The organism is Zhihengliuella sp. (assembly GCF_031178195.1).
Lineage (GTDB): Bacteria > Actinomycetota > Actinomycetes > Actinomycetales > Micrococcaceae > Zhihengliuella.
Window position 1 is genome coordinate 112,969 of the sequence record NZ_JAPSJL010000004.1, and the last position, 56,352, is coordinate 169,320.

General features: G+C 71.1%; 47 protein-coding genes and 2 pseudogenes (2 of these 49 cut by a window edge). 26 read left to right on the top strand and 23 right to left on the bottom strand.

All coding sequences use genetic code 11. The features are described from left to right. Positions 1-2,030: the 3' portion of a PQQ-dependent sugar dehydrogenase gene (locus tag RIN46_RS07865; RefSeq protein ID WP_309081575.1), read on the top strand. It extends 169 nt beyond the left edge of the window; the window shows 2,030 of its 2,199 coding nt (coding positions 170-2,199); its start codon lies beyond the left edge, outside the window; its stop codon occupies positions 2,028-2,030. A gap of 66 nt (positions 2,031-2,096) precedes the next feature. Here RIN46_RS07865 and RIN46_RS07870 read toward each other — a convergent pair whose 3' ends face one another. From RIN46_RS07870 to RIN46_RS07885, 4 genes are all read right to left on the bottom strand, one after another. Then, entirely contained in the window at positions 2,097-3,347 is a 1,251-nt protein-coding gene (locus RIN46_RS07870) for an ROK family transcriptional regulator (RefSeq protein ID WP_309081576.1), read from the bottom strand. A gap of 87 nt (positions 3,348-3,434) precedes the next feature. Then, positions 3,435-4,562, bottom strand: a complete 1,128-nt coding sequence (locus RIN46_RS07875; RefSeq protein WP_309081577.1) for a polyprenyl synthetase family protein — start codon at positions 4,560-4,562, stop codon at positions 3,435-3,437. Positions 4,563-4,570: 8 nt separating this feature from the next. Beyond that, positions 4,571-5,638 (bottom strand): ABC transporter permease, encoded by a 1,068-nt coding sequence (locus RIN46_RS07880; protein ID WP_375141878.1) that lies wholly within the window; start codon positions 5,636-5,638, stop codon positions 4,571-4,573. Next, positions 5,635-7,155 (bottom strand): sugar ABC transporter ATP-binding protein, encoded by a 1,521-nt coding sequence (locus RIN46_RS07885; protein WP_309081578.1) that lies wholly within the window; start codon positions 7,153-7,155, stop codon positions 5,635-5,637. The genes RIN46_RS07880 and RIN46_RS07885 overlap by 4 nt, the downstream gene beginning before the upstream one ends. A 153-nt stretch (positions 7,156-7,308) precedes the next feature. On the opposite strand from RIN46_RS07885, the gene RIN46_RS07890 reads away from it, so the two are divergent. The 4 genes from RIN46_RS07890 to RIN46_RS07905 all read left to right on the top strand — a co-directional run bounded on the left by RIN46_RS07890 (position 7,309) and on the right by RIN46_RS07905 (position 11,200). After that, positions 7,309-8,352 (top strand): substrate-binding domain-containing protein, encoded by a 1,044-nt coding sequence (locus tag RIN46_RS07890; RefSeq protein ID WP_309081579.1) that lies wholly within the window; start codon positions 7,309-7,311, stop codon positions 8,350-8,352. A 117-nt stretch (positions 8,353-8,469) separates the two neighbouring features. Next, entirely contained in the window at positions 8,470-9,618 is a 1,149-nt protein-coding gene (locus tag RIN46_RS07895; protein WP_309081580.1) for a Gfo/Idh/MocA family oxidoreductase, read from the top strand. 71 nt (positions 9,619-9,689) lie between these two features. Continuing rightward, entirely contained in the window at positions 9,690-10,691 is a 1,002-nt protein-coding gene (locus RIN46_RS07900) for a sugar phosphate isomerase/epimerase family protein (protein ID WP_309081581.1), read from the top strand. A gap of 35 nt (positions 10,692-10,726) precedes the next feature. Beyond that, positions 10,727-11,200 carry an SRPBCC family protein gene (locus RIN46_RS07905; protein WP_309081582.1) on the top strand — a complete coding sequence of 158 codons (474 nt, stop codon included), beginning with the start codon at positions 10,727-10,729 and terminating at the stop codon, positions 11,198-11,200. 97 nt (positions 11,201-11,297) lie between these two features. Here the strand turns inward: RIN46_RS07905 and RIN46_RS07910 are convergent, their stop codons facing one another. From RIN46_RS07910 to RIN46_RS07920, 3 genes are all read right to left on the bottom strand, one after another. Next, positions 11,298-11,774, bottom strand: a complete 477-nt coding sequence (locus RIN46_RS07910; protein WP_309081583.1) for a hypothetical protein — start codon at positions 11,772-11,774, stop codon at positions 11,298-11,300. Between the two features lie 228 nt (positions 11,775-12,002). Continuing rightward, on the bottom strand, positions 12,003-12,281 hold the full coding sequence (locus RIN46_RS07915; RefSeq protein ID WP_309081584.1) for a PLDc N-terminal domain-containing protein: 279 nt from the start codon (positions 12,279-12,281) through the stop codon (positions 12,003-12,005). Positions 12,282-12,296: 15 nt separating this feature from the next. After that, positions 12,297-13,673 (bottom strand): TIGR01777 family oxidoreductase, encoded by a 1,377-nt coding sequence (locus tag RIN46_RS07920; protein WP_309081585.1) that lies wholly within the window; start codon positions 13,671-13,673, stop codon positions 12,297-12,299. A 68-nt stretch (positions 13,674-13,741) separates the two neighbouring features. Between RIN46_RS07920 and RIN46_RS07925 the strand changes: the two genes are divergently transcribed. Next, positions 13,742-15,160 carry a deoxyribodipyrimidine photo-lyase gene (locus tag RIN46_RS07925; RefSeq protein ID WP_309081586.1) on the top strand — a complete coding sequence of 473 codons (1,419 nt, stop codon included), beginning with the start codon at positions 13,742-13,744 and terminating at the stop codon, positions 15,158-15,160. Between the two features lie 94 nt (positions 15,161-15,254). On the opposite strand, the gene RIN46_RS07930 is transcribed toward RIN46_RS07925, so the two are convergent. After that, entirely contained in the window at positions 15,255-16,670 is a 1,416-nt protein-coding gene (locus RIN46_RS07930; RefSeq protein WP_309081587.1) for an FAD-linked oxidase C-terminal domain-containing protein, read from the bottom strand. Between the two features lie 238 nt (positions 16,671-16,908). Between RIN46_RS07930 and RIN46_RS07935 the strand changes: the two genes are divergently transcribed. The 3 genes from RIN46_RS07935 to RIN46_RS07945 all read left to right on the top strand — a co-directional run bounded on the left by RIN46_RS07935 (position 16,909) and on the right by RIN46_RS07945 (position 19,256). Further along, complete coding sequence (locus RIN46_RS07935; RefSeq protein WP_309081588.1) at positions 16,909-18,108, top strand: aminotransferase class I/II-fold pyridoxal phosphate-dependent enzyme; 1,200 nt, start codon at positions 16,909-16,911, stop codon at positions 18,106-18,108. Further along, positions 18,105-18,626 (top strand): GNAT family N-acetyltransferase, encoded by a 522-nt coding sequence (locus RIN46_RS07940; RefSeq protein ID WP_309081589.1) that lies wholly within the window; start codon positions 18,105-18,107, stop codon positions 18,624-18,626. The genes RIN46_RS07935 and RIN46_RS07940 overlap by 4 nt, the downstream gene beginning before the upstream one ends. A 102-nt stretch (positions 18,627-18,728) precedes the next feature. After that, positions 18,729-19,256, top strand: coding sequence for a hypothetical protein (locus tag RIN46_RS07945; protein WP_309081590.1), 528 nt, complete (start codon positions 18,729-18,731; stop codon positions 19,254-19,256). 19 nt (positions 19,257-19,275) lie between these two features. Here RIN46_RS07945 and RIN46_RS07950 read toward each other — a convergent pair whose 3' ends face one another. Further along, positions 19,276-19,728, bottom strand: a complete 453-nt coding sequence (locus RIN46_RS07950; RefSeq protein ID WP_309081591.1) for an SRPBCC family protein — start codon at positions 19,726-19,728, stop codon at positions 19,276-19,278. A gap of 81 nt (positions 19,729-19,809) precedes the next feature. Here RIN46_RS07950 and RIN46_RS07955 point away from each other — a divergent pair, with 81 nt between their 5' ends. Further along, entirely contained in the window at positions 19,810-20,628 is an 819-nt protein-coding gene (locus RIN46_RS07955; protein ID WP_309081592.1) for a CPBP family intramembrane glutamic endopeptidase, read from the top strand. 58 nt (positions 20,629-20,686) lie between these two features. After that, the gene (locus tag RIN46_RS07960; RefSeq protein ID WP_309081593.1) at positions 20,687-21,676 is read left to right on the top strand and encodes an aldo/keto reductase; all 990 of its coding nucleotides are present in this window, start codon (positions 20,687-20,689) and stop codon (positions 21,674-21,676) included. Positions 21,677-21,774: 98 nt separating this feature from the next. On the opposite strand, the pseudogene RIN46_RS07965 reads toward RIN46_RS07960, so the two are convergent. After that, positions 21,775-22,314, bottom strand: a pseudogene (locus RIN46_RS07965) (SOS response-associated peptidase); the annotation flags it as partial. Positions 22,315-25,006: 2,692 nt separating this feature from the next. On the opposite strand from RIN46_RS07965, the gene RIN46_RS07970 reads away from it, so the two are divergent. Then, entirely contained in the window at positions 25,007-25,408 is a 402-nt protein-coding gene (locus RIN46_RS07970; RefSeq protein ID WP_309081594.1) for a DUF2695 domain-containing protein, read from the top strand. A gap of 73 nt (positions 25,409-25,481) precedes the next feature. Here RIN46_RS07970 and RIN46_RS07975 read toward each other — a convergent pair whose 3' ends face one another. From RIN46_RS07975 to purB, 3 genes are all read right to left on the bottom strand, one after another. Continuing rightward, positions 25,482-25,904, bottom strand: coding sequence for a hypothetical protein (locus RIN46_RS07975; protein WP_309081595.1), 423 nt, complete (start codon positions 25,902-25,904; stop codon positions 25,482-25,484). Positions 25,905-26,071: 167 nt separating this feature from the next. Next, a complete protein-coding gene (locus tag RIN46_RS07980) occupies positions 26,072-27,073 on the bottom strand; it encodes a YdcF family protein (RefSeq protein ID WP_309081596.1) in 1,002 nt (333 codons plus the stop codon). 152 nt (positions 27,074-27,225) lie between these two features. Beyond that, the gene (gene purB / locus RIN46_RS07985) at positions 27,226-28,632 is read right to left on the bottom strand and encodes an adenylosuccinate lyase (protein ID WP_309081597.1); all 1,407 of its coding nucleotides are present in this window, start codon (positions 28,630-28,632) and stop codon (positions 27,226-27,228) included. Between the two features lie 104 nt (positions 28,633-28,736). Between purB and RIN46_RS07990 the strand changes: the two genes are divergently transcribed. The 4 genes from RIN46_RS07990 (at position 28,737) to RIN46_RS08005 (ending at position 33,203) form a co-directional block, all read left to right on the top strand. Then, the gene (locus RIN46_RS07990; RefSeq protein ID WP_309081598.1) at positions 28,737-29,621 is read left to right on the top strand and encodes a PTS sugar transporter subunit IIA; all 885 of its coding nucleotides are present in this window, start codon (positions 28,737-28,739) and stop codon (positions 29,619-29,621) included. A 14-nt stretch (positions 29,622-29,635) separates the two neighbouring features. Next, a complete protein-coding gene (locus RIN46_RS07995; protein ID WP_309081599.1) occupies positions 29,636-31,174 on the top strand; it encodes a PTS ascorbate transporter subunit IIC in 1,539 nt (512 codons plus the stop codon). 174 nt (positions 31,175-31,348) lie between these two features. Then, positions 31,349-31,675, top strand: a complete 327-nt coding sequence (locus RIN46_RS08000) for a hypothetical protein (RefSeq protein WP_309081600.1) — start codon at positions 31,349-31,351, stop codon at positions 31,673-31,675. A gap of 13 nt (positions 31,676-31,688) precedes the next feature. After that, a complete protein-coding gene (locus RIN46_RS08005) occupies positions 31,689-33,203 on the top strand; it encodes a hypothetical protein (RefSeq protein WP_309081601.1) in 1,515 nt (504 codons plus the stop codon). On the opposite strand, the gene RIN46_RS08010 is transcribed toward RIN46_RS08005, so the two are convergent. The 4 genes and pseudogenes from RIN46_RS08010 to RIN46_RS08025 all read right to left on the bottom strand — a co-directional run bounded on the left by RIN46_RS08010 (position 33,172) and on the right by RIN46_RS08025 (position 39,107). Continuing rightward, a complete protein-coding gene (locus RIN46_RS08010; RefSeq protein ID WP_309081602.1) occupies positions 33,172-33,579 on the bottom strand; it encodes a phage holin family protein in 408 nt (135 codons plus the stop codon). The two genes, RIN46_RS08005 and RIN46_RS08010, sit on opposite strands and share 32 nt — an antisense overlap. Positions 33,580-33,652: 73 nt before the next feature. Next, positions 33,653-35,215: an FAD-dependent oxidoreductase gene (locus RIN46_RS08015; RefSeq protein WP_309081603.1), complete on the bottom strand. Its 1,563-nt coding sequence runs from the start codon at positions 35,213-35,215 to the stop codon at positions 33,653-33,655. Next, positions 35,212-37,533, bottom strand: a pseudogene (locus RIN46_RS08020) (molybdopterin oxidoreductase family protein); the annotation flags it as partial. The pseudogene RIN46_RS08020 and the gene RIN46_RS08015, both read right to left, overlap by 4 nt. Before the next feature lie 95 nt (positions 37,534-37,628). Further along, complete coding sequence (locus RIN46_RS08025; RefSeq protein ID WP_309081604.1) at positions 37,629-39,107, bottom strand: MFS transporter; 1,479 nt, start codon at positions 39,105-39,107, stop codon at positions 37,629-37,631. A gap of 226 nt (positions 39,108-39,333) precedes the next feature. Between RIN46_RS08025 and RIN46_RS08030 the strand changes: the two genes are divergently transcribed. The 6 genes from RIN46_RS08030 to RIN46_RS08055 all read left to right on the top strand — a co-directional run bounded on the left by RIN46_RS08030 (position 39,334) and on the right by RIN46_RS08055 (position 46,296). Then, positions 39,334-40,488 carry a histidinol-phosphate transaminase gene (locus tag RIN46_RS08030; RefSeq protein WP_309081605.1) on the top strand — a complete coding sequence of 385 codons (1,155 nt, stop codon included), beginning with the start codon at positions 39,334-39,336 and terminating at the stop codon, positions 40,486-40,488. A 150-nt stretch (positions 40,489-40,638) separates the two neighbouring features. Beyond that, positions 40,639-41,820, top strand: coding sequence for a pyruvate dehydrogenase (acetyl-transferring) E1 component subunit alpha (gene pdhA / locus RIN46_RS08035; protein ID WP_309081606.1), 1,182 nt, complete (start codon positions 40,639-40,641; stop codon positions 41,818-41,820). Then, the gene (locus RIN46_RS08040; protein WP_309081607.1) at positions 41,817-42,791 is read left to right on the top strand and encodes an alpha-ketoacid dehydrogenase subunit beta; all 975 of its coding nucleotides are present in this window, start codon (positions 41,817-41,819) and stop codon (positions 42,789-42,791) included. Before pdhA ends, RIN46_RS08040 begins: the two co-directional genes overlap by 4 nt. Positions 42,792-42,882: 91 nt before the next feature. Continuing rightward, positions 42,883-44,535, top strand: a complete 1,653-nt coding sequence (locus tag RIN46_RS08045) for a dihydrolipoamide acetyltransferase family protein (RefSeq protein WP_309081608.1) — start codon at positions 42,883-42,885, stop codon at positions 44,533-44,535. A gap of 130 nt (positions 44,536-44,665) precedes the next feature. Then, a complete protein-coding gene (locus RIN46_RS08050) occupies positions 44,666-45,394 on the top strand; it encodes a hypothetical protein (RefSeq protein ID WP_309081609.1) in 729 nt (242 codons plus the stop codon). Positions 45,395-45,456: 62 nt separating this feature from the next. Next, the gene (locus RIN46_RS08055) at positions 45,457-46,296 is read left to right on the top strand and encodes a hypothetical protein (RefSeq protein ID WP_309081610.1); all 840 of its coding nucleotides are present in this window, start codon (positions 45,457-45,459) and stop codon (positions 46,294-46,296) included. Between the two features lie 144 nt (positions 46,297-46,440). On the opposite strand, the gene RIN46_RS08060 is transcribed toward RIN46_RS08055, so the two are convergent. The 4 genes from RIN46_RS08060 to RIN46_RS08075 form a co-directional block, all read right to left on the bottom strand. Then, positions 46,441-48,648, bottom strand: coding sequence for an alpha/beta fold hydrolase (locus RIN46_RS08060; protein ID WP_375141879.1), 2,208 nt, complete (start codon positions 48,646-48,648; stop codon positions 46,441-46,443). 170 nt (positions 48,649-48,818) lie between these two features. Then, positions 48,819-49,817: an SRPBCC family protein gene (locus RIN46_RS08065; RefSeq protein ID WP_309081612.1), complete on the bottom strand. Its 999-nt coding sequence runs from the start codon at positions 49,815-49,817 to the stop codon at positions 48,819-48,821. Positions 49,818-49,939: 122 nt separating this feature from the next. Then, positions 49,940-50,338 carry a metalloregulator ArsR/SmtB family transcription factor gene (locus RIN46_RS08070; RefSeq protein WP_309081613.1) on the bottom strand — a complete coding sequence of 133 codons (399 nt, stop codon included), beginning with the start codon at positions 50,336-50,338 and terminating at the stop codon, positions 49,940-49,942. Positions 50,339-50,474: 136 nt separating this feature from the next. After that, positions 50,475-50,789, bottom strand: coding sequence for an MmcQ/YjbR family DNA-binding protein (locus RIN46_RS08075; protein ID WP_309081614.1), 315 nt, complete (start codon positions 50,787-50,789; stop codon positions 50,475-50,477). Between the two features lie 342 nt (positions 50,790-51,131). On the opposite strand from RIN46_RS08075, the gene RIN46_RS08080 reads away from it, so the two are divergent. The 3 genes from RIN46_RS08080 to RIN46_RS08090 all read left to right on the top strand — a co-directional run bounded on the left by RIN46_RS08080 (position 51,132) and on the right by RIN46_RS08090 (position 54,738). Then, positions 51,132-52,175, top strand: a complete 1,044-nt coding sequence (locus tag RIN46_RS08080; RefSeq protein WP_309081680.1) for an MFS transporter — start codon at positions 51,132-51,134, stop codon at positions 52,173-52,175. Positions 52,176-52,471: 296 nt separating this feature from the next. Continuing rightward, positions 52,472-53,803 (top strand): YjiH family protein, encoded by a 1,332-nt coding sequence (locus RIN46_RS08085; RefSeq protein ID WP_309081615.1) that lies wholly within the window; start codon positions 52,472-52,474, stop codon positions 53,801-53,803. A 116-nt stretch (positions 53,804-53,919) separates the two neighbouring features. Further along, the gene (locus RIN46_RS08090; RefSeq protein WP_309081616.1) at positions 53,920-54,738 is read left to right on the top strand and encodes a Gmad2 immunoglobulin-like domain-containing protein; all 819 of its coding nucleotides are present in this window, start codon (positions 53,920-53,922) and stop codon (positions 54,736-54,738) included. A gap of 40 nt (positions 54,739-54,778) precedes the next feature. Here RIN46_RS08090 and RIN46_RS08095 read toward each other — a convergent pair whose 3' ends face one another. Continuing rightward, positions 54,779-55,216 carry a hypothetical protein gene (locus tag RIN46_RS08095; RefSeq protein ID WP_309081617.1) on the bottom strand — a complete coding sequence of 146 codons (438 nt, stop codon included), beginning with the start codon at positions 55,214-55,216 and terminating at the stop codon, positions 54,779-54,781. 130 nt (positions 55,217-55,346) lie between these two features. Next, positions 55,347-55,952, bottom strand: a complete 606-nt coding sequence (locus tag RIN46_RS08100; RefSeq protein WP_309081618.1) for an NAD(P)H-binding protein — start codon at positions 55,950-55,952, stop codon at positions 55,347-55,349. Positions 55,953-56,060: 108 nt separating this feature from the next. On the opposite strand from RIN46_RS08100, the gene RIN46_RS08105 reads away from it, so the two are divergent. Beyond that, positions 56,061-56,352, top strand: the 5' portion of a protein-coding gene (locus tag RIN46_RS08105) for an NUDIX hydrolase (RefSeq protein ID WP_309081619.1). The gene runs 569 nt beyond the window's last position; 292 of the gene's 861 nt are visible here — the first part of the coding sequence; it begins with the start codon at positions 56,061-56,063; the stop codon falls past the right edge of the window.

A 56,352-nucleotide genomic window follows, 5' to 3' on the forward strand; every position in this document is an offset into this window, starting at 1 on the left:
CCGAGACGGCCCCGCCGGACTCCGCCTTCCAGAAGGTGACCCTCAACGACGGCCCGGGCGAACCCGTCGACCTGGCCGTTCTGCCCAACAACGACGTGCTGCACACCACCCGCGACGGCGAGGTCTGGCTGAACGACGCGGAGACCGGCCTGAACACGCTGGCCGCGACGCTAGACGTCTACGAGCACGACGAGGAGGGCCTGCAGAGTATCGCCCTGGACCCAGAGTTCGGGGCGAAGGGCAACAACTGGGTCTACCTGTACTACTCCCCGCCGCTGGACACGCCGGTCGACGACCCGGCGACCACCGACGTCAACGAGGGCGACGCGCCGACCACGGGCACCGCCGAGGACTTCGCCCCGTTCGCGGGCCACCTCACCCTCTCGCGCTTCCAGTTCGACGGCACCACGATCGACCTCTCGACCGAGCAGGAGATCATCGACGTGCCGGTCGACCGCGGCCTGTGCTGCCACGTCGGCGGCGACATCGTGTTCGACGCCGACGGCAACCTCTACCTCTCCACCGGCGACGACACGAACCCGTTCGTCTCCGGCGGCTACACCCCGATCGACGAGCGCCCGGACAGCAACCCGGCGTTCGACGCCCAGCGCACGTCCGCCAACACCAACGACCTGCGCGGCAAGGTCCTGCGCATCACGCCCAAGGACGGCGGCGGCTACACCATCCCGGAGGGCAACCTCTTCGCACCGGGTACGGAGCAGACCCGCCCCGAGATCTTCGTCATGGGCCTGCGCAACCCCTTCCGGATCGAACTGAACCAGAGCAGCGGCGAGCTCTACATCGCCGACTACTCCCCGGACGCGCGGTCCGCGAACCCCGACCGCGGCCCGGCCGGCACGGGCAAGTGGGCCGTGACCACGGAGCCGGCGAACTACGGCTGGCCGTACTGCGCCACCGCCGAGCTGCCGTACAACGACTACGACTTCGCGACCGACACCGCCGGTGAGCCCTTCGACTGTGCGGCACCCGTGAACGAGTCGCCGAACAACACCGGCCTGACCGAGCTCCCCCCGGTGGACCAGCCCGAGGTCTGGTACTCCTACGGCCAGTCCTCCGAGTTCCCGGAGCTGGAGACCGGCGGCATCGGCCCCATGGCCGGACCGGCCTACGACTTCGACGCGAAGGCCACCCGGGGCAACGCCTCCGTCGCCTGGCCCGAGTACTACGCGGACAAGCCGCTCTTCTACGAGTGGACCCGCGACTACATCAAGGGCTTCAGCCTGGAGGACGGCGAGCTCGCCTCCATCGAGAGCGTCGTCGACTCCGTGGTGACGGACAACCCGATCGACATGGAGTTCGGCCCGAACGGCGCCCTGTACGTCCTCGAGTACGGCGACGGCTACTTCGGCGAGAACGAGGACGCCCAGCTCTCGCGCATCGACTACATCGGCACCGGGGGCAACCACAGCCCCGTGGCCGTCGCCTCCGGCACCCCCACGGTGGGGGCCGCGCCGCTGACCGTGGAGTTCTCCAGCGAGGGCACCGCGGACGCCGACGGCGACAAGCTGAAGTACGCCTGGGACTTCGACTCCGACGGCGTCGTGGACTCCAAGGAGGCGAACCCGACGTTCACCTACGAGGCGGTCGGCACCTACACCGCGAGCCTGAAGGTCACGGACCTCGGCGGCAAGGACCGCGGCCGTCACTCCTCGGCCGAGGTCGCGATCGAGGTCGGCAACCAGGCGCCGGTGGTCGAGTTCATCAGTCCGGTCGAGGGCCAGGACTTCCAGTTCGGCGACACCGTGAGCTACGAGGTCGTCGTGACGGACGACCAGCCGGTCGACTGCGCGCGGGTCGAGGTCACCTACATCCTCGGCCACCACACGCACGGCCACCCGCAGACCACGACGTCGGGCTGCACCGGCACGCTGACGACCACCGTCCCCGAGGGCCACGATCCGGCCGTCGACGATCTCTCGGCCGTCTTCAACGCGAGCTACACGGACCTCGGCGACGAGACCTCCGCGCCGCTGACCGGCACCGCCGAGGTGGTGCTGTACCAGGACTGATGCCCTGAGGGATCGGCCCGGGATCTTCCGGGCGGACGATCAGCATGCTGCGGGCCCCGCACCAGCTCAGGCTGGGGCGGGGCCCGCTGCGTAGCCGGCCGGATCGGCGAGGAGCGGCTCGAAGGCCAGTTCCGCGGCGCCGACCAGGATCGAGTCGGCGCCGAGCGGCGCCAGCTCGATCGCCACGTTCTCGCGGGGGCCCCGGCCGCCGCCGGCGCGCAGCGCGTCGTCGAGCACGCCGGGGACGGCCCGGGCGAGGATCCGCAGGAACCCGCCGAGGACGATCATCGACGGGTTGAGGTGGTTGACGACGCTGCGCAGGCCCACGCCGAGCAGCGCCGCCTGTCGCTCGACGACGTCGCGGAGCGGTCCGGTCCCGGCCCCGCCGGAGCGCAGCCGCTCGAGGACGACCTCCTCGAGGTCCTCCACCTCGCCCGAGGGCAGGCCGGCGGCCTCCAGCAGCGCGACGCGGGTGACCTCCGCCTCGAGGCAGCCGCGGGAGCCGCAGGAGCACTCCGCGCCGTCGGTGCGGACCAGAGTGTGGCCGAGCTGGCCCGCGAAGCCGGTGGCGCCGCGGAGCAGGCGTCCGCCGCTGACCAGACCGCCGCCGATGCCGCTGCCGCCGCCGAAGACGTACGCGAAGTCGGGGACGTCGCGGCCGGCCCCGAAGGCCGCCTGCGCGCGGGCGCCGACGACGGCGTCGTTCGCGGCGCTGACCGGCAGTCCCAGCGCCTCGGCCAGCCGGGCGGAGAGCGGCTCCCCGCGCCAGTCGAGCTGCGGTGCCTCGATGACCGAGCCGTCGGCGGGGTCCACCAGCCCCGGCACCGCGAGGCCGGCGCCGAGGACCCGGCGCCCGGGCGGCAGGGAGGTGCGCATGCCCGTGTAGACGGCGGAGACGATGTTCACGACCTCGGCAGCCGACGGCGGGTTGGACGTGTGGAAGCGGACGGGGCTGACGATCCGCCCGCCGAGGCCCACGAGCGCGACGCTCACCGCGTCGACGTCCGGGTTGATCGCCAGGACGAGCGCGTCGGGGCTCGGCTCGATCATGATGCTGGGCCGGCCGTGCTGCTGCGTCTGGTCGAGATCGCTCTCCACCACCAGGCCGAGCTGGACGAGCTCGCCGACGAGCGCCGCGATGGTCGAGCGGTTCAGGCCGGTGGCCCGGGTGAGCTGCGCCCGGGACAGTCCGGAGGTGGAGTGGACCAGGCCCAGGACGGCCGCGAGGTTGTGCTGGCGGGTGGAGTCCCGGTTGCTGCCCAGGCGGGGCCCGGTGGGGGAGGGGGGCGCGACCCGCTCCGACGCTCGCTCTTGCACCCGGATAGGTCCTTTCTGGCCGGTCTCCCCGTGCTGGTCGTTCCATCGTAGCCGCAAGGATCCGGGGCCCCCGGGCCGCGGCGGCCGTCAGCGGGGACGGACGCGGGAGACGACGGCGAGCAGCAGGTCGCGGAGCCGATCCCGCAGGGGCGCGGGGACGCAGTCGGACTCCAGGGCGGCGAGGGCGCGTTCGGCGTGCCCGGCGGCGAGGTCGACGGCGTAGTCCCGGGCACCGCACTCGGTCAGGAGGCGGCGGATGCGCGCGGCGTCGGCCGGGCCCAGGCCGGGGCTCCCCACCAGATGGGCGACGCCGGCCCACTCGGGGCGGGAGGCCGCGTAGGCCAGGAGCACGGTGCGTTTGCCCTCGCGGAGGTCGCTGCAGCCCGCCTTGCCGGTGCTGGCCGGGTCGCCGAAGACGCCGAGGACGTCGTCGACCAGCTGGTAGGCGATGCCGGCATCGCGCCCGAAGCGCTGCAGCGCGTCCGTGGTGCGGGCCGGTGCCCCCGCCAGGACGACGCCGGCGCGCAGGGGCGCCTCGAAGGAGTAGACGGAGGTCTTGCGGTGCGCCGTCTTGGCGAGGTCCTCCACGGACGGCGTCGCCGACGCGTGGCTGAGCTCGACGTCGTAGACCTCGCCGCCGACGGACGAGAACAGGGCGTCGTCCAGGATGTCGTGGAGGCGGTCCTCGACGTCCCGGGTCGCCTCGATCCGGCGCAGGAGGCGGTATGCCCCCGCCAGGGCGAGGTCACCGGCCAGGAGGCCGGCCGAGGCGCCGGCGTGGTCCGCGGCCGCGGGGTCGGCGCCGGCGCGCAGTGCGCGGCCCCGGTACCGGCCGGAGACGTTGGGGACGCCCCGGCGGACGAGGTCGCGATCGATGACGTCGTCGTGGACGAGCAGCGCCGTGTGGAGGAGCTCGTAGGAGGCGGCGAGCAGGGCCGCCGCCCGCTCGTCCCCGCCGCCGAGGTGGTGGTAGGCGAGCAGGACCAGCCGCGGCCGGGCACGGCCGCCGCCGTCGGCCGCCCGCTCGAGGGCCTCCCAGAGCCGCAGGTACGGCGGTCCGATGGAGGCCGCGCGCAGCTTCGCGTCGGCGAAGAACCGCGCCAGCTCCTCCTCCACCAGGCCCAGCCCGCGCTGTCCGTCCCCACCGGGGCACGGGCGGGGACCGACAGCGACGTCGTGGCCTCGGTCGGCGGTCACGTCCGCGGCGAAGTCCATCGGTCGGCCTACGCCCTGACGGGTTTCGCCTTGGCCTTGCGCTCCTTGCGGACCGCGAACCGCTGCTGCAGCAGGACCGCGAGGACGATGATGGCGCCCTTGATCAGCGCCTGGACCGAGGTGTCCATGTTGTTCTGCGTGAACACGTTGGTCAGGGTGCTGAAGATCAGCACGCCCAGGATGGTGCCGACGATGGTGCCGCGACCGCCGGCCAGCAGGGTGCCGCCGACCACGACGATGGCGATCGCGTCGAGCTCGTAGAGCAGGCCGTGCGTGGACGTGCCCGACGTGGTGCGGCCCATCATCATGAGGCCCGCGATGGCGGCCGTGACCCCGGCCAGGACGTAGAGAGCGACGAGGTGACGCTTGACCTTGATGCCGGCCAGCCGGGACGCCTCGAGGTTGCCACCGATGGCGACGGTGCGGCGGCCGAAGGTGGTGCGGTTCAGGAGGAACCAGCCGGCGGCGGCCACGAGCGCGAAGATCCACACGAGCACCGGGATGCCGAGGACGTCGGCGCGGAGCACGCCGGTGAAGTCCGTGTTGGTGACCAGGAGCGTCCGGCGGCCGGAGACGATCTCGGCGAGGCCGCGGGCCCCCACCAGCATGGCGAGCGTGGCGATGAAGGCCACCACGTTGCCGTAGGCGATGATCACACCGTTGATGAGGCCAGCGAGCGCGCCGACGGCCAGGGCGACGACCACCATGAGCAGCCAGCTCGACTGGCTCGCCGCCATCTGGACGCTCGCCAGGCTGGCGACCACGGTGGTCAGGCCCATGACGGAGCCGACGGAGAGGTCGATGCCGCCGGCGGTGATGACGAACGTGACGCCGATGCTGATCACGCCGATGATCGACGCGTGCCGGAGGATGACGAGCATGTTGTCGCCCGAGAGGAACCGGTCGCCGGTGGTGACGATGCCGATGGCGAAGATGGCCGCCAGGGCGATGACGAGCCCGACGCTGCGGGCGGCGGAGCCGTGGAAGAGCCTCTGCACGGCGCTGCCGCCGGAGGCGCTCGGCGCGGGGGTCTGGACCGAGGGCTTCTCGGCCACCGGGGTCTTCTGCTCGCTCACGCGGCACTTCCCTTCATGACGAGGTCGAGCACACCGTGCTCGTCGATATCGCTTGCTGTGGTCTGGGTGAGGACATTGCCGTCGTCGATGACGAGGACGTTGTCCGCGAGGCCGAGGACTTCCTCGATCTCGCTGGAGATGACGACGATGGCGGTGCCGGCCGCCGCGAGGCGGCGGATGAGCGTGTAGATCTCCGCGCGGGCGCCGACGTCCACGCCGCGGGTCGGCTCGTCGAGCAGGAGGACCGAGGTCCCGTGGACCAGCCAGCGGGCGAGGAGGATCTTCTGCTGGTTGCCGCCGGAGAGGGTGCGCGCGGGGCGGTCGGGGTCGGCCGGCCGCAGCTCCAGCGCGTCGATCTGCTCGCGTGCCGCCTGGCGCTCGGCCCGCTCGTCGAGCAGGCCGGCCTTGGCGAAGCGCTCGAACGTCGACAGGCTCACGTTCCTGTAGATCGGCTCGTCGAGGATGAGGCCCTGGCTCTTGCGCTCCTCCGGGGAGAGGCCGATGCCGGCGTCGACCGCCGCGGTGACCGAGCCGGGCGTCAGGGCCTTCCCGTTCACGGACACCCGCCCGGACGTGGCCTTCCGGGCACCGTAGATGGTCTCCATGATCTCGGAGCGCTGCGAGCCGACCAGCCCGGCGAATCCGAGGATCTCCCCGGCCCGGACCGTGAAGCTGAGCTTCTCGAAGTGGCCCTCGAGCTCGAGGCCGTCGACGTCGAGCACCACGGGGGCGTCGGCCGGGACGGGCGTCCGCTCGGGGAACACGTTGGCGACCTCGCGCCCGGTCATGAGCCGGATCAGCTCGGCCTTGGGCGTCTCGGTGACGTGCAGCCCGTTGGCCGTGCTCCGTCCGTCCTTGATGACGGAGATGCGGTCGCCGATCTGCCGGATCTCCTCGAGCCGGTGGGAGATGTAGACGACGGCGATGCCCTGCGCCGTGAGCTCCCGGACCACGCGGAAGAGGTTCTCGACCTCGCCGGCGTCCAGGATGGCGCTCGGCTCGTCCATGATGATCAGCTTCGTGTCGCGCGAGAGGGCGCGGGCCATGCTGACGATCTGCTTGTTGGCGGCCGAGAGGGAGCCCACCTCCCGCGACGGCGACAGGCTGCCGTGCCCGAGCCGCTCGAGGAGGGTGCGGGCCGTTGCGTTCGCCTGCTTCACGTGGAGCACGCCCCGGGTCGCGCGCTCGTGCCCCAGGAAGATGTTCTCCGCGACGGTCAGCCCGTCGACGACGTCGAGCTCCTGGTACATGGTGGCGATGCCGAGGTCCAGCGCCGCGGTGGGGCTGTGGAGCTCGACCTTCTCGCCCTCCCAGAAGATCTCGCCCTCGTCGGGCTGGTGCACCCCGGAGAGCGTCTTGATGAGCGTGGACTTGCCGGCGCCGTTCTGGCCCATCACGCAGTGGACCTCCCCGGCGCGCACGTCGAGGTCCACGCCCTTGAGGGCCTGGACGGCGGCGAAACGCTTGGAGATCCCCCGGACTTCGAGCAGTGGGCGTTGCTGTTCGTCTTCCAACATGTGGTGAACCTAACACATTATGTCGGCAATCGGTACAAGGGCGTCGATTTCCCCCGAAGTTCTGTTATTGTGACAGCAGTCACGCACTCGTCGGCCTCGTGGACACCGGGCTCGAATCTGGCGTAGACGCACCAATTCACTGAGGAGAGACACATGCTTGCAGTTCGAACGGGACGGAAAATGCTCGTCACCACCGGCGCCCTCCTGGCCGTCGGGGCGCTCGTCACCGGTTGCTCGTCGGCGGCCGGCGGCGACAGCGCGCAGCCGACCAACGCGACGGTCGACGGCAACGCCGCCGAGGGCGAGACCGTGGTCATCGGCTTCTCCGGCCCTGCGGCCGACCACGGCTGGCTCGGCGCCATCAACTCCGCGGCCATCGCCGAGGGCGAGAACTTCCCCGACGTGGATCTCCGGGTCGCCGAGGGCACCAACGACGCCAACCTTCAGATCAGCCAGGTCGAGCAGTTCATCAACGACGGCGTCGACGCCATCGTCCTTCTGCCGACAGACGGCGCCGCACTGACGGCCGTCGCCACCAAGGCGATGGAGGCCGGCATCCCGGTGGTCAACGTCGACCGCGAGTTCTCGAGCCCGGCCGCGGCGCGCACCACGATCCTCGGCGACAACTACGGCATGGGTCAGAGCGCCGGCAACTACATCTGCGAGCGGCTCGGGGACAACCCGGATGCCGTCGTCGCCGAGATCGCCGGCGTCGACTCCCTGCCGCTGACCACGGAGCGCAGCGAGGGCTTCGCCGACGCGCTCGAGACCTGCGGGCTCGACGTCGACAACCGCGTCGCCGCCGACTTCACGGTCGCCGGTGGCGAGGCGGCGGCCTCCCAGCTGCTCGCGGCGGCCCCCGAGATCGACGCGATCTGGAACCACGACGACGACCAGGGCCACGGCGTCCTGTCCGCGATCGACACGGCCGGACGCGACGAGTTCTTCATGGTCGGCGGCGCGGGCTCGGCCAACGCCATGGAGCTGATCAAGGGCGGGGAGAGCGTCCTCGAGGCCACGGTCGTCTACCCGTCGACGCAGGCCGCCGACGGAGTCCGCCTCGCCCGCCTCATCGCCCAGGACAAGGCGATGAGCGATCTGGTGGAGGTCGAGGTGCCCAAGCGCATCGTCCTGAACGCCCCGGTCGTCACCAGCGAGAACGTCGACCAGTACCTGCCGACCGCCTTCGCGTCCTAGCGATCACGGGAGCGCGGCGCCCCCCCGGCGGGGCGCCGCGCTCCCGTCGATCCGTCCCGCCGTCGCCCCACGAACAGCTCCGCCAACAACCAGCCCCCCACGGGTGCAGGAGGAAAAATGCCGAACGAAGTACCGCCGCTGAGAGTCGCCATGATCGGAAACGGATTCATGGGGGCGGCCCATTCGCAGGGATGGCGGGTCGCGCCGCGGTTCTTCGACTTACCGGCATGGCCGGAGATGACGCTGCTCGTGGGCCGCGATGCCGGCCGCGCCGAGGCGGCGGCCGCCAGATGGGGGTGGCAGGAGAGCGCTGACGACTGGCGCAGCGCGATCGAGCGCGACGACATCGACGTCATCGACATCGTGACGCCCGGCGGCTCCCATGCGGAGATCGCCATTGCAGCCCTCGAGGCCGGCAAGCACGTCCTCTGCGAGAAGCCGCTGGCCAACACGCTCGAGGAGGCCGCCGCCATGGCCGAGGCCGCGGAGCGGGCCGGCCGGGACGTGTACGCCATGGTCGGTTTCACCTACCGCCGCGTCCCCGCCGCCACATTCGCCCGCGACCTCGTGCGGTCCGGCGCGATCGGAGAGGTCCGCCAGGTCCGCGCCGCCTATCTCCAGGACTGGTTGGTCGACGCGGAGGCGCCCCTGACCTGGCGGCTCGAGAAGGAGCACGCGGGCTCGGGCGCGCTGGGGGACCTCGGCGCGCACGCCGTCGACCTCTCGCAGTTCATCACCGGCCAGCGCGTCACCGGCGTCAGCGGCATCCTCAACACGTTCGTCGACGAGCGCCCGGTCCTCGGTGCCGAGTCGGAGCGCGGCGCGGTCACCGTGGACGACGCGGCCCTCTTCACGGGCCGCTTCGACGGCGGGGCCGTCGGCTCCTTCGAGGCGACCCGCATGGCGACCGGCCGCAAGAACTCCCTGCGGATCGAGGTGTCCGGGTCCGCCGGCGCCCTCTCCTTCGACCTGGAGGACTACAACTCGCTCGGCTTCTACGACGCCACCGCGCCCGGCACGCGGCAGGGCTTCACCGACATCATGGTGACCGAGCCCGAGCACCCCTACATGTCCGCGTGGTGGCCGACCGGCCACGCGCTCGGCTACGAGCACGGGTTCGTGCACCAGGCCAAGGACTTCGTCGAGGCCGTCGCCGCGGGCCGCCAGCCCGAGCCCTCCTTCGCCGACGGCTACCAGGTCCAGCGCGTGCTCGACGCCGTCGAGCGCAGCGCCGGCCAGGGCAGCGCCTGGACCACCGCCGGCTAGCCCTCCACCGGACACCACCCCAGTCACCCGGACGACAGCTATCAGGATCCACCGACGCGAGGAGCAACCGCATGGCACGCAATTTCACCCTGTTCACCGGCCAGTGGGCCGACCTGCCGCTCGAGGAGGTCGCACGCCTCGCCGCCGGTTGGGGCTACGACGGCCTCGAGATCGCCGTCTCCGGCGAGCACCTGGATGCCTGGAGGTGGGACGACGACGACTACATCGCCGAGCGCCTCGGCATCCTCGAGCGCCACGGGCTCAAGGTCTGGACCATCTCCAACCACCTGAAGGGCCAGGCCGTCTGCGACGACCCGATCGACTTCCGCCACCAGGCGATCGTCGGCGAGCGGGTCTGGGGCGACGGCGACCCCGAGGGCGTCCGGCAGCGGGCCGCCGAGGAGCTCAAGAACACGGCCCGGCTCGCCAAGCGCCTGGGCGTGGACACCGTCGTCGGATTCACCGGATCCTCGATCTGGCAGTACGTGGCGATGTTCCCGCCCGTGCCCGGCGAGGTCATCGACGCCGGATACCGGGACTTCGCCGACCGCTGGAACCCGATCCTCGACGTCTTCGACGAGTGCGGCGTGCGGTTCGCGCACGAGGTCCACCCGTCGGAGATCGCCTACGACTACTGGTCGACCGTCAAGACGCTGGAGGCCGTGGGCCACCGCGAGGCGTTCGGCCTGAACTGGGACCCCAGCCACATGATGTGGCAGGGGATCGACCCGGTAGCCTTCATCTCCGACTTCGCCGACCGCATCTACCACGTGGACTGCAAGGACACGCGGATGCGGATGGGCGGCGGCCGCAACGGCGTGCTGGGCTCCCACCTGCCGTGGGGCGACCCGCGGCGCGGCTGGGACTTCGTCTCGGCGGGCCGCGGCGACGTGCCCTGGGAGGACGCCTTCCGTGCGCTCGCGGCAATCGGCTACGAGGGCCCGATCTCGATCGAGTGGGAGGACGCGGGCATGGACCGACTGCACGGGGCCCCGGAGGCGCTGGCAGCGCTGAAGAAGCTGGACTTCCCGGCCTCGACGTCGTCGTTCGACGCCGCGTTCAAGCAGGACTGAGCGAGGACCGTCCGTGCGACAGTAGGCTCGGGTCCATGGAGACTGCGCCGCGCACACATTCCGCATCGATGCTGATCCAGGCCTCGCCGGAGGAGCTCTACGCGATGCTCTCCGACGTCACCCGGACCGGTGAATGGTCGCCGATCTGCCGCGAATGCTGGTGGGACGAGGGCGGCGGGCCCCGCGAGGGCGCCTGGTTCACCGGCCGGAACGTCCTCCCGGAGCGGACCTGGGAGACGCGCTCGCAGGTGGTCGTGGCCGAGCCCGGGCGGGAGTTCGCCTGGACGGTCGGGCAGGGGTTCGTCCGCTGGGGGTACGTCTTCGAGCCGGGCGAGCAGCCCGGGACGACCCGCCTGACGGAGACCTGGGAGTTCACGACCGCCGGGCTCGAGCGCTTCGCGGAGCGCTACGGCGACGAGGCGCCGGCGCAGATCGAGCAGCGGACCCGGGACGCCCTCGCGGGGATCCCGGAGACGCTCGCGGCCATCAAGCGCATCGCCGAGGGGTGACCGGGGCGCCCCCAGCGGAGCCGGACCTGTCAAGGCGGCGGACCGGCCGGGTGGCCTTCGTCTCCGCAGGCCGCGCCGGTCCGCCTCGCGCGGGAGGTCAGCCCGTGTACGGGTTGTCGATGAGACGCGACGTGCCCGTGTCCTTGTTGTAGTTCCTCTCGGCATCGATCTCGTGGACGAGGACCTGCACCCAGCGGATCCTCTTCCCGAACTGGTGGTACTTCTTGTTCCAGACGAAGGCGGTGCCGCAGCCGTTGGTGTCCTTTGCCCCATACACGGCGAACTGCGTCCCGTCCATGAACCGGATCCGAACATCCGTGTAGGCACCGAAACCGTCGCCTTTGCCGTTCGGTGCGCAGAGGTCCCGGACGCCGATATTGGCGGTGAAGGCGTTCCTCCCGTGGAAGGTGATTGTTCCCTTGGCGTGGGCATTGCCGTCGTTGGGCACGTATTCCGAATAGCCCGTCGACACGTTGAATCCGTACGTCTGGCTGGCGTGGGCCGGCACGCTGGCGCCGACCAGGAGGCCAGCGCTCATGAGCCCGACCAGGCCGACCTTCAGAAGTTTCCTCATGATGACTCCTCGATGTGATGCAGCGGTGCGGTGCACTGCTTCTGATACACCGAAAATTAGTCCCCTGGACGAAGGAAGGCCATGGGGAGGACTCCCCGCCGGAATGCGCCTGCGCTCGCACACGCGGCCTGTCACGCCGTGGGCTGGCGCGAGCGTTGAGCGCAGACCGTCCGGGTCCGAGGGGTCTTGATCGCCTTCACGGTCGTCTGCCGGCCGGGCGGGTCCTGATCAGCCGTCAGTCTCCAGATGCTCGGCGGCAGCCTCCTGCTCCGTCTGCGTGGCCGCATGGTCGAAGAAGAACCAGCAGAGTGCGCCGAGCACGGGGACGCACAGCACGACGACGACCCAGCCGAGCGTGCCCGTCGCGTCGCGGCGGTGCCGCGTTTTCTCGATCCGCACCATCGCGACGACGACGGCGACCACCCAGGCGGCGATGGCCGCCGTCAGCAGCCACTCGAGGGCCGGGTTGCCGGCAGGGGCGGCCGCAGCGGCGGAGTCGGTGAGCATCCCCGTAGTCTACGGTCAGCGCCGGCGCGGGTGGCGCCCCAGGACGTGCCGCAGCGCGGGCTCCAGCTCCGGCGTCCGGAACCGATGACCCGCCTGCCGCAACCGCAGCGGCGCCACGTGCTGGCTCGCCAGCGCGAGCTCCTCCGCCCCCTCGCGTCCCAGTACTACGGCCGGTGCCACGCCCGGCACCGGCACCAGGGCCGGGCGCCGCAGCACCCGGGCCAGGACCCGCGTGTACTCGCGGTTGCGGACCGCATCCGGTGCCACGGCGTTCACCGGGCCCGCGAGCTCCTCGTCCCACAGGGCGCGGTGGTAGACGTCCACCAGATCGTCCAGTCCGATCCAGGAGAGCCAGTGCATGCCCCCGGCGATCGGCCCGCCGAGACCGGCCGCGAAGAGCGGCCTCAGCACCGCGAGCTGGCCGCCCGCCGGGCTCTGTACCACTCCGGTCCGGACCGTCACCACGCGCAGACCGTCCCCGCCGGCGCCGCGCGCGGCGCCGGAGTGGGCGGCCGCCTCCCAGTCGGCCACCACGTCGGCGAGGAAGTCGGACTCCTCGGGGCCGCCGCTGTCCTCGGTCAGCAGCTTCTCGCCGCGGTCCGCGCCGTAGACGCCGATCGCGGACGCGCTGACGAACGTCCGCACGCCCGTGGCGGCCGCGAGGTCGGACAGGCGCCGGGTGGGATCCACCCGGCTGTTGCGGATGGCCTCCTTGCGCTCGGGAGTGAAGCGCCCGAAGAGCGTCGCCCCGGCGAGGTGCACGACGGCGTCGCACCCCTCCAGCAGGTCAGGGGCCGGGTCGGCGGGGTTCCAGCGGCGCTCGTCCGGGCCGTTCGGCTCACCGCGGACGAGCCGGACCACGCGGTGCCCGCCCGTGGTGAGGAATGCCGTGAGGGCCGTCCCGACCAGGCCGGACGCGCCGGAGACGGCGACGGTCAGCGGGCCGGTCCAGGCCTCGGCGGCACGGCGGTGGGCGGCGAGGTCGTCGGCGAGCTGGCGGTGCCGGTAGGCGAGCATGGACTCGAGCAACGGGGAGGGGACCGGCGTCTCGATCCGGTCGATCACGCGGGTGCGGTCCGTGCCCAGGGGCTCGAAGTCGTGCGTGTGGCGCCAGGGGAGCCGGCCGGCGGGGAGCGAGCGGCCGTCCGTGGCGACCGACTCGTCCACGAACCGGCGCCCCGGCACGTACCCGACCGACTCGTGCCGGGAGACCCACTTCAGGCCGGCGGGCAGGTTCAGCTCGGCCGTGCCGTCGCTGAGCGAGCCCGTCTCGGCGCGGACGCTGACGGGGAGCCACGGGGGCGTGAGTCGCTGGAAGGCGCCGGGCCGGGAGTACCAGGCGAAGACCTCGTCGATGGGTGCGTTGACTACGGAGGACCGTTGGATTGCCATGCTTCAGGTTCTCCCGGCCGGGCATTCGACGCAACACACGGCGGCCGGGCCGAGCCTACGATGAAGTCATGACCACCCTCGTCTGGTTCCGGGACGATCTGCGGCTCGCGGACCATCCCGCCCTCCATGCGGCGCTCGAGCGCGGCGGGCCAGTCCTCGGCCTGTACGTCCTGGACGAGGAGTCGCCCGGCGTCCGGCCGCTCGGCGGCGCCGCCCGCTGGTGGTTGCACCGCTCCCTCGCCTCGTTGGCCGAGCGGCTGCGCGAGCGTGGCTCGGACCTGATCCTCCGCAGCGGCCCGGCCGCTGACGTGGTCCCGGCGGTGGCAGCCGAGGCCGGCGCGGCCGTCGTCGTCTGGAACCGCCGGTACGGCGGCCCCGAGCGCGCCGCCGACGCGGCGGTGAAGGAGGCCCTGCGCGCGCAGGGCATTGAAGCACGGTCGTTCGCCGGCAACCTGCTGTTCGAGCCGTGGACCATCACCACCGGGCAGGGCGGCCACTACAAGGTCTTCACCCCCTTCTGGCGGGCCTGCCTGGAGCAGCCCCCGCCCCGCGCACCGCTGCCGGAGCCGCGGGAGGTGCCCGGACCGGCGTCGTACCCGGCGTCGTACCCGGCGACCGACGCGCTCGACGCCTGGGGCCTCCTACCCGCCGCGCCGGACTGGGCCGACGGCCTCCGCGAGGCGTGGGAGCCGGGCGAGCCGGCCGCCCGGCGACGGCTGCGGGACTTCCTCGCGGACGACGCCGACGCGTACGACCGGACCCGCGACCACCCGGCCAGGGGCACCACGTCGCTCCTCTCGCCGCGCCTGCGCTGGGGCGAGCTCAGCCCGCACACCGTCTGGCGGGAGGCGATCGCGTCCGGACGCAACGTGGGCGGCTTCCTGTCCGAGGTCGGCTGGCGCGAGTTCGCCTGGCACACGCTCTTCCACTTCCCCGCGCTGGCGGAGGAGAACCTCAACGCGCGGTTCGATGCGTTCCCCTGGCCCCGGCTCGACCACGATCGCCTGGCGCTGTGGCAGCAGGGGCGCACCGGGGTCCCGCTCGTGGATGCCGGGATGCGCGAGCTCTGGGCGACGGGCACCATGCACAACCGGGTGCGGATGGTGGCGGCCTCCTACCTGGTGAAGAACCTACTGATCGACTGGCGTCACGGCGAGCAGTGGTTCTGGGACACCCTCGTGGACGCGGACGCGGCGAGCAACCCGTTCAACTGGCAGTGGGTCGCCGGCTCCGGGGCGGACGCGGCCCCGTACTTCCGGATCTTCAACCCGGAGACGCAGGCCAGGAAGTTCGATCCCGAGCGCCGCTACATCCGCCGCTGGGCGCCCGAGTACGTGGACGGCGGCGGGCCGGTCCCGGAGCCGCTGGTGGATCTGGGCGCCTCGCGCCGGGCGGCGCTGGACGCGTACGACGTCGTCAAGGCGACGGCCGCTGCATCGTCGCGGCAGGGCCCGACGGCCCGTGCCGCGGAAGGCTCTGCCGACTGAGCGGCAGGCCCTACGTCAACGGGTACTGCGTCGACCGGGCCCTGTGTCGACCGGGCCCTGTGTCGACCGGGTCCTGCGTCGACCGGGCGGTCCGTCAGAGCGTTGCCCGTCGGCCCGCCGCGGAGGCGTCGGGGAAGACCTTGCCCGGGTTGAGGATGCCGGCCGGGTCGAAGACCTGCTTGATCCGGCGCTGCAGATCGAACTGCGCCTCGCCGAGCTCGTCCCGCAGCCACGCCCGCTTCAGCAGGCCGATGCCGTGCTCGCCGCTGAGCGTGCCGCCGAGCTCCAGCGCCATGCCGAACACCTCGCCGGCCGCCGCCCAGATGGCTTCCGGCACCTCGCCCGCACCGCCGTCGTACACGAACGTCGGATGCAGGTTCCCGTCCCCGGCATGGCAGGTGGTGGGGATGGCGACCCCGTACTTCTCCTCGAGGGCGCGCACGGCGGCGAACGCCTCGGCCATCCGGCTGCGCGGCACGGCGATGTCCTCCACCAGCAGCGTGCCCAAGGCCTCCAGGGAGGGGAAGGCGGAGCGGCGCAGCGCCACGAGCCGCTCGGCCTCGACCGGATCGGTGGTGACGTCCACGGTCCCGCCGGATTCTCGGGCGAGAGCGGCGATCCGCTCGGTGGTGGGCACGGCGTCGGACCCGTCGCACTGGACCAGGAGGTACGCGCCGCGGCCGGCGAGGTCCTGGCCGGTGCGCGCGGCGACGGCCTCCAGGGTGCGCTGGTCCATCAGCTCCATGATGGCAGGGACCAGCCCGGCCCGAGTCACCGCCGATGCGGCGCCGGCGGCGTCCTCCAGGGAGGCGAAGAACGCACCGAGCGTGACCGTCCCGCCGCGGACCAGTGGCTGGAGCTTGAGCGTGCACTCCACGATGACGCCCAGCGTCCCCTCGGACCCGATCATGAGGGCGCAGAGGTCGTACCCGGTGACGCCCTTGACCGTGCGGTGGCCCACCGAGAGCAGCGTGCCGTCGGCGAGCACGACCTTCAGCGCGAGGACCGCTTCCCGGGTCACGCCGTACTTGGCGCACAGCAGACCGCCGGCGTTGGTGGCGATGTTCCCGCCGACGGTGGAGATGTCCTTGCTGGCGGGGTCCGGCGCCCACCAGAGTCCGTGCTCGGCGAGGATCTCGTTGAGCCGCCCGTTGAGGAGGCCGGGTTCGACGACGGCGAGCCGGTTGTCCTCGGAGATCTCCAGGATGCGGTTCATGCCGGCGAGGTCGAGGACGATCTCACCGTCGCCGGCGATGGCCCCGCCGGCCAGCCCGGTCCCCGCGCCGCGGGTGACGATCGGGACGCCCGCGGCCGACGCGATCCGGCACACGGCCTGGACGTCCTCGATGCTCGTCGCGCGGACCACGGCCAGCGGTGGTCCGGCGGCGCGGTGCCCGGAGCGGTCGGCGGTCAAGGGCGCGAGGAGGGCCGGGTCAGTCTCCACGCGCCCGGGGAGGGCGGCGCGGAGGTGGTCGACGACGTCGTCGTTCGGGGCGGGCGTGGGAGGCATGCTGCGGTCCTGGTCGGTTCGGCCGACAGTCCGGCGGCGGCGCCGGAGAGCGGTGCGGTTGGTGTGGTCCGTTGATCGGAGACTACCTGTCCCGGCGCCCCGGGTGCTGGAGGCCGTCGTGCCGCCCGCATCGACGACGGCGTAGCACTCGGCCATCGCCCCGGTGTGAAATTCTGAGGTGAGAGCAGCGACGGCCCGGACTGCCGCTGCGCCAGCACCAAGTCTGAGGAGTCACGCCATGCCGCAGCCCGCGTCCAGTCGATCCCAGGTTCCCGGGTTCAAGGTCATGGAGGTCCTCCAGCGGGTCGCCGAGCTGCGCGAGGCCGGCCGTGACGTGATCTCCCTCTGCGCGGGCGAGCCCTCCGGTGGGGCACCGACGCCGGTGTCCCGCCGGGCCGCCGAGATCCACGCGTCCGGAACCGCCCTGACCTATACGCCGGCCCTCGGCGTCGCGCAGCTGCGCAACGCCATCGCCGGGCACTACCGCCGCTGGTACGGCCTCGACGTCGAGCCCCGCAACGTCGCCGTCACCACCGGGTCCTCCGGGGCGTTCATGCTCCTCTTCCTCACCGCCTTCAACCCGGGCGACCGGGTGGCGCTCGCAAAGCCCGGTTATCCCGCCTACCGCAACATTCTGAAGGCGCTCGGAATCGAGGTCGTGGAGATCGCCTGCGGCCCCGCGACCCGCTACCAGCCCACCCCCGAACTGCTCGACGCCGCCGCCGAGACGCACGGGCCGCTCGCCGGCGTCGTCCTCGCCTCGCCCGCCAACCCGACCGGGACCATGGTGGACCGGGGCGAGCTGACGGCCCTCGCCGACTGGTGCCGGACCAACGACGCGCGCCTGGTCAGCGACGAGATCTACCACGGCATCACCTACCCGGAGGCCGGCGCCGCCGACCCGCGCGGGGTCTGCGCGTGGGAACTGGACCGGGCGATGATCGTCATCTCGAGCTTCTCCAAGTACTGGGGCATGACCGGGTGGCGACTCGGCTGGGCGCTGGTGCCGGACAGCCTGCTCGGAGCGGTCGACGCGCTCGCCGGGAACGTGGCCCTCTGCCCGCCGGCCCCCGCGCAGTTCGCCGCCGTGGAGGCCTTCAGCGAGGAGTCCTACGGCGAGGCGGACGCCTTCCTCGCCGAATTCGCCGAGACACGGGACGCACTGCTGGCAGAGCTGCCGCGGCTCGAGTGGGGCGATGTGGCGCCGGCCGACGGCGCTTTCTACCTCTACGCGGAGCTGGGGGAGCAGCTGCGCGGCTTCGCGGACTCCGCCGAGTACTGCTCGGCGCTGCTGGAGGCGGAGGGCGTGGCCCTCACGCCGGGATCGGACTTCGACGACGACGGCGGCCGGACCGCCGTGCGCCTCAGCTTCGCCGCCGGACGTGAGCAGGTGCTGGCTGCAGTGGACCGGATCGTCCGCTTCCAGACGGCACGTTGAAGGCCAGGATCAGACCGGCCATCGACCAGGACCTGCCCCGCCTCCAGGACATCGAGATCGCCGCCGGGCAGGCCTTCAGAGCGGTCGGCATGGAATCCATCGCCGACGACGCGCCGCCGTCGTGGGCGGACCTGAAGGGGTATCAGGGTGACGGTCGCGCCTGGGTCGCCCTGGACGACGCTGACAACCCGGTCGCGTACCTGCTGCTTGAGATCCTCGGCTCCGCTGCCCACATCGAGCAGGTCTCCGTCCATCCGGATCATGCCCGGCAGGGATTGGGTCGGCGCCTGATCGAGCACGCTGCCGCCTGTGCTCGCGCACGCGGCCTCGTCGCCCTGACGCTCACCACCTTTGAGCACGTGCCCTGGAACGCCCCTTACTACGCGCGGCTTGGCTTCCGAACCGTGCCCGCGGCCGAGTGGAGCGAGGAGCTTCGCGCGGTCGTCGCCGCCGAGCGCCAGCACGGGCTGGATGCGTGGCCGCGCGTTGTCATGCGGCGCCGGCTGCCCGCGAGCTAGGAAGCGGGCTCGTGCCGCCGCGCCCGCCGCGCGGGACGTATCCTCGATGAGGCGCGCGGTGCCGTCGTACTGATTGAACTCTTCACCCCCAGGAGCGCACCCATGACCGAGGCCGGAACCCCGAGCGAGTCCACCGTGGACGACTCGAACGGCCGCTTCGCAGCTCGGATCCTGGCCGTCTTCGCCGTCGCGGCGCTGCTGACCTGGGCGCTGCTCGCGATGATGTGGTCGGGCACCGTGAGACTGCCGATCTCCGGCACCGTCGCGCAGCTCGCGGTGAACCTGCTGGTCGCCGCCGCGGTGTTCCTGCTCGTCAAGTCACGCCGGGACCTCGCCGGGGTCGCCGTCCTGCAATTGATCCTCGCCTTCGTGATCTCCCTCGTGGAGATCAGCGCGGGCAGCGTCTTCACCTGGTACCTCGGGGTCGGCCTGGTGGTCTGGGCCCTGAAGCTGCGGGACGTCCTCGTCGCCGTTGCGGCGGCCGCGGCCTTCACGGCGGTCGGGTTCGTCTACGCTTTCCCGACGCTCTTCGGCCTGGTGCCGACGGTGGCTCTGGTGGCGTCGCTCGTGATCGCTGCGACGGCGGTGGGCCGTTGGTTGCTGGCGCGCCGCACGGCGCGGCTCGGCTGAGCGGCCGAGGGCCGAGAGCCTAGCGTGCGCGACCGCTGACCAGGTACCGGTTCCGCGTCTCGATCAGCCGCTGGAGGTAGCGGCCCAGGAACAGTCGTTCGACCATCCGGCCGAGCACGCCGAAGGGCGCCGAGAACTCGACGCGGTCCACCATGAGCGTCTCCTCTCCGTCGCGGACGAACTCGTGGACGTGCCGGAAGCGGCGGAACGGTCCCCGGACCTGCTCGTCCACGAAGTAGTCGGGAGCCTCCATGGCGGTGATGCGGCTGGTCATGCGGATCGGGACGCCGAAGTGCCAGGCCCGCCACGTCACCTCCTCGCCGCAGGAGATCATCCCCGAGGTGGTCCCGGCGACCGCCCGTTCACGCGAGGAGGCCATGGAGACGGTATGGGCGTCGATGCTGCGCGAGAGGTCGAAGAGCTCCCGCACCGGCATGCTGGTCCGGGTCCTGCACTCGAATCTCACCGTCATGACTTGAGTCTCGCAGGTCAACCGCCGTGGTGGAGTCGGAGCGTGGTTCCGCTCTGGCCGCGCGCCTGACATTCTTTCCCCATGACGTCGACTACGGCCGAGCCTCTCCGTTCCGCGATCACCTGGAAGTTGCTGCCAGCCGGTCTGGTCTCCGCGTCCGCGATCCTGCTGTTCGGATTCGAGAACGACGTCGCGGGTTACGGGCTCCTCGCCGCTGGGCTGATCCTGGCGGCCTTCTTCGATCGCGTCCTGATCCGCGATCTGTCCCTGATCGGTGCCGGCATGGTCATCGTCAGCACGGTTCCGCTCAACGCCGACCTGAGCCTGTCCCACATGGCGCTCATGGGTGGAGCACTCGCCCTCGCCGTGGTGGTGCCGTGGGTGGTCCACCGGTTCGTCTACCGGGAGGAGGTCATCAAGTTCCCGGTGAACACCGGACGGAAGTGGCCGCTCGTCGGGAAGCTGTACCTGCTCGGCGTCGTCGCTCTCGGCTACCTCATCCTCCCCGTCTACCTGATCAGTACGGGCGTCTACCAGAACTGGCCGGACGCCTCCGATCCCACCATCTTCTGGCGGCTCTTCCTCGGCGTGAACGCCGTGGGGATCTGGGACGAGCTGTTCTTCATCTGCACCACCTTCACCCTGCTCCGGCGGCACTTCCCCGACTGGCTCGCCAACCTCCTGCAGGCCGTGATCTTCTCGTCCTTTCTCTGGGAGATCGGCTACCAGGCGTGGGGACCGCTGCTGACCTTCCCGTTCGCGCTACTGCAGGGCTACACGTTCAAGCTCACCAAGTCGCTGACGTACGTGGTCTCGGTGCATCTGCTCTTCGACTTCGTCCTCTTCCTCACCCTGGTCCACGCGCACAACCGGGAATGGCTGCCCATCTTCCTGTACTGATGACGTTCCTCGGCGGCGGCCCAAGGCGGAGGAGACAACCCGGCGGTAGGTTGGGAACATGATGAAACGAACTCTCGGACGTACTGGCCGCGACGTCTCCGTGATCGGCCTCGGAACCTGGCAGCTCGGAGCGGACTGGGGTGCGGTCGACGAGGAGCAGGCCCTCGCCGTGCTCGACGCCGCGCACGGGGCCGGTGTGACCTTCTTCGACACCGCCGACGTCTACGGCGACGGCCGGAGCGAGCAGCTGATCGGCCGCTGGCTGCGGGCCAACCCGGATGCCGACGTCACGGTCGCCACCAAGATGGGCCGCCGCGTCGAGCAGGTCCACGGCAACTACACCCTGGACGCCTTCCGGGCCTGGAACGACCGCTCGCGGGAGACCCTCGGCGTCGAGACCCTGGACCTGGTCCAGCTGCACTGTCCGCCGACGTCCGTCTACTCCGACGACGCCGTCTTCGACGCGCTCGACACCCTCGTCGACGAGGGGCGGATCGCGCACTACGGCGTCTCCGTCGAGACGGTGCAGGAAGCGCTGACGGCGATCGCCCGTCCGAACGTCGCCACCGTCCAGATCATCGTCAACGCGTTCCGGCTCAAGCCGATCGAGGAGGTGCTGCCCGTCGCCGCGGAGGCGGGCGTGGGCATCATCGCCCGCGTTCCGCTGGCCAGCGGCCTCCTGACCGGGCGCTACACGCTGGACACCCAGTTCGCCGCGGACGATCACCGCAACTTCAACCGGGACGGCTCCGCCTTCGACGTCGGCGAGACGTTCTCCGGCGTCGACTACGCCACGGGCGTGCGTGCGGCCGGCGAGTTCACGGAGCTCGCCCGACGCGCCGCCCCGGAGGCCACCCCGGCGCAGGTGGCCCTCGCCTGGCTGGCCTCGCGACCGGAGATCTCCTCGATCATCCCCGGTGCCAGGAACCCCGAGCAAGCGCGCGGCAACGCGGCTGCCGGTTCCCTCGAGTTGCCTGCCGAGTTCGATGCCGACGTGCGGGACCTGTACGACCGCGAGCTGCGCGAGGCCATCCACCCGCGCTGGTAGGGCCGGACGCGATGGCTGCGGCCGCCGTCGTCCTCACCGCGGGGACGGCGGCGCTGGGATTCGCCGGGGACAAGCGGCGGGTCGGGGACGTGGGCGGGAGGGATGATGACCGGTGTGCGGTCATGGATGTGTCCGAGAGCGTCGGTCGCGGGGCGGGTGAGAATCGTGGTGGTCATCAACCACTCGCCCTCCTCGCCGTCCGGTACCTCGGGGTCGCGCCAGAACTCGTACAGTCCGGCGAAGGCGAGCGGTTCCTCATCCCGGCCGTGGAGGTAGGTCGGGATCTTGGATCCCTTCTCGCCGGACCACTCGTAGTAGCCATCGGCGGGCACGAGCGCTCGGCGCTTCACCGCGGCCGAGCGGAACGTGGGCTTCTCCAGCACCGTTTCGGAGCGGGCGTTTATCGCCCGAGCTCCGTCGCTGCGTGACTTGGCCCAGACTGGCACCAGGCCCCACCGGGCCGTTTCCAACCGCCGGCCCGATGCTTCGCCTTCCGGGCCGCGCCCCGTCACGATCCGCACCTTCTGGGTCGGAGCAACGTTCCAGCTCGGCCGCAGGTCATCGCCCAAGACGTGCTCTACACCGAGGGCTGCCACCAGGTCTCCGGTGCTCCTGGCCACCACGAATCTTCCACACATGCGCTCAGCATCGCACTCAGGACGGTTTCCGCCCAGAGTCGACTGGAAGTCCGGAGGCCTAGTGACGCGTGGCAGTTGCTACCAGGCCGGGGATCGGAAACCGCGGACTCAAGCGGTTCTAGGGTGGATAAAGTGTGACGCTTCATCGTTTTCAGACGAGGCTGGTCGGATAAAGTGTGACACTTTCGATCGGAGCGGTGCCCCGCAGCCCGAAGCGACGCGGCAGGGAACGTCCTGCTGGACGAGAGCTACTTCTACTGCACCGTCGAAGCCGTCGAGTCCTGGGCCATTGCGGAGCGGCCCGCCAAGTAGCCGGCAGAGCCCTACCCGATCAGCTCCGGGCCGTCGTCGCGGGCGTTCCCCAAAGTTCTAAACCCCGGTATCGTCTGAGCATGAGAGTAATACCGACCGTGCATGCAGAGCCGGAAGGCTATCAAGATTGTCCGACTTATCGAGTCAACTTCTGGCAGCGGCGTCCGGGACGGGTCGCCTTCAGCCTAGAGGCGTTTGTTGTGTCGGGAGCATCAGATGTCAATCAGGTGAAGGAATGGATACGCACCCACGCCGCAGGGCGCTCTTATGAGCTTTTTGTTGAGGTAGGCGGAGGCGCGCCTGGTGATTTTCAGACGCCTCGGACGGGGGCCTTGATTCGCCTTGAAGGGGAAGATCCTAATTTGGGTGAGATGACGGAAATTGGGAGATTCATTCCCGAGTAGCACAAGGGGGTGGGGCCGGCAGCTCTGCCGGTCCCACCCCTGAGAGAACTGAAGGCCTAGTTCTTTTGATCTTCTCGCACAAAAGTAACTGTCATCAGGGATGCTAGGTCTGATTCTGGCTGGGTAGCAAGCGACGGAGCGTCACAGTTTACCGGGACGATGGAACCGTACTTTTTGTAGGTCGGGGGTCCGTCGAGTGTGTACCCGGGAGGGGGAGCGATTTCACCCATGCCCCAACCTCGGAAATATCCGGGGCCTTCGGAGCAACTGACGCCCTTGTTGGTGCTGATGTAGTACATGCCGGTATTTGATCTTGTGGGGCCGCCCCACTGCGTGGGGTTGGGGCTCGTGCGAATTAGCGAGTAGTGAATTCGTAGACTACCGGCATTTGCGTTGCACTTGATGCTGGCAGTGCCGTTGATTGTGCCGTCTACATGACCTGAGTCGTGTGGGTGGTGGACTCCGAGATCGCATCGAATGATGGGCGCGAGCTGCGCGGATTCAGCTTGCGTGATTGTAGATTTCTCGGCTGGCAGGATCGTCAGTTCTCCTGTCTCAGTCCTAAACACCTTATTTCCATTGTCATCTAACTGAGTCGTTACTTGTTCCTGGGCTGGCTGCCGCGCGGGTTCTTCTGCGAGACTCGGGGCGCTGATGGATGCCGCAAGTGTAATTGCGGCAGCTGAAGCAAGAATCTTAGACGTAAACATGTATACCTTCCCCCAACGTGGATGTGATACTTTCATCACACGGTATCTCTCGGGCTATGTCAAGATGTTTGGCGAGATTTTGCCCAATCATTCCCCTGCACCCTAGGGGCAGGCGAGAAACGACCGATCTAGTTATGGGTCGATCGGGTCGAGTAGAGGGCTATCCGAGTGCGGGGGAGGTTCAGGCGGATCGACGCGAGGCGCTGGGCTCCTGCCCAGGCGCGGGTGAGGGTCGTTCCGGTGGCCAGGGTGTCCAGCTCCGGGATGTATACGGCTCAGCGGCCCTCGGCTCGCTGTCGAACTCTGACTTTCAAACGGCGGGCTTCTGGGACGGTCGGCGCGGGGACAGTCATGGGCGTGTACTTCGGCAGGGGCTTCCCCCGGTCGATCCACTCTGCGAGTCTCTGGGGATCGTAGCGCCGTGCACGCTCGCCCGGGACATGTGGCGTGCGAAGGTCGGAGGGAGTGCCGTTGAGCCGGGTCATTGCCTGCCGGAAGGTGCTTGCAGGCATTCCCGCGAGTTGAGCAGCTTCTTTGAGTGACAGGGCGTCACTCATGACCGGCCCTTCCACTTTCGCGGCTGCTGCCCCAGCCCTCTCCCATCTTTGGCTAATGACATTAGCAAGAGCCAGTTGCCGTGTGTACGGGTAGTGAGCGTTGTGAGGTTCCCTGAACATGTTCGGGCAGGGTTGCCCAGAAACGACGTTTTCGGGCGCCGCGAGCGGCGCCGGGAGCGGCTGCGTGATTCGGGGCGTCTCCCATGTCCAAAACTCGTGACCGAAACGCAGGATGGTCAAAACAGGGCACCACCGGTTTTCGAGTCAACTGGAGGAGGCGTCGGCGTGGCGAGCGGAAAGTTCCTCTCGGTGGGCGAACTCTGGAGCCATGCCCAGGCCGAGCCCGAGCCGGACTGGCACGGTCTCTACGGTCATGTGGGGCTGCGAGGCACCGCGGCCGCTACGGCGGTCGAGTGCGCGCGACTGCGCGCAGCGGGGGAGCCTCTGGGGGAGTTGTGGCGGTTCGGCATCTTGCAGACTCTGGACTTCTACCAGTGCGCCCGTGTCTCCGAGGGCTCCTGCAGGAGCCCTCCAACGACTTGGAGCAGCGCGTCCATACTCCCTTCTTGTCAGGTGGCGTGCTGACGCCGGTTTGCCGTGCGTCCGGCGACGGGTGACTCGTCCTCCACAGGCCGCACGAGCACGACGGCGGTCCCCAGCGCCCCGCTCCGTCCTTCAGCGGGATGCGCCGGAGGGCGAGGCTCGGAGAATGTTCGACGACGACTCCAGCACACCGACCGATCAATTGCCCGCCTACGCGCCGCGCCTCGACCCGCTGGATCTGAGCGAGCCGCGCTTCCAGCCCCACGATCGCGAGTGCCTGGTCTGCTATCTCCAGCGGATGGCGCACTATGGCTGTGCCCGTCACCAGTTCACGCGGCACTACCAGCGGGTCTCCGCCCCTCGGGCCACGTCGCTCCTGGAACGGTTGCGCAGCTGGGGCGGATGCTGCTGCGAGTGCGAGATCTTCTGGAACGTCTACGTCCCGAATCCGGCGTTCGTAGAGATGGGCGAGGACGAGCACATGGCCTGGTCGCCGTCCTGTTTGAGTGTCCGGCGGGGCAGCAGCCGGCCGTGCGAGTTGTGGATCCGGCGCGGGACAGGGCAGTGAAGGGCGTATCTCTGCCTGCGGGGAGAGCCCTTCTCGACGATGGGTCACGGCGATCCAGCTCCACAGCTGGCTATTAGCGCAACGCCTTTGAGTCGAGGGCTATCTGAGTGCGGGGGACGTTCAGGCGGATGGCGGCGTGGCGCTGGGCTGCTGCCCAGGCGCGGGTGCGAGTGGTTCCGGTGGCCAGGATGTCCAGCTCCGGGATGTACGCGGTCCAGCGGTCTACTGCCCGCTGTTGGACGGTGGCCTTCAAGCGGCGAGCGTCGGACGCAGCCGGGGCAGGAATGGTCATGGGGATGTACTTCGGTACTGGCTTGCCCTGGTCGATCCACGCGTTGAGTTTGCGGGAGTCGTAGCGGCGTGCTCGCTCGCCTGGGATGTGCGGCGCACGGAGGTCGGCGGGGGTGCCGTTGAGCCGCGTCATTCTCTGCCGGAAGGTGGCCGGGTGCATTCCGGCAAGCTGAGCAGCGTCTTCGAGTGACAGGGCCTCGCTCACGAGCCGTCCTTCCACGTTCGTGGCTGCTGCCCCAGCCGTCTCTGACCTTTTGGCTAATGACGTTAGCAGGGCATCTTCGACGGGTGAATCGCGAGTGGCCGTTATTGAGGTTTCCTTGCGGTGAGCTACACGGTGAAGGGTCCGTGCCGACGGCTTGCGGGGCTAGGTCAGTACGTGACCGCGATGGCGTACGTCAGGAATCCGACGAACGCCACGAACGGCAGGAGCAGCAGGGCATGGAGCCACTTGTGCTCCACCAGCACGGCCACGAACTCGCGCAGGAACGCGCTGGGCACGTAGTACCCCGCGGTCGGCGATCCGACGACCTCCGCCGGGATATCGAGCTTGCGCGCCAGCAATGCGGCCCGCAGCACGTGGTAGTTGTTGGTCACGGCGACCGCAGGCCCCGGTCGCCCGGTCTCGGACTGCACCTGGAGCGAGTATCGCAGGTTCTCCTCGGTAGTGCGGGCCCGCTCCTCGGCGACGACGTCCCCCGGCTCTGCTCCTGCCGCCACGAGATAATCGGCCATGGCCGCGCCCTCGGGACGCGGCTCGTCCGCGCCCTGTCCTCCCGACGGGATGAGGAGGGGCCGGGGCTCCGTGCCCCGGTAGAGCTCGAGCGCCCGGTCCAGCCGGCTCTTCAGGAGCGGAGGGGGCGTCCCGTCGATCAGCCGCGAGCCCAGGACGACGACGGCCGCCGGCTCGGCCTCCGCGCCCATGCGGCTGTACGCGATCGCGTACGCCAGGAAGACCACGAACACGACGCCGAGGTAGCCCGAGAGGACGAACAGCAGTGCCGCGAGCCCTGTCGCCCACGCCTGCTCCGCCATGAGCAGGACGACGGCGATCACCGGCAGGGCGAACACCGCGACGCCGAGCAGCAGTGAGAGCAGATTTCCGAGCCGGCGTCCCTCGCGGCGGAGCATCGTCAGCCCGTTGGCGACCAGGAAGCCGGCCAGAACCAGCGCGGCCAGCGGGATGAGGGCCAGCAGGATCAGCCAGACGATCCCGAAGGCCGGCACCAGATCGGTCAGCAGCTCGGCCACGCCGCTGATCGCCAGCCAGATACCGGCCACGAGCACCACGCCGTTGCGCAGCATCCGCCGGTCCCGGCTCCGCCAGCGGATGTACAGCACCGCGCACACCGCGGCGAGGATCAGCGAGAACATGCGGCCAGACTATCGGCGGAAGCGATCCGCCGGGCGCATTGCAGGACCCACGCCGGCCCGGGCACCGGGTGAGCGACCGGAGACGGCGACGGACGCCGTCGTACTCCTCGCCTCGGGGAGAACGACGGCGGCCGCAGGGACCGCGGGTGCGGTTACTTCAGGTGGTCCACCAGCTGCGACGCGATGCCGTTGTAGTTGGCCGGGGTGAGCTCCAGCAGGCGGGCCTCCGCCTCGGTGGAGAGACCGAGGGACTGGACGAACTCCTTCATGCGCTCGGCGTCCACGCGGTGGCCGCGGGTGAGGTCCTTGAGCCGCTCGTACGGGTTCTCCATGCCGGGCACGCCGGCGATCGCCTCGGCGCGCATGACCATCTGGATGGCCTCGCCGAGCACCTCCCAATTGTGGTCCAGGTCGTCGGCGAGGACATCCTCGGCGACGTCGAGCCGCTCGAGTCCCTTGGCGACGTTGGAGATCGCCAGCAGCGAGTGGCCGAACGCGGTGCCGATGTTGCGCTGCGACGACGAGTCGGTCAGGTCGCGCTGCCAACGGGAGGTCACCAGCGTGGCCGCGAGCGTGTCCAGGAGGCCGTTGGAGATCTCCAGGTTCGCCTCGGCGTTCTCGAACCGGATGGGGTTGACCTTGTGCGGCATGGTCGAGGAGCCGGTGGCGCCGGCGACCGGGATCTGCGCGAAGTAGCCGATCGAGATGTAGCTCCACACGTCGGTGCAGAGGTTGTGCAGGATCCGGTTGAAGCGGGCGATGTCCGCGTACAGCTCGGCCTGCCAGTCGTGCGACTCGATCTGCGTGGTCAGCGGGTTCCACGTCAGGCCGAGGCCCTCCACGAAGGTTTTGGAGACGTGCTGCCAGTCGGCCGACGGGACGGAGGCGTAGTGGGCCGCGTAGGTGCCGGTGGCGCCGTTGATCTTGCCCAGGAACTCGGTGGCGGCGATGCGGTCCAGCTGGCGGGTCAGGCGCCAGGCGAGGACCGCGAGCTCCTTGCCGAGCGTGGTCGGCGTGGCCGGCTGGCCGTGGGTGCGGGAGAGCATCGGGACGTCGCGCGTCTCCTCGGCCATCCGGCCGATCTGCTCGACGAGCGACCGGGCGGCGGGCAGCCAGACGTCCTCGACGGCGCCCTTGACGCCGACGGCGTAGGAGAGGTTGTTGATGTCCTCGCTGGTGCAGCCGAAGTGCACCATGGCGGTCAGGTGCGCCAGGCCCAGGGCCTCGAGACGGCGGCCGATGTAGTACTCCACGGCCTTGACGTCGTGGACGGTGACGGCCTCGATCTCGGCGAGCTCGGTGACCGAGTCGCCGTCGAAGTCGGTGACGATCTTCCGCAGCCCCGCACGCTGCTCCTCCGTCAGCGGGCCCGCGCCCGGCAGGACGGACTGGTCCGTCAGGTGGATCAGCCACTCGACCTCCACGTGGACGCGGTCGCGGTTGAGCGCCGCCTCGGAGAGATAGTCGACGAGGGGTGCGACGGCGGGACGGTAGCGTCCGTCGAGCGCACCGAGGGCGAGGGGTTCGGATGCGAGGGAGAAGCGCGCGGAATCAGCCATGACCCACATTCTTTCACGGCGCCGTATCGGGCGCCGGATCGGGTCACTAGGATGAGCCTCGACCGGCCGACCGCAGCGACCCAGCCCGGACAGGAGTGTCGAGAATGCCGTCCCTGAGAGAGCTCATCACCGAGGAGGCGATCGCCCTGGACGCGCCGGCGGCGGACTGGGAGGACGCCGTCCGCGCCGCGGGCCGACTGCTGGAGGAGCAGGGTGTCTGCACCGAGGTGTACACCCAGTCGATGGTGGACAACGTCGTCGAGAACGGCCCCTACATCGTCGTCGCGCCCGGCTTCGCGTTCGCCCACGCACGCCCGTCGGAGGCCGTCCTCCGGACCGGCATGTCTTGGGTCCGGCTGGCCGAGCCCGTCACGTTCGGCCACGAGAAGCACGACCCCGTCACGCTCGTCGTGGCCCTCGCCGCTCAGGACTCGAAGACGCACACGCGGGCGATGGCCGAGCTCGCGCGGATCCTCGGCAGCAGCGAGAAGCGCGCGGCCGTCGACGCCGCCGAGTCGCCCCGGCAGATCCTCGACGTCCTCGACGGAGCCGGGCCGACGCCGTCGTCCGCGGCGGGCGGGGCCCAGGCGGCCGCCGGTGGAGCGGCTGCGACGTCCGGCACGGGACCGGAGGCACCCGCCTCGAATGTGGAGGCCGCCGCCACGGGATCCGAGGCGCCGGGAGCCGGGTCCGGCGGGGAGGACCGCCACCTGATCCTCACGGTCTGCGGCAACGGACTGGGCACCTCGCTCTTCCTGAAGAACACGCTGGAGCAGGTCCTCGACCGGTGGGGCTGGTCGCGGCACGTCACCGTCGAGGCCACCGACACCATCTCGGCGCGGGGCCGCGCCCACGAGGCGGCCGCGATCCTCACTTCGGGTGAGATCGCCAAGATCCTCGGCGATGTCGGCCGGCCCGTCCGTATCGTCGAGAACTTCACCAGCACCGACGAGCTCGACGCGGCACTGCGCGAGCTCTACGACGTCTGAAAGCGAGAGCACCCATGGACTGGCTCGTCTCGATCCCGCAGTTCCTCGTCAACGAGGTTCTCTCCGTTCCCGCGTTCCTCATCGGCATCATCGTCGCCATCGGCCTGGGCGCCCTGCGGAAGTCCGCGGGCCAGATCGTCGGCGGCGCGGTCAAGGCGACGCTCGGCTTCCTGCTGATCGGCGCGGGTGCCGGCCTGGTGGTGGCGTCGCTGGAGCCGCTGGGCGTGATGATCCAGGGGGCGACCGGTGCGCAGGGCGTCATCCCCACGAACGAGGCGATCGTCGGGATCGCGCAGGAGCAGTACGGGGCGCAGGTGGCGTGGCTGATGATCCTGGGCTTCGTCGTCTCTCTGGTCCTGGCCCGGTTCACGCCGTTGAACTACGTCTTCCTCACCGGGCACCACATCCTCTTCATGGCGACCCTGCTGACCATCGTGCTGGCCACCGCCGGGTACTCCGGGCCGGTGACGGTCCTCGTCGGGGGCGCCCTGCTGGGCATCCTGATGGTCTCGCTCCCGGCCTTCGCCCAACCCTGGACGCGGCGCATCACCGGGGACGACAGCATCGCGATCGGGCACTTCGGCACCGCCGGCTACATCGCCGCGGGCGCCGTCGGCCGTGCCGTCGGCGGCCGGACGAGCCGCTCGACCGAGGACCTGAAGCTGCCGGAGGGGCTGCGGTTCCTCCGGGACTCCATGGTCGCGACCGCGCTGTCCATGGTGCTGATGTACGTGGCCGTCGCCGCGATCTACTACGCCCGCGCCAGGGAGACGGCCTACGAGGCCTTCGAGGGCGGCGCCGAGAACCTCGGCGACTTCCTCATGCAGGCGCTGACGCAGGGGCTGCAGTTCGGCATCGCCGTGGCGGTGATCCTCTTCGGCGTGCGCACGATCCTGGGTGAGATCGTCCCCGCCTTCCAGGGCATCGCGGCGAGGATCGTCCCCGGCGCCAAGCCGGCGCTCGACGCCCCGATCGTGTTCCCCTACGCCCAGAACGCCGTCCTGATCGGCTTCCTGTCCAGTTTCACGGGCGGATTGATCGGCCTGGCCCTGCTGTCCGTGTGGCTCAACCCGATGCTCGGGCTCGCTCTGATCCTGCCCGGCCTGGTCCCGCACTTCTTCACGGGCGGCGCGGCCGGCGTCTACGGGAACGCCACGGGCGGGCGTCGCGGGGCCGTGGCCGGCGGCTTCGTCAACGGGCTGCTGATCACCTTCCTGCCCGCCGTGCTGCTCTCGGTGCTCGGCGACTTCGGCTCCGCGAACACCACCTTCGGGGATACCGATTTCGGCTGGTTCGGCATCCTCATCGGCTACGGTGCCCGCATCGGCTCCGTCGGAGGCCTGATCGTGATCGCCCTGCTCGGGCTGGCCATCCTCGGGGCGGCCGTCCTGATGCAGCTGCGTGTCGTGGACCGCGGCTGGGACCCGTCCCCGCATCGAGCGCGGGCGGCCGAGGGCCAGGCGCCCGCCGAGGGCAGCGGCGATGCCCCGGCCACAGGCTACGCGAAGCTCGCGCCGCCGCGGGGCGCACCGGCCCCGCCACCGCGTCCGTAGCAGGGACTTCTCCTCCACAGGCACCACCGCCCACTTCGCCGTTCACAGCACCGTCGATCACCCCCGCTGAACCCTGGCCCGGGTCGCTAGCGTCGTCGTCACCAGCGGATCGAGCAGCGACCCGACGGCGACGGGGCAGCCCATGATCGGGCGGGTGGCGGGGAGGAGTGGGACATGTGGTTGGCAGCGGACGAGTGGGCTCGGATGATCGTGCAGTCCGAGGTGGCGATGGACCGCCTGGGGGAGGCCCAGCGCGCCCTGTCGCACGTGCTCGACGAGACGCAATGGAACTCGATCGCGGGGCGGGCCTTCCAGGAGACGGTGCGGAACCTGGCGGTCGAGGCCCAGAGCCTGTCCTGGTTGATCGCCGACCAGCGCAATGACGCGGTGCCACTGCAGGCGCGTTCCGAGGAGCGCGCCCGCGAGCACGCAGCCGAGCGCGCTGACGCACTCGAGGTCGAGCGCATCGCCCGTATCGGCACCCGGCACGGCGCCCTGTGACGGGGGACCGGTCATGACGGACCTGATCATCCGCGGCGGGAGCCGGGGCGACAACCCGGCCGCCGTCGTCTCCTACTCGAAGCACGAGCTCCAGCAGGCGCAGCAGTTGCTCGGCGTCGTCGTCGGCCACCTGGACGCGGCCGCGGACGCGCTCGGCGAGGCGTACGGCGCGGCGCAGTCCCTCCACGGATTCGACGCCGTCATCTCGGCTGGGCTGGCGGGCCGGCTGTCCGTGACGCTCACGCGGCTGCGCTACCTCCAGTCGGACGTCGGTTCGCTGATCCCGGCCCTTGCGCTCGCGGAGGGCCACTACGACCAGACCGAATGGGAGATCAACAACGACGTGGTGGTCCTCCGGGACCAGCTGGAGGGGTTCTTGCTCAGCTATGTGCTCGAGTCCGCCGGTCCGTATCCGTCGGGCCGGCTCGCCCAGGACTTCGCCAACCACTGGCCCGTCTACCTGACGGCGACGCTCACCCTGCCGCTCGGGCGGGGCGGGGCCGCGGCTGGCCGCGGCGAGGTCTTCGAGCGGATGAGCGGATTGACCCGGGGCGAGGAGCACGGCGGCGTCGCCTCATCATCGTTGACGGAGAGATTCGCCCGTGCCATCGGCTGGGGGTCGGAGGTCGGCCGGCTGACCGCCCGGATCGAGGTCGTCGAGATCCGCGAGACGGAGGGGGCGGCAGGCGGGCTCGACGGCGGCGCCGCGCACGGGACGATGCGCGGGAGCATGCAGGATTTACTCGCGAACCAGGGTGCCGCGGACCAGGAGCGCAGCGGGCCCGGCGCCATGGCGATCTCCAGCACGAAGACCGCCGCCCGCACCGTGCACACGGTGAGCCTGCCGGGAACGCAGACCGGGGACGGCAGCGCGCCGGAGGAGAATCCGTGGGGCGTCGGCGGTCTCGTCGACGGCCTCACCGGGGACAGCCGGCACGCGACCGCTGCCGTCCTGGACGCCCTGCAGGGCGTCGGCGCCGAGCCCGGGGACCGAGTGGTCCTGACCGGCTACAGCCAGGGCGGCATCCACGCGGCCAACATCGCCGCGAACGCACTGTTCCAGCAGCAGTACGACGTCGCGGGCGTCGTGACCCTCGGGGCGCCGGTGGGGGCGACGGACATTCCGGAGAGCGCTTTCGCTCTGCACTTCCAGCACGCGCACGACGCCGTGCCCGGCGCCACGGGCGAGCCCACCGGGACGTCCTACAACCACCTGGTCGTCAGCAGTGTTGAGTACGCCCCGGGCCAGTCGCCGGGCGTCGATGCGGACTCGACGCTCAGCGATGCCCACGCGCCGAAGAACTACGAGCACATGGCGATGCGGGGCGCACTCTCGGGGGATCCGGATCTTGAGCGCGTCTATGGCGGGCTGGCCGGCGTCTATGCGGGGGCGACGTCGACACGACGGTACAGCGTCAGCCTGCGCCGGGACCCCGGAGCGGTGGGCGCCCGGCCGGCGCAGGAAGGCCGTCCCGGTCCCGCATCCCGCGGGCCCGCTAGTCGCGACGGTCGGGGACGACCCAACTGAGCAGCGCCGAGACGATCGCGACGATGATCGAGCCGAGGATCGCATCCCAGAAGAAGGAGTCGATCGTCAGGGTCATCGGCGTGTACTGGGTGATCCAGGCGGTCAGCGCCAGCATGCCCGCGTTGATGATGATCGCGAACAGGCCGAGCGTCAGGCAGGTGATCGGCAGGGACAGGAAGCTCAGCACGGGCTTAACCACGGCATTCACGAGGCCGAAGACCAGGCCGATAAGCACGTAGGCCAGGACGACGTCGACGGTGTCGTTCCCGGTGGCCGGCCCGCCGGCCCCGGAGGTCACCGCGATCCCGGGGAGCAGCCAGGCCGCCGCGGCCAGGGCGAGCGCGTTGACAAGGACACGGACGAAGAAACCGAACATGGGATCAGTGTGGCACGAGGGGCCGCCATCCGTCCCTACGGGAGGGCTGCCGTCCCTTGGACGAATTCCGCCCCTACACGCCGACCGGCTCGCGGGCTGCGGCCCGGAGCACGGCCTCGATCCGGTCGCGGCAGCCGCCGCAGCCCGTCCCCGCCCGGCAGGCCCGGCCCACCTCCTCGACGGTCGTGCAGCCGGTCTCCCGCGCGGTCGCGACCTGACCGTGCGTGGCTCCGCTGCAGCGGCAGAGGACCTCATCCGGGCCGGGCTCCGCCGCGGGCGCTGCCACGGGGTCCTCGAGCCGGAACAGGGTCGTCCGATCGGCGGGCAGCTCCCGGCCCCGCTCGTAGAGCAGGACGAGCTCCGCCGCGGTCCGCGGCAGGCCCAGAGCGACGAAACCCGTCAACGCCCCGTCCTCCGTGACCATCTTGCAGTACGCCCCGCGCTGCGGGTCCGCCCAGATCGAGACCCGCCGGCCGCCCGCGTCCGTGTCCCACAGTCCGGGCGAGACGTCGCCGCCGGAGGTGAAGTCGAGTCCGCGCGCCTTGAGCAGGATGGCACCCGGCGGCTCGGCGGGCAGAGAGGCGGCGGGCAGGGGGTCCACGGACTCCGGCGATGCCGATGGCGGGACGGCGGGGAGTGTGTCGGCGGGTCCGGGTGCGGGAACCGGGGGTGTGCGGTGCCGTGTCAGGTAGGCCGCCAGCCACTCGGCCTGGGCCCATCCCGGTCCGATGAGTCCGGAGGGCCGCGCGCCGTCGACGGCGGCGCAGTCGCCGATCGCGAACACGCGGTCCTCGGTGTCCGCGCGCAGGCGCCCGTCGACGTGGATGCCGTTGCCGGTGGCCAGCCCGCAGCCCGCGGCCAGCTCGTCGCGCGCCCGGACCCCCACCGAGAGCACCAGCAGGTCGCCCGGGACCAGGGCGCCATCGGCGAGTTCCAGTGCGGCGAACCGGTCCGATTCGCGCTGCACAGCCACGGCCCGGGCCTCGGAGACGAGCTGCACTCCGGCGGCGCAGAGCCGATGGGCGAGGAGGCGGCCGGCGTCGTCGTCCACGTGCCGGGGGAGCGGGTGGCGGCCGTGGTGGACCAGGACGGCCTGTGCTCCGTGCTCCTGCACGAGGAGCGCCGCCTCGACGCCGAGGACCCCGCCACCGAGGATCACCGCGCGCCCGCCGTCGGCGACGACCCGGCGCAGCAGGTCGGCGTCGTCGAGGTCGCGCAGGGCCGCGACGCCCTCCGGCAGGCGCGGCTCGGCGTGCGGCGCGAAGTCCAGGCCACGCAGGGTCGGCAGGATAGGCCGGGCGCCCGTCGCGAAGACCAGACGGTCGTAGGGGACCGGGGCACCGTCGTCGAGCAGGACCCTCCGGCGGGACCGGTCCACTCGGCGCACCGTGGCGCCCAGGCGCACGTCCACCCCCGCGCGGCGCAGCTCGTCCGCGTCGGCGAGGGCGATCGCCCCGGCAGCGGTGCGCCCGACGGCGACCTCCGCGACGAGGACGCGGTTGTAGGCCGCGCGCGACTCGGCGCCGAGGACGGTGAGGGCGAGGGTCCCGGCCGCGACAGCCGGGAGCAGGTCCTCGACCAGGCGGGCGGCGACGGGACCGAACCCGACGACGACGACGCGTTCGGGTGTGCTCATCGGGAGGCTCCTCGGGGTGGGGCGGTGCCCGGCCGCACACGGCTGGGGTCTGGGGTTCGGGGCGGTGCCGGCCCGGGCTCCGGCGGTTCGTCCACCCGGGCCAGGCTCACGCGTGTGTTCTTGAACGCCGGCATGGAGCTCACGGGATCCGTCGCGTCGGTGACGAGCCGGTTCACTTTGCCCAGGCCGGCGAAGTGGAACGGCACGAAGACGCAGTCGGGGCGTATCGCGGTACTCAGCTCGGCCCGGACGACGGCGGTGCCCTGCCGGTTCTCGAGCCGCACCCAGTCGCCGTCGGCGATCCCGAGTCTCGCCGCCGCGGCGGGGTGCAGCTCGGCCCTGGCCTCCGGCTGTGCGGATGCCAGGGCAGCCGTGCGCCGCGTCTGGGCCCCGGACTGGTAGTGCTCCAGCAGGCGCCCGGTGAGCAGCGTGAGCTCGGAGCGCCGGGCCTCGGCCGGTCCGGTCGTTCGGCCCCGCAGGCCCGCGGCGTCGCCGGCCGGCAGCGCGCCGGGGCGCACGGGCACGAGCCGGGCCCGCCCATCGGGGTGGGCGAACCGGTCCAGGAACAGGCGCGGCGTGCCGAGGGAGCCGTCGTCGTTCCGCGGCGCCCCGGCCGGGCACGGCCAGTAGACGCCCGCGGACTCCGCGGCGGAGCGGGGCACGATGCCCTCGGCGGCGTCGAGAAGCGCGTGCGAGATGCCCGAGTAGTCGGCGAGACCGCCGGCGGAGGCCGAGGCCAGCTCGTCGAAGACCTCGGACGCGACGGTCGAGTAGGTGCCCGGGGCGTCGAGCCGCCGGGCCAGCTCGGCCAGGATCCAGAGCTCGTCGCGGGCTCCGGGCGGGCCGTCCACGGCACGGCGGCGGCGCAGCAGGCGTCCCTCCAGGTTCGTCAGGGTGCCCTCCTCCTCCGCCCACTGGAGCACCGGCAGGACCACGTCCGCCTCGGCCGCGGTCTCCGACATGAAGAAGTCCGCGACCACCAGCATGTCGAGGGCGCGCAGCCCCGCAAGGACGCGGCCGGCGTCCGGCGCGGAGACCACCACGTTGGAGCCGTGCACCAGGAGCATGCGGGGCCCCGGGCGTCCGTCCGGAAGCGTCCCGCCGAGCGCGTGGAGCAGCTGCGCCGCAGGGACACCGGGCCCCGGGATCGCCTCCGGTGCGACGCCCCAGACGCGGGCCACGTGCTCGCGGTGGACCGGGTCGTCGATCCGCCGGTAGCCGGGCAATTGGTCCGACTTCTGGCCGTGCTCGCGGCCGCCCTGCCCGTTGCCCTGGCCCGTCAGCGTGCCGAAGCCGCCGGCCGGCGTGCCGGGCAGGCCCAGCAGGAGCGCCAGATTAATGGCCGCCGTGGCGGTGTCCGTGCCGTTCGCGTGCTGCTCGACGCCGCGTCCCGTCAGGACGAAGACCTTCCCCGGCTCCCGCCGCGTCGCGACGGCCTCGCGAGCCCGGGCCGCGGCCTCGGCGAGCCGGTGCGCCGCCCGGCGGATCGACTCCGCCGGCACACCCGTGGCCTGCTCCGCCCGCCGCGGCCACCACGGGGCCAGCGTCCGGCGCAGCTGCTCCAGCCCGGTGGTCCGCGCGGCGAGGTACTCCGTGTCGGCGAGCTGCTCGAAGAGCACCACATGGGCCAGGCCCAGCAGCAGCTCCAGGTCGCTCCCGGGCGCCGGCTGCAGGTGCAGCCCCGCGCGGTCGGCCGTCAGCCGAGCGGTGGCGGAGGCCCGGGGGTCGACCACGATCAGGCCGCCCCCGCGGCGGGCGGACTCCAGGTGCTGCAGGAACGGCGGCATCGTGTCGGCGACGTTCGAGCCGAGCAGCAGGACCACGTCCGCGGCCTGCAGGTCCGTCAGCGGGAACGGGAGTCCGCGGTCCAGGCCGAGGCTCCGGTTCCCGGCCGCCGCCGCCGAGGACATGCAGAAGCGCCCGTTGTAGTCGACGAGCCGCGTGCCGACGGCCAGGCGCGCGAACTTGCCCAACTGGTACGCCTTCTCATTGGTCAACCCGCCCGCGCCGAAGACGGCGACGGCGTCGGGCCCGTGCCCGGCTCGCAGGCCGCGGATGCGGTCGGCCACGAGGTCCAGGGCCTCGTCCCAGCCGACCTCCGCGAACCGCCCGTCGGGGCCCCGGAGCAGCGGCGCGGTCAGGCGCTCGCCGGAGCCGAGCAGCTCGGCGGCCGAGAAGCCCTTGCGGCACAGCCGTCCCGCGCTGGTCGGGAAGTCCCGGCCCTCGATCGTCGCCACCGTCCGGGCCGCGGCAGGGCCCGCCGGGGTGGCGGGGGTGATGGTCATGGCGCACTGCAGGGCGCAGTACGGGCAGTGCGACGCCGTCGCGCCCCCTCCGCTGCCGCCCGGCCCACTGCTGGCCCGTCCGCTGTCGCCCCGCCCCTCGGCGCCGGTCCGTGCGTTCCCCGGCATGGTCAGACGCCCTGCCGTGCGAAGACGGTCCCGGGGCGCAGGTAGCAGAACCACGCGGTGCCCATCATGAGCAGGTACGCGGCTACGAACCCGAGGAATGCGGACGTGTAGGCGCCTGTGGCCGTGGCCGAGTGGCCCAGGGCCTGGGGGATCAGGAAACCGCCGTACGCGCCGATCGCCGAGACGAGTCCGAGCGCGGCCGAGGCCTGGCGCTCCGGCGAGACGGACGCGGCCGCCGCACGGGCGGTCGCCGCGGCGGCCGGGGCCCCGCCGTCGTGCGCGGAGGCCCGTTCCGCCGGGCCGGCCCGCTCCACGGACCGGAGGGAGAACACGGCGGGGATCATCTTGTAGGTGGAGCCGTTGGCGATGCCGCTGGCCGTGAACAGCAGCAGGAACAGGCCCAGGAAGAGCCAGAAGCTGCCCAGCGGCAGGGTCAGGACGACGGCGATGGTGATGGCGGCCATGGCGGCGAAGGCGGCAACCGTGATCCGGGCACCGCCGCCCCGGTCGGCCAGTTTGCCGCCGAGGGGGCGGGTCAGCGAGCCCACCAGTGGGCCGAGGAAGGCCAGCGACAGCGAGGCGCCGAGCACCGCGAAGGAGGAGAACTCCGGGAAGGTGTCCGCGATCAGCTGGGGGAAGACGGCGGAGAACCCGATGAAGGAGCCGAACGTGCCGATGTAGAGGAACGCGATGATCCACAGGTGCTTCTCCCGCAGCGCGGCGAGGGCACCGGAGACGTCGCCGCGGGCGTGGGAGAGGTTGTGCATGTGCTGCCGGGCGCCGAGACCGGCGAAGGCGATGAACGGGACCCAGATCCAGCCGGCCAGCGGCAGGTTCAGGGCTCCGGCGGCGAGGGCGGTCACGGCGATCGGCACCAGCAGCTGCGCGACGGCGGCGCCCAGGTTCCCGCCGGCGGCGTTCAGCCCCAGCGCCCACCCCTTCTCCCGCGCCGGGTAGAAGTAGGTGATGTTGGCCATCGAGGAGGCGAAGTTGCCGCCGCCGAAGCCCGCGCTCGCCGCCAGGGCCACGAGGACCCAGAACGGCGTGGTCGGGTCGGAGACCGCCAGGCCGAGCCCCACGGCGGGGATCAGCAGCAGCAGCGCGGAGACCACGGTCCAGTTCCGGCCGCCGAACCTCGCCACCATGAACGTGTAGGGGATGCGCAGCGTCGCCCCGACCAGCGATGGCATCGAGATGAGCAGGAAGATCTGCCCGGTGGTGAGGTCGAACCCGGCTTGCGGCAGGAACACGGCGACGATCGACCACAGCTGCCAGACCACGAAGCCGAGGAACTCGCAGAGGATGGACCACTTGAGGTTCGTCGCGGCCGTCCGCCGGCCCACGGTCTCCCAGAAGTGCCGGTCCTCGGCGTCCCAGTTCTCCACCCAGCGGCCCGGGCGCATCGCCAGCTCGGCCTCCGGCCGGGCCGGGCCCGTAGGTCGGACCGGGCCGGACTGGCCGGTGCGTTCCGTCGTGCTCATGACTACCTCCGCGTCAGATTGATGGGCACCAGCCTGCACGGGGGACGTTTCGTCTCCGGTTTCCCTCTGTTGCGTCCACTTCAAGGTGATCTCACCGTCGCCGGCACCCTGCGTGAGCCGGCCTCCGTTCCCTTGTCCCGTCAGGGATCCGGCACCGTCGGGCGCGCCGCCGCGGCGCCCGTGGTGGTCATCACAGGTGCCCCGGGGCGGGCGATACCCTGTCTGTATGACTGACGAGAACACCGCGGTCCACCTGGAAGTGGAGCCGCACACGCAGCAGGCTCACGCGGTCCAGCCCCGGCCCGTGCTGAGCCGCCTGCCGAAGTACGCCGCCGGCAGGCCGCCGGCGCCCATCGAGGGCCTGACGTCCTACAAGCTCTCCTCCAACGAGAACCCGCTGCCGCCCATCCCCGCCGTGCTCGACGCCGTGCGCGGCCGGGAGGACCTGTTCCGGTACCCGGACCCGCTGTCCACGCGGCTGCGGGTCGCCCTCGGGCAGTACCTGGACGTCCCGGCGGACGACGTCGTCACCGGGGCCGGCTCCCTCGGCGCGCTGACGCAGATCCTCAACACGTTCGCGGGCCAGAACGAGGACAGCGTGCAGGACGAGGTCGTCTACGCGTGGCGCTCCTTCGAGGCGTACCCGATCGTCGTCGGGACCGCCGGCGCCCGCGCCGTCGAGATCCCGCTCCTGCCGGACGGCCGGCACGACCTCGCGGCGATGGCCGCGGCCGTCAACGAGCGCACCACGATCGTCCTGCTGTGCACCCCGAACAACCCCACCGGGCCCGTCCTGACGACGGCGGAGGTGGAGGAGTTCGTGCAGTCGGTGCCGGACAACGTCATGATCGTGATCGACGAGGCCTACACCGAGTTCATCCGGGACGGCGACGCCGTGAACGGCCTGGAGATGTACCGGAAGTACCCGAACGTGGTCGTCCTGCGGACGTTCTCCAAGGCCCACGGCCTGGCGAACCTCCGCGTCGGCTACTCGGTCTCGCGCCCGGAGATCACCCAGCACCTGCGTGTCATCGCGACCCCGTTCGCCGTCTCCACGCTCGCCGAGGAGGCGGCGCTGGCCTCGCTCGAGAGCATCGACGAGGTCCTGGTCCGCGTCGACTCGCTGGTCGCCGAGCGCGAGCGCGTGGTCGCGGGGCTGCAGGAGATCGGCTGGGAGATCCCGACGACGCAGGCGAACTTCGTATGGCTGAACCTGGGCGAGCACGCCGTCGACTTCGCCGAGTACGCCGGCCGGCACGCCCTGTCCGTCCGCGCCTTCGCGGGCGAGGGGGTCCGGGTCAGCGTCGGCGAGGTGGAGGCGAACACCCGCTTCCTGGACATTTGTAGGAACTATCCAAACGCACCGCGTCTGTCTGCGTAGGACAAATTCCCCGCGAAGCCGGGTCGGCCCAGTAGGCTGGACCCGGACTTCCGCCCCATATGCCTCCTGCGGAATGTATTCCGCGGGAGGCATATTTGGTGGGGCGTCCACGCAAGTTCCGACGTCGACCCATCCCCGAAGGGACCACGCATGGCGAATACCGGTTCCCCCAGCCCGGCCGAGACCGGCGGCACCGCCGTCGCCGAGGACTCGTCCGCGCCCCTGATCCAGCTGCTGGACCCGGACGGCCGGCTGCGCGACGACCCCGTGTTCTCCGCGTACGCGCAGGACGTGGACGCCGAGATGCTCCGCGGGTTCTACCGGGACATCGCGCTCACGCGCCGGTTCGACGCCGAGGCCACCGCCCTCCAGCGCCAGGGCGCGCTGGCGCTCTGGGTTCCCTGCCGCGGGCAGGAGGCCGCCCAGATTGGCTCCGGCCGCGCCACCCGGCCGACCGACTACATCTTCCCGACCTACCGCGAGCACGGCGTCGCCCTGACCCGCGGCGTCGACTTCGCCGAGATGCTGCGGATCTTCCGCGGCGTGTCCAACGGCGGCTGGGATCCGCGGGAGAACCGCTTCCACATGTACACGATGGTGCTGGCCGCCCAGGTCCCGCACGCCACCGGCTACGCGATGGGCGTCGCCCAGGACCAGTCCGACTGGACCGCCGAGCAGCGCGAGCGGGACGGCGAGGCCGTCGTGGCCTACTTCGGCGACGGCGCCTCCTCCGAGGGAGACATCCACGAGTCGATGGTCTTCGCGGCGAGCTTCGACGCCCCCGTGGTCTTCTTCTGCCAGAACAACCAGTGGGCCATCTCCGTCCCGTTCGAGGTCCAGTCGAAGGTGCCGCTCGCCGAGCGGGCCGCCGGCTACGGGTTCCCGGGGGTCCGGGTGGACGGCAACGACATCGTCGCGTGCCTGGCCGTGACCCGCTGGGCGCTCGAGCGCGCCCGCCGCGGCGAGGGCCCTGCCCTGATCGAGGCCGTCACCTACCGCATGAGCGCGCACACGACGGCGGACGACCCCACCAAGTACCGCACCTCGGACCAGGAGCAGTCCTGGGTCCACCGGGACCCGATGACCCGGCTGGAGAAGCACCTGCGGGACACCGGGCAGATCGACGACGCGTTCCTCGCCCAGGTGGAGCGCGACGCCGACGCCCTGGCGGCCGACCTGCGGTCCAAGGCCTTCAGCTTCCCGGACCCCAGCCTCGAGGACTCGTTCAACAACGTCTACGCCGAGTCCCACCCGCTGATCCGCGAGGAGTCGGAGTGGTTCCGTCAGTACGAGTCCGGCTTCGCCGACCACCAGACCGGAGGCAACCGATGACCACCATGACGATCGCCAAGGCCCTCAACTCGGGTCTGCGCAAGCGGCTCGAGGAGGACCCCAAGACGCTCCTCATGGGCGAGGACATCGGGCGCCTCGGCGGCGTCTACCGGATCACGGACGGCCTCCAGAAAGACTTCGGCGCGGACCGGGTCATCGACTCGCCGCTCGCGGAGTCGGGGATCATCGGCACCTCGATCGGGCTGGCGCTGCGCGGCTACCGTCCGGTGGCGGAGATCCAGTTCGACGGCTTCGTCTTCCCCGGCTTCAACCAGATCACCACGCAGCTGGCCAAGATGCGCGCCCGCTCCGAGGGCCGCCTGACGGTCCCCGTGGTCATCCGCATCCCGTACGGCGGCGGCATCGGCTCGATCGAGCACCACTCGGAGTCGCCGGAGGCGCTCTTCGCCCACACCGCGGGCCTGCGCATCATCACCCCGTCCAACGCGCAGGACGCCTACTGGATGATCCAGCAGGCCATCGAGTGCGACGACCCGGTGATCGTGTTCGAGCCCAAGCGCCGCTACTGGCTCAAGGGCGAGGTGGACACCGAGCGGCCCACCCTGGACCCGTTCAGCGCCCAGGTGGTGCGCCCGGGCACCCAGGCCACGATCGTCGCCTACGGCCCGCTCGTCCCCGTCGCCCTGGCCGCGGCGGAGGCCGCCGAGGAGGAGGGCTACAGCGTGGAGGTGGTGGACCTGCGCTCCATCAGCCCCATCGACTTCGACACCGTGGTCGCCTCGGTGGAGAAGACCGGCCGCCTGATCGTCACCCACGAGGCCCCGACCTTCGGCGGCATCGGCGGCGAGATCGCCTCCCGCGTCGCGGAGCGGGCGTTCCTCTCCCTCGAGGCGCCGGTGCTCCGCGTGGGCGGCTTCCACATGCCCTACCCTGTGGCCAAGGTGGAGGAGGACTACCTCCCCAACATCGACAAGCTGCTCGAGGCGCTGGACCGCCTCTTCTCGTACTGACGAAGCCGTCGGCGCGGCCCCCGGGCCGACCGCCGGCGTCGTCATCCGAATCGCTCGATCGCCCCGGCGATCACCAGCCCAAGGAGTCTCGATGAGCACGTTCAACCTTCCCGATGTCGGCGAGGGCCTGACGGAGGCGGAGATCGTCTCCTGGAAGGTCGCGCCCGGAGACATCGTGGCCGTCAACCAGGTCTTCGTGGAGATCGAGACCGCCAAGTCGCTCGTGGAGCTGCCCAGCCCGTTCGCCGGGACGGTCGCCGAGCTGCACGCCGCGGAGGGGGAGACCCTGGAGGTCGGGCAGCCGCTGCTGACCGTCGACGAGGCGGGCGCGCAGCCCGCCGAGGACCTCGAGGACCCCGCCCCGCCGGCGCAGCGGCCGATGCCCGAGGACCCGGCCGCCCAGTCGTGGCTCGGCGAGGTCACCGAGCGCTCGCTCGACGACGAGGGCGAGGAGTACGACGCCGCCACGGACTCCCCGTCCGCCGCGTCGGCGACGCGGGGCGGCGGCGCGCCGGCCGGGACCGCGTCGGCCAGGACCGAGTCCGCGGACGCCACGGCTGGGAACGAGGTCGAGCAGGTCGGCCCGCTCGTGGGCTCCGGCCCCAGGGCCGATCCGGTCAAGCGCCGCACCCGCCTGAACCGGCCCCGCCCGTCGGGGAACGTGCTCGGCAGCCGGATGGGCGAGCGCATGGACGCCGCCCGCGCGGCCGTGTCCCGCGTGGCCGCCCCGCGTACCCAGCGCGGCGCCGGATCGCAGCCGGCCGCCCCCGCGGCCTCCCAGTCGACGGGTTCCGCCGCGGCACAGGGGAGCACCGGCGTCGTGCCCGCGGGCCAGAACCGGACGGCCGGGCTGCTGGGCCGCGTCCTGGCGAAGCCCCCGGTGCGGAAGATCGCCAAGGAGCTCGGCATCGACCTCGCCAAGGTCCCCGCCTCCGGCGGCCACGGCGAGATCACCCGTGAGGACCTGATGTCCTACCAGGCGCAGCGCGAGGCCGAGCAGGCCGCGGCGCCCGCGTTCTGGAGCGCCAAGCAGGGAATGGACGACCGGATCGAGCGCCAGCCCGTCAAGGGGGTGCGAAAGGCGACGGCGAACGCGATGGTGAAGTCCGCCTTCAGCGCCCCCCACGTCTCGATCTTCGTGGACGTCGACGCGACGCGGACCATGGAGTTCGTCCAGCGGCTCAAGAAGAGCAAGGACTTCGAGGGCATCAAGGTGTCCCCGCTGGTCATCCTGGCCAAGGCCGTCATCTGGGCGGCGGCGCGGAACCCCAACGTCAACGCCTCCTGGGTGGAGACGGAGAAGGGCGCGGAGATCCAGGTCAAGCACTTCATGAACCTCGGCATCGCCGCGGCCACCCCGCGCGGCCTGCTGGTGCCGAACATCAAGGACGCGCAGGACCTGAGCCTCAAGGAGCTCGCGGTGGCGCTGAACGATCTCGCCGCGACCGCCCGCGCCGGCCGGACCGCGCCCGCGGACATGCAGGGCGGCACCATGACGGTCACCAACATCGGCGCGCTCGGCATCGACACCGGCACGCCGATCATCAACCCGGGCGAGGTGGCGATCGTCGCGTTCGGCACCATCCGGCAGAAGCCGTGGGTGGTCTCCGGCGAGGTCATCCCGCGCTGGATCACCACGCTCGGCGGGTCCTTCGACCACCGCGTGGTGGACGGGGACCTCTCCGCCCGGTTCATGGCGGACGTCGCCGCGATCATGGAGGAGCCCGCGCTCCTGCTGGATTGACACTCCGCACCGCGGCCGGATGATTCCGGTGCGATAACGCTTCGGTGACGGCTCTGGAGGAGCTCCGGCGCGCGTGCCAGACTGCGCTGAGAGGGCCCCGCGGCCGCAGCGACGCCGAGCGGAGGATGCCATGGCCGGCATCGAGGGAACGACGCACCGCGGGCAGAGCCGTGTCTGGCCGCGCCGTTCCCCGCGGCGCCGTGCTCCCGTGCTGGCGTTCCTGGCCGCCGCACTGGTGGCGGTCGCCTGCGCGGGGCCGGCCCAGCCCGGGGCGACCGAGTCTCAGACGCGCACGACGACGTCGTCCGCCGTCCTGACGAGCCGGGACCTGCCGGATGTCAGCGCCTGGCCGCGCGTCGACCACGGCGTCCTGAGCTTCCCGCACCCGCCCGGCTGGACCGTGGTGGAGCAGCCGGGTGTGCCCGTCGCCGAGCTGCGGGACGGGAACGACGACGCCGTCGCGTACGTCTCCACCCAGCCGTTCACCGCGGACACCGGCGACCTGGTGCGCTACGGGTACGTGCAGGAGGTGCTGCGGCTCGGCGTCGACACGGGGGCCGACGAGGAGCAGGTGCTCCTCGGGTTCGTGGCCGGGCCGAGCGCGGAGCCGGGCGTCGGGCGGGGGCTCGCACTGCGCCTGCTCTCACCGGAGGCGGCGGACCGGCTCGTCGAAACCGGCGAGCAGTCGCTGCGGTTCGACGCGGCCGGCGGCGAGCACGGCGTCTTCTTCAGCTCGGAGGGACTCGTCCGCCTCGGAGGCGAGACGGTGGAGCACCCGGACGACGCGCAGATCGCCGCATTCATCGAGACCGATCGGTTCAGGGAACTCGCCGCCGTGATGGCCGGCGTCCAACCGTGAGAGGAGTCGGAGCCAGAACCACCAGCACGCAGGACAGAGCAAGCAGTGCACAGGAGGTAACCATGCAGACCAGGACGTGGGAGACCAGCAGTAGGCAGACCAGCATCGCGCGGGACAGCGCCTGGCAGGACAAGAGCACACAGGTCAGGACCACCCCGGACCGTGCCGTTCGGCGGGGGTCGCGGCGGGCCCGCGCGGCCGCCGGGGCACTCGCGCTCCTGCTCGCCACCGCGGCATGCGGGGCGGAGGAGCCCGTCGACGGCGGGCCCACCGCATCCGACTCGCTCGCCGCCAGCCCGAGCGACACCCCGGCGAGCGAGGCGCCGGCGGAGTCGACGCCCGCCGAGGAGACCTCGGCTCCGCCGGTCGACACGTCGGACTGGGTCACCGCGGACAACGGGCTGTTCACGTTCCAGCATCCGCGGGACTGGACGTTCGAGCTGGACGAGGAGTCCGTCGGGTACGAGCTGGCCGATCCGCAGGGCGAGACGGTCGCCTATGTCTCGAAGGGGCAGTTCCAGGGCGATTCGGACACCGGCGGCGAGCTGTGGTCGGCGGAGGAACTCGCCCGGGAGCCGCTCTCGACCAACGCCTCGGAGGAGCAGGTCATCCTGACCAGCGTGAAGCAGCGCAGCGACGAGGGCGCGGACGACGCCGAGCGCGAGGTCATGGTGCAGATCCTGGAACCGGGGAACGTCGAGACGGTGCTCGGCGATACCGGCGGTCAGCCCTTCTGGTTCCGCACCGACGACGAGACCGCGGCCGTCTTCATGACGGACGACGACCTGCTGGAGCTCGAGGGTGTCAACGCCCAGACGGACGAACGGCGGATCGCTCAGTTCCTGGACTCGGAGGAGTACCGCACCATTCTCGAGATCATGCGTTCAGTCGAGGTGAAATAAGCGGCAGACGCTGAGGCGAGGAGGCCGCGGAGTGGGCCGGCCCGACGGATGGCGGTCGCCGCCGCCCGCTGACCTCCACCCGCCGGGTGCTCTGAGCCCCCCAACCGCCCAGAGCGCCCGGCCCTGCCGAACCGTCGGTGCGGGCTAGCCCAGCACCTCGGGCAAGTCCGCCGGTTCCTCACCGAGCACGTGCTCGGCCAGATAGCCGAGCACCACCTGGTACCAGACCTTCGCGTGCTGCGGGGTCAGGATCCAGTGGTTCTCGTCCGGGAAGTACAGGAAGCGGTGCGGCGTGGAGCCGTCCTCGGCCTGCGGCAGCCCGGACTTGGAGAGCAGCTCGTACCAGAGCCGCAGCCCCTCGCCGATGGGCACCCGGTAGTCCTTGTCCCCGTGGATGACCAGCATCGGCGTGCGGATCCGGTCCACGTAGCGGTGCGGGGAGTACTTCTCCTGCATCTCCTCGCTCATCTCGCGCGCCCAGTAGTAGGACGCGTCCGTCGTCGGACCGAACCCGTCCAGCGCCCACAGGCTCGCGTGGGTGACGATCGCCTTGAAGCGGTCGGTCTGGCCGGCCACCCAGTTGGACATGTAGCCGCCGAAGGAGCCGCCCATCGCGGCCGTCCGCGTCGCATCGATCTCCTCGCGGGCCTCGACTGCGTCCGTGATCGCCATCAGATCGGTGAACGGCGCGTCGCCCCAGGTGCCCCAGCCGCGGTCGATGAACGACTGCCCGTAGCCCGTGGACAGGGCGGGATCCGGCAGCAGCACGGCGTAGCCCTGCGCCACGGCCACCCAGGGGGTCCAGCGCCAGCTCCACTGGTTCCACGAGGAGACCGGCCCGCCGTGGATCCAGAGCAGCAGCGGCGCCGGGGACTCGGCGGAGGCGCCGTCCGGCAGGGCCAGCCAGCCGCGCACGCGGGTGCCGTCGTCCGCCGTCGTCTCCACCTCGGTCAATCGGCCCGGTAGCTTCGGGCGTTCCACGGGCGAGACCAGGCGGGTCACCGGCACGCACTCGCCGTCGCGGAGGGAGGCCAGGCCCATCAGGTCGAGCCGCACCGGTTCGGCCGGGTACTCGTAGCTGGCACGCAACGCGTAGGCGGCGGAGCCGTCCGGGGACACCACCACGTCGGAGAACGCGCCCTCGTCGGTCAGCCGGACCGCCCGGCCCGTGCCGGCGTCCAGGTGGAACACCGGGCTCCGGCCGTCCTCGTCCGCGGTGACCAGCAGGCCGCTGCCGTTCGGCAGCCAGACGGCGCCCGTGGCCCAGCGGTCCCATCCGGAGGCCAGGTCGCGCTGCTCGCCCGAGTCCAGGTCCAGCAGGCGCAGCTCGGGCCGCGCGGACCGTTCCGGCGTGGAGCGGATCCAGCGCACGAAGAGCAGCTGCCGGCTGTCGGGGCCGATGCGCACCGGCTCGTACTCGTACTCCGCGTCCGACGCGAGCAGCGTGGTCCGCTCACCGGTCGCGAGGTCCACGCGCACGACGTCGGTGCGCTGGCTCCCGAGGCCCTCCGGCACCATCCAGGCGGAGACGAGGAATGTGCCGTCCGGCGCCAGGTCCCACGGCGCCTCGACCAGGTGCCGTCCGGCGTCCGGGGTGAGGTCGCGGAGCTCGGCGCGCTCGTCGGCCTGCGCGTCGTCGGCATGCTCGGCCGCGTAGAGGCGCGGCGCGTCCGGGCCGAGGTCGTGGTCCCAGAAGCGGACCGGGTAGCCGTCGTGCAGGATCGCGTTGACCTTGCGGTCCTTGCGCTGCTTGCGGCCCTCCTTCTCGGCGTCCAGGTCGGTGGCGCGGGGCAGGGCGGACGCCTGCACGACGACGGTGCTCGCCGGGCCCTCGGCCGTCGAGGCCCTGCCCCCGGCCGTTCCCTGGACGGCATTGGTCAGGACCGCGCCGATGCCGCCCGGGTGCTCGGCCACCCTGTAGGCCTCGCCGCCCCAGGCGGGCAGGCGCCACAGTGCGGGCGCGTCGTCGTCCTCCCCCTGGGGGCGCGAGGCCACGAACAGCAGGTCGCCCTCCAGGGTGAAGCGGGCCTGCGACTCGCCGCGGTTGTCCTTCACGTGCTGCGCGCCGCGGGTCAGGCGGCGGGCCGGCCGCTGGCCGTCGGGGTCGATCTCCCAGAGGCCGGTCACGTACCGGGTGGACTCGGCGTCGAGCTCGCTGACGCCGGTGACGAGCCGCCGGCCGTCGGGGGAGAGGGCCAGTCCACCGAGCCGGCGGAGCCCGATGAATCGGTCGAGGTCGTCGAACGGCGTCGCCGGCGCCGAGGCGTCTCCCGGGTGGGAGGAGGCGTGTCCGGAGGCGCCGCCGTCGGACGATTTCTGAAACAAGTCTTGAGTGTGTGCCACGCGACACATCCTGTCACTCCCGGCGCGCACTTTCCAGAGGGGCGGCGATTTTGACCGGCGGGGGTGCCTGCACGACGGCGGCCCGCGACATCCCCGCTCGGGATCCGCGGGCCGCCGTTGCGGCCCTGCCGCTGCACCTGCCGCTGTACCTGCCGGCGGCAGTGCCGCGAGCGCTGAGCTCAGGCGGCGAGCACCGCGGACTCCAGTCGCGCGTAGCTGCTCTCCATGCCGTCCACCATGCCGGTGGCGACCGCCGCCTCCCGCGACTCGCGGTCCGGGTAGACGATCACCAGCGTGAGCAGGGTGCCGTCCTCCACGGGCGTCAGCGTCATCTCGTTCCGGGTGACGGCGTCCATCTGCACGGACTCCGGGAGCCCCTCGGCGCCCACCATCTGCTCCGTGCTGACCAGCCGGTACGGCGCGTGGGCCTCCAGCACCTCGCCGGCGAAGCCGAAGCGCTGGGCACCGTCGTCGGAAGCCCACTCGTAGCGGTAGGAGCCGCCGGGCTCCACGCTCGTCTCGCAGACGGGCATGGTCCAGCCGTCCGGGCCGAGCATCCAGCGCGAGACCAGGGCCGGATCCTCGTGCGCGCGCCAGACCTGCTCCACGTCGCCCCGGATCACACGGGTGACGCGCAGTCGGGTGTCGTCGAGCGTCTCCGCGGCCGTGACGCCGCCGGCGGCGAAGGCCCTCAGGTCGGCGACGACGTCGTCGATCTGGCCCATGGCCTGCCGCATGCCCTCCTCCATGCCCATGGCGCTGAGCTGCTCCAGCTCGGCGGCAGAGGCGAAGTAGGACGTGGCGATCATGCGCGACCCGGTCTCCGTGGGCTCGAAGGAGAACTCCATCCGGATCTGCGGCATGTCCCGGTTCGGCTCGCCGTCGTCGCCCAGGAATCCGTCCAGGACGGAGAACGACGACGGCGCCTCCACGCTCAGCCACTCCCAGTAGCCGCCGGGGGTGTCGCCCTCGGGGCCGGTCATGAAGTACGTGGTCAGGCCGCCGGGGTAGGCATCGTGGCGGGTGAAGGTGGCCGGATAGCTGGGCGGTCCCCAGAACTTCTCCAGCTGGCGTGGGTCCATGTACGCGTCCCAGAGGCGGCGCACCGGGACGGGGAATTCGGCCGTCACCGTGAGGGTGAGGGCGTCGGTGTCCTTGTCGACTGTGGTGATGGGCATGGTTCTGACCTTCCTGGGTGGGGCGGTGCGTTCGGCGGGGCGGGATCGGTGGGGCCGGTCCTGCGGGTCGGTCCGCGCCGCCGTCGTGCGGTGGGTGGGTGGCGGCCGGATGTGCCTAACGGTTATCCGGTGGTGGGCGAGTCCTCGGCGAAGAGGGCGTCCATGCGGCCGATCCGGCCGCGCCAGATCTCCTCGAACCCGCGGAGGAGATCCTGGATGCGTTCGATGCGTTCGGGGACGCCACGGACGATCCGTTCGCGTCCGCGGGACTCCTTCACGACGAGTCCTGCGGCTTCGAGTGCCGTGACGTGTTTCTGGACGGCGGCGAAACTCATGTCGTAGTCGCCGGCGAGCTCGGAGATCGTGGCCTCCGAGGTCAGCGTGCGGCGGACGATGTCCCGCCGGGTGGCGTCGGCCAGGGCCCGGAAGAGGCGGTCGACCTCGGCATCGGTGAGCTCGGCCGTGCTCGGCGCGCCGGTGCCCGGCTCGGCGGTGGTGCGTGCCTGGTGCCCGATGATCATGGCTTCTCCCGCTGCTCTCGTGTCGGCGGTCCGCTGGTTCGCGGCGCCTCGTCGGTTGATATGCAACCAACTGGTTGTATGTTAGGCACGTCACGAAATCCTGCGCAAGGGGTTCCCGGAAGAATTCTCAACCGAATCAGCGGTGGCGCCGAGCGGCCCAGGCCTCCTGCAGGAGTTCGGAGAGCTCGGCCTCGTCGACGTGGTCGAGACGGGCCAGAACGCTGGCGTGCCCGGCGTAGTGATCGGTGGTGAAGTACTTCTCCGGCGCGCTCTGCAGCAGAGCCTCGCGCTCGCCGAGATCGCGGACCCAGCAGACCAGCACGCCGGGCTCCTCATGCAAGCGGGCGAAGGGTCTGCCGCCCACGTAGAACGCCGGCATCCCGTACGAGGGTTTCTCCGTGACGCCGGGCAGGGCCACGGCCAGCCGCCGGACGTCGTCGTCGGTGCTCATGGTGGCCCCCGGTGCTCTGCGATGTGATCGTTCCCGGGCCGATCCGCCCGTGGCCCCGACGCTACTCGCGACGCCGACGACAGGGAACGGTGGGAGGGTCGCACATTCTCCTAGGGGCTCGCGTAGTCTGGCGTCCACATGTGGGAGAGGCAGGGATGAGCGTGACTGAAATGCCTCTCGGTCCCCGCACGCGCCTCTATGTCTCCAACGGCGCAGACATAGCTGGGCGATCCCTCGCCGACTACGTGGTCGACGTCGTCGCCGTGACGGCTCTCGGGGCATCGGCGCTACAGATGGGCGTCCTCAATCTCCTCCAGACGGTACCCATGATGTTTGTTGGCGGTGCCCATCGGGGTGCTGATCGATCGGCGCTCGACGATCAGGCCGCTCGTCGTGTCGCAGCTGCTGCGTGCCGTGCTCGTGGCTGGTTTGGTGGCCGTCGCTGCCGCAGACCAGCTCTCGCTGGTATGGATCGCCGGCTTCGTCCTGCTCTCGGGGCTATTGGCGACGTTCGCGGAGGCCGGCCAGGCCAAGGCCGTGGCTCGCACCGTGGCTCCCGGTGACGTGGGTGGCGCATACGGTGCACTGCAGGCGACTGATTCCGCCGCAGGCGTCGTCGTGCCTGCAGTGGCGGGAGTTCTCCTGACGGAGACGGGCGCGCCGACTGCGCTGTCCGTCTCGGCTGCCCTGGCGCTGTCGGGCGGGCTGGCTCTGCTCAGCCGGTCGTGGCCTGCCACGCGGACGGTCGAGGAGGGGCTGCGTCAGCGATCCCTCCGCGCGGGAGCGGTCGCCTTCCTCCGTGAGGCAGAGGACGGCTTCTCCTTGGTGTGGACGAGCCGGCGCCTGCGTCATCTGACGGTCGCGTCCTTCCTGCTCGGGTTGGGGTTGGCGGCCTACTCGGCGGTCGAATCGATCTACGTCCTGCGGGATCTCGACGTCGCCGTGGTGCATTTCGGCCTGATCGTCTCCGCCGGTGCCGTCGGCGGATTGATCGGGAGCGTTGCCTCCGGCCGATTCGTGCGGCGTTTCGGGCGAATCCGGCTGACCCAGCTGACGTTCGTTCTGACCGTTCTGAGTGCGCTGCTGCTCTTCGTCCCACTCTTCGCTCCGGAGATCGCGGTCGTTGTTCTGGCCGTGCAGTTCTTCCTGTGGGGAGCGTTTGTCGTGGCGAACAACGTCCAGGTCGCTGCGCTGGTGATGCAGACCGTGCCTGAGAACGCGATCGGACGGGTCATGGCGACACGTCGCACCGCGACTATGGGCTCGATCCTGCTCGGCAGCCTTGTCGGAGGCGCTCTGGGCGGTGCAGCAGGCACCGTCTGGGTGCTCGTGCTCTTCGTCGGCTTGCTCGTGGGAGCGGCGGCCTTCGCATTCCGTGCCGACTGAGAGAAACTTCGGCACAACGTGGACTCGATGCCCCTGAACAGGGCCGAAGTCATGGCCGCGCCCGCCCGCAAGTCTAGGAATGTCTAGCCCTGTCGATACTTCTCGCTAGACAAGCGCGGCGGAGGTCTGGGATTCCGGACTCGAACGGTCCCAGCCCCGTTGTTGCGGGGCGCCGCACGCGGTTCCATGGAAGGGCGCGACGGTGATGCGGCGCACAACGGAGTGCCCGCCCCGTCGTCGACCCCCCATTCCGAACCAGCCCCGCGAACCGGGCCACGAGCCCCCGAAAGCACCTCATGACCTCCTCGCTCTCCTCCCCGACCTCGCCGCCGGCCACGCGCCCGGGCGACGTCGCCCGCTTCGCGCTCTACAGCGCCATCGGACTCCTCGTCTTCTTCGTCCCCGTCACCCTCGGCGGAACCACCACGATCCTGCTCGACCATGCGGTGAGCTTGCTGCGCGAGCACGGCGCCGGCGTCGTGCCCTACTACGCCCTGCTGGTCATCCTCGCCGGGACGGTGGCACCGTTCGTCACGGGGGCGTGGCGCGCCTCCCGGCTGAAGACGGTGTTCGCGTTCCTGAACATCGTCGGCCTGACGGTCGGCATCGCCATGGTCGCCGGCATCGGGCCGGCCTGGCTCATGGACGAGCAGATGGGACCGTTCCTCTTCAACGCCCTGGTGATCCCCGTGGGCCTGATCGTGCCGATCGGCGCGATCTTCCTCGCCATGCTCGTGGGCTACGGCCTGATGGAGTTCCTGGGCGTCTTCCTCCAGCCCGTGATGCGCCCGCTGTGGCGCACGCCGGGGCGTTCGGCGATCGACGCCGTCGCGTCCTTCGTGGGCAGCTACTCCCTGGCGCTGCTGATCACCAACCGCGTCTACCGCCGCGGCCGCTACACCGGCCGCGAGGCGGCCATCATCGCCACCGGCTTCTCGACTGTCTCGGCCAGCTTCATGGTGATCGTCGCCAAGACCCTGGGCCTGATGGACCACTGGCTCCTGTACTTCCTGACCGCCCTGGTGGTCACCTTCGCCGTCACCGCCATCACGGTGCGCATCCCGCCGCTCAGCCGCATCCCGGACGTCCCGTACCCGGGCGTCGAGCACGTGCCGGAGCCCAAGCCCACCGGCAACCGGTTCGCTTACGCGTGGCGGGAGGCCCTGACGACCCTGCGCGAGGCGCCGTCGCTGCCGCGCAACATCGCCGTCAACGTGCTCGACGGCCTGAAGATGGCGATGGCCATCCTGCCCTCGATCCTCTCGGTCGGGCTGATCGGTCTGGTGCTCGCGCGTTACACGCCGATCTTCGACTGGATCGGCTACGTGTTCGCTCCCTTCGCGTGGGTGGTGGGGCTGGAGGATCCGCTGCTGGTAGGCAAGGCCTCGGCCACGGGCATCGCCGAGATGTTCCTGCCGGCCACGCTCGCCGCCGATCACGCCTCGCTCGAGCTGCGGATGGTGATCGGGATCGTCTGCGTCGCCGCGATCATCTTCTTCTCGGCCCTGGTGCCCTGCATCCTGGCCACGGACATCCCGCTGCCGCTGTGGACCATGGTGGTCATCTGGTTCGAGCGCGTCGCCCTGACCATCCTGATCGCGACGCCGGTGGTCCGCCTGCTGTTATAGCGGCCGTCCCCGGCTGCCACCCCTCGCGACGGCGTGATCCAATCGCCGTCGATTCGTGGCCGAATCGAGCCCCGCCGGGGCTACCGTGCCGGCGTCCCCGGTGGTTCGCTTGCACTATGGATGCCAGCTCGATGATCGCGGGAGGCCCGCGTCGGCGGACCAGCGGCCGGACGGTGACCGCAGGCCTGGCGGTGGCCGCCGTCGTTCTCCTCGGCGCGTGCCGTGCTGACCCGGATGACGGCGACGGCACCGTCTCGCCGTCCCCCACGCCGACGCAGACGTCGGCGGCGCCCACCACGGCGGGTTCGCCCTCGGGAACACCCGGCACGACGGCGACAGCCTCGCCGAGCGCGACGCCAAGCTCCGGCGCCCCGGCCGCTTCGTTGCCGGCCGAGGAGGCAGCGACGGTGGTCTACCCGGCTCCGGGGGCCAGCGAATACGGCGATCCGGAGGCGGCCGCGAGCGGATTCGCGTCCGACTACGCCGGCTTCGAGAACCCGACGCTCTCCGACTTCATGCAGGGGGACAGCCGGTCGGGCGAGTTCGAGGTCACGCCGGCGGATGGCCGGCTCGTGACCACGGTGCTCGTCCGGCAGCTCTCCGACGACGCCTGGTACGTCATCGGGTCGTCCACCCGGGACATCCAGGTGGACGAACCCGTGGCCGGTGCCAGGAGCGCCTCGCCGCTGGGCGTGAGCGGGAACGCCCTGGCGTTCGAGGGCAACGTGCTGGTGCAGGTCCGCGGCCCCGACGGCACGGTGCTGGGCCAGGCGCCCGTCACCGGCAGCGGGGGACCGGACCCCGGGCCCTTCGCCGGCGAGATCCCTTTCACCGACCCGGGCTCGGGGCACGGCGCGGCGCTGTTCCTGACGCACAGCGCGCGGGACGGCAGCTTGGAGCAGGTCGTCGCGGTGCCCGTGGCCTTCGATGGCTAGAGGGGGCCGATTCGGGCCTCGGGGGCGTGAAGGCTGTTGGTCAGCCGAACAGGCCTGGCCCGATGACGACGGCGAAGAGCCAGAGCGCGGCGGCCACGGGAAGCAGGAGAAGGATCTTGACCTCCGTCGGCCGCAGCGGCCGCATCAGCCGACGGTACGTCGCGTGCTCTCGCGTAAAGGGCAGCGCGTACTTGAATTGCAGGTAGTAGTCCAGGATCTGCGCGACTCGGTCCGGCCGTCCGGCTGACGACGCCTCGATGACCAGCGACCACAGGATTCCCCAGACGTAGACGCCGAGCCAAGGATCGCCCGCAGTCGGTTCGGCCAGTAGATAGCCGCCGATCCCTCCCAGCAGGACGAGGGGATGGAACACCAGCAGCAAGGCAGGCCTCCGCCGGTGACATCTGTACGAGTGCAGGGTCACGCCTGCGAGAGCCGCGACGGCCAACAGGAGCGCAACCGTAGTGGACGTCGCCATAGGATCATTCTCCCGGATTGGCGGCCGGAGAGCAGCCGGTGCGCGCTGCGGCGATCGCCGTGATCGTACGACGGCGGGGCCTCGGCACCTGCCGGGGCCCCGCCGTCGTTCTACTCCTCGGTGACCCGAGTCAGTTGGCGACCGTGAAGCGCCGGTTCTCGTTCTTGGGCTCCTCGAGCTCGTCGAGGACGGCGACCGCGAAGTCCTGCGTGGAGATGGAGTCGCCCACCGGATTGTTCACGCCGACCTTGTACTCGCCGGTCCGCTCGCCCGGGGCGATGACCGGGGCCGGGGCCAGCATCGTCCAGTTCACGCCCGAGGAGTCCTCGTAGTAGCTCAGGATCTCCGCAAAGCTGTCCGCCTCCGGCTTGTACTCCGGCGGGAAGCCCTCGGTCTCGCGCAGCTGTCCGCCGCCCTCGACCTCGAGCGCGCCTGCGCCGCCCACCACGAACACACGCGACGGGACCAGCGTCTCCGCGATCTCCTCGTGCGCGGCCCGGATGGGCCCGTGGTCGCTGCCGTCGCGTGGGGTCGGCACGGAGACAACGACGATGTCGTGGGCCTTGGCGAGCTCGCGGTACGCGGAGAGGTCCGTCAGCTCGGCCTGCGCCGACGCGGCTCCGGGGACCTCGGCGCCGGAGCGGGACACCGCCGTGACCTCGTGGCCGCGGCTGAGCGCCTCGGCGACGATCTGACTGCCGACCATGCCGGTGGCTCCGTACACTGCGATCTTCATCTGGGTCCTTGCTCTGCGTGTCCGCAGACGGGCAGAACCGCCTGCGGGATCGAATGATTGCGACTACGGTAACCATCGGGTGGCCCATTCGATTCCGAGGAGCTCAACATGACGCAAAGCGGTTCCGGCGAGCCGGCGCAGCCGGAGGGGCTCCCGGCCCTGGACGGTGACGCCGCCACCGCGGTGCTCCTGCGCGACGGCGAGGCCGGGCTGGAGGTCCTGCTGCTCGAGCGTCTCGGCAGCAGCCGTACGTTCGCCGGCGCCTGGGTCTTCCCCGGCGGCTTCGTGGACCCGGAGGACTACCTCGGAGCGGAGGACTCGGAGGGATCCTCCGACCCCGAGCTGACGGCGCTCGCCGACGGCGCACGGAACCGGACCGTCCCCGATCTGCCCGTCGTTG

Excerpts from the sequence above, each read along its gene's own strand:
- RIN46_RS08030 (WP_309081605.1), top strand. The coding sequence starts at position 39,334 with ATGACTGACGAGAACACCGCGGTCCACCTGGAAGTGGAGCCGCACACG.
- RIN46_RS07955 (WP_309081592.1), top strand. The coding sequence starts at position 19,810 with ATGACGTCGACTACGGCCGAGCCTCTCCGTTCCGCGATCACCTGGAAG.
- RIN46_RS08000 (WP_309081600.1), top strand. The coding sequence starts at position 31,349 with ATGTGGTTGGCAGCGGACGAGTGGGCTCGGATGATCGTGCAGTCCGAG.
- RIN46_RS07925 (WP_309081586.1), top strand. The coding sequence starts at position 13,742 with ATGACCACCCTCGTCTGGTTCCGGGACGATCTGCGGCTCGCGGACCAT.
- RIN46_RS07920 (WP_309081585.1), bottom strand. The coding sequence starts at position 13,673 with ATGGCAATCCAACGGTCCTCCGTAGTCAACGCACCCATCGACGAGGTC.
- RIN46_RS07930 (WP_309081587.1), bottom strand. The coding sequence starts at position 16,670 with ATGCCTCCCACGCCCGCCCCGAACGACGACGTCGTCGACCACCTCCGC.
- RIN46_RS08085 (WP_309081615.1), top strand. The coding sequence starts at position 52,472 with ATGACCTCCTCGCTCTCCTCCCCGACCTCGCCGCCGGCCACGCGCCCG.
- RIN46_RS07910 (WP_309081583.1), bottom strand. The coding sequence starts at position 11,774 with ATGAGGAAACTTCTGAAGGTCGGCCTGGTCGGGCTCATGAGCGCTGGC.
- RIN46_RS07900 (WP_309081581.1), top strand. The coding sequence starts at position 9,690 with ATGGCACGCAATTTCACCCTGTTCACCGGCCAGTGGGCCGACCTGCCG.
- RIN46_RS08100 (WP_309081618.1), bottom strand. The coding sequence starts at position 55,952 with ATGAAGATCGCAGTGTACGGAGCCACCGGCATGGTCGGCAGTCAGATC.
- RIN46_RS07995 (WP_309081599.1), top strand. The coding sequence starts at position 29,636 with ATGGACTGGCTCGTCTCGATCCCGCAGTTCCTCGTCAACGAGGTTCTC.
- RIN46_RS08060 (WP_375141879.1), bottom strand. The coding sequence starts at position 48,648 with ATGTGTCGCGTGGCACACACTCAAGACTTGTTTCAGAAATCGTCCGAC.
- RIN46_RS07990 (WP_309081598.1), top strand. The coding sequence starts at position 28,737 with ATGCCGTCCCTGAGAGAGCTCATCACCGAGGAGGCGATCGCCCTGGAC.
- RIN46_RS07895 (WP_309081580.1), top strand. The coding sequence starts at position 8,470 with ATGCCGAACGAAGTACCGCCGCTGAGAGTCGCCATGATCGGAAACGGA.
- RIN46_RS08045 (WP_309081608.1), top strand. The coding sequence starts at position 42,883 with ATGAGCACGTTCAACCTTCCCGATGTCGGCGAGGGCCTGACGGAGGCG.
- RIN46_RS07950 (WP_309081591.1), bottom strand. The coding sequence starts at position 19,728 with ATGACGGTGAGATTCGAGTGCAGGACCCGGACCAGCATGCCGGTGCGG.
- RIN46_RS07935 (WP_309081588.1), top strand. The coding sequence starts at position 16,909 with ATGCCGCAGCCCGCGTCCAGTCGATCCCAGGTTCCCGGGTTCAAGGTC.
- RIN46_RS08095 (WP_309081617.1), bottom strand. The coding sequence starts at position 55,216 with ATGGCGACGTCCACTACGGTTGCGCTCCTGTTGGCCGTCGCGGCTCTC.
- RIN46_RS08015 (WP_309081603.1), bottom strand. The coding sequence starts at position 35,215 with ATGAGCACACCCGAACGCGTCGTCGTCGTCGGGTTCGGTCCCGTCGCC.
- RIN46_RS07960 (WP_309081593.1), top strand. The coding sequence starts at position 20,687 with ATGATGAAACGAACTCTCGGACGTACTGGCCGCGACGTCTCCGTGATC.
- RIN46_RS07915 (WP_309081584.1), bottom strand. The coding sequence starts at position 12,281 with ATGCTCACCGACTCCGCCGCTGCGGCCGCCCCTGCCGGCAACCCGGCC.
- pdhA (WP_309081606.1), top strand. The coding sequence starts at position 40,639 with ATGGCGAATACCGGTTCCCCCAGCCCGGCCGAGACCGGCGGCACCGCC.
- purB (WP_309081597.1), bottom strand. The coding sequence starts at position 28,632 with ATGGCTGATTCCGCGCGCTTCTCCCTCGCATCCGAACCCCTCGCCCTC.
- RIN46_RS08010 (WP_309081602.1), bottom strand. The coding sequence starts at position 33,579 with ATGTTCGGTTTCTTCGTCCGTGTCCTTGTCAACGCGCTCGCCCTGGCC.
- RIN46_RS08025 (WP_309081604.1), bottom strand. The coding sequence starts at position 39,107 with ATGAGCACGACGGAACGCACCGGCCAGTCCGGCCCGGTCCGACCTACG.
- RIN46_RS07980 (WP_309081596.1), bottom strand. The coding sequence starts at position 27,073 with ATGTTCTCGCTGATCCTCGCCGCGGTGTGCGCGGTGCTGTACATCCGC.
- RIN46_RS08050 (WP_309081609.1), top strand. The coding sequence starts at position 44,666 with ATGGCCGGCATCGAGGGAACGACGCACCGCGGGCAGAGCCGTGTCTGG.
- RIN46_RS07885 (WP_309081578.1), bottom strand. The coding sequence starts at position 7,155 with ATGTTGGAAGACGAACAGCAACGCCCACTGCTCGAAGTCCGGGGGATC.
- RIN46_RS08005 (WP_309081601.1), top strand. The coding sequence starts at position 31,689 with ATGACGGACCTGATCATCCGCGGCGGGAGCCGGGGCGACAACCCGGCC.
- RIN46_RS08070 (WP_309081613.1), bottom strand. The coding sequence starts at position 50,338 with ATGATCATCGGGCACCAGGCACGCACCACCGCCGAGCCGGGCACCGGC.
- RIN46_RS07875 (WP_309081577.1), bottom strand. The coding sequence starts at position 4,562 with ATGGACTTCGCCGCGGACGTGACCGCCGACCGAGGCCACGACGTCGCT.
- RIN46_RS07890 (WP_309081579.1), top strand. The coding sequence starts at position 7,309 with ATGCTTGCAGTTCGAACGGGACGGAAAATGCTCGTCACCACCGGCGCC.
- RIN46_RS07945 (WP_309081590.1), top strand. The coding sequence starts at position 18,729 with ATGACCGAGGCCGGAACCCCGAGCGAGTCCACCGTGGACGACTCGAAC.
- RIN46_RS08090 (WP_309081616.1), top strand. The coding sequence starts at position 53,920 with ATGGATGCCAGCTCGATGATCGCGGGAGGCCCGCGTCGGCGGACCAGC.
- RIN46_RS07970 (WP_309081594.1), top strand. The coding sequence starts at position 25,007 with ATGTTCGACGACGACTCCAGCACACCGACCGATCAATTGCCCGCCTAC.
- RIN46_RS08075 (WP_309081614.1), bottom strand. The coding sequence starts at position 50,789 with ATGAGCACCGACGACGACGTCCGGCGGCTGGCCGTGGCCCTGCCCGGC.
- RIN46_RS08065 (WP_309081612.1), bottom strand. The coding sequence starts at position 49,817 with ATGCCCATCACCACAGTCGACAAGGACACCGACGCCCTCACCCTCACG.
- RIN46_RS07905 (WP_309081582.1), top strand. The coding sequence starts at position 10,727 with ATGGAGACTGCGCCGCGCACACATTCCGCATCGATGCTGATCCAGGCC.
- RIN46_RS08055 (WP_309081610.1), top strand. The coding sequence starts at position 45,457 with ATGCAGACCAGGACGTGGGAGACCAGCAGTAGGCAGACCAGCATCGCG.
- RIN46_RS08040 (WP_309081607.1), top strand. The coding sequence starts at position 41,817 with ATGACCACCATGACGATCGCCAAGGCCCTCAACTCGGGTCTGCGCAAG.